The 46,861-nt window shown below is 53.9% G+C and carries 39 protein-coding genes, 1 pseudogene and 1 riboswitch (1 of these 41 running past the window's edge); of the genes and pseudogenes, 28 read left to right on the top strand and 12 right to left on the bottom strand.

Going from position 1 to position 46,861, the window contains the following annotated elements; all coding sequences use genetic code 11:
• Window positions 1–623 precede the first annotated feature (623 nt).
• Window positions 624–1,043, top strand: coding sequence for a DUF4751 family protein (locus tag ACLD4K_RS10315; RefSeq protein ID WP_080250460.1), 420 nt, complete (start codon window positions 624–626; stop codon window positions 1,041–1,043).
• Window positions 1,044–1,048: 5 nt separating this feature from the next.
• Here the strand turns inward: ACLD4K_RS10315 and araD are convergent, their stop codons facing one another.
• The 3 genes from araD to araB form a co-directional block, all read right to left on the bottom strand.
• A complete protein-coding gene (gene araD, locus ACLD4K_RS10310; RefSeq protein ID WP_411011804.1) occupies window positions 1,049–1,744 on the bottom strand; it encodes an L-ribulose-5-phosphate 4-epimerase in 696 nt (231 codons plus the stop codon).
• A gap of 140 nt (window positions 1,745–1,884) precedes the next feature.
• Window positions 1,885–3,387 carry an L-arabinose isomerase gene (gene araA, locus ACLD4K_RS10305; RefSeq protein WP_411011803.1) on the bottom strand — a complete coding sequence of 501 codons (1,503 nt, stop codon included), beginning with the start codon at window positions 3,385–3,387 and terminating at the stop codon, window positions 1,885–1,887.
• Between the two features lie 10 nt (window positions 3,388–3,397).
• Window positions 3,398–5,107, bottom strand: coding sequence for a ribulokinase (gene araB, locus ACLD4K_RS10300; RefSeq protein WP_411011802.1), 1,710 nt, complete (start codon window positions 5,105–5,107; stop codon window positions 3,398–3,400).
• A gap of 340 nt (window positions 5,108–5,447) precedes the next feature.
• On the opposite strand from araB, the gene araC reads away from it, so the two are divergent.
• Together araC and ACLD4K_RS10290 are read left to right on the top strand one after the other, a co-directional pair.
• Window positions 5,448–6,293 (top strand): arabinose operon transcriptional regulator AraC, encoded by an 846-nt coding sequence (araC, locus tag ACLD4K_RS10295; protein ID WP_000852387.1) that lies wholly within the window; start codon window positions 5,448–5,450, stop codon window positions 6,291–6,293.
• 118 nt (window positions 6,294–6,411) lie between these two features.
• Window positions 6,412–7,179, top strand: coding sequence for a DedA family protein (locus ACLD4K_RS10290; RefSeq protein WP_001148369.1), 768 nt, complete (start codon window positions 6,412–6,414; stop codon window positions 7,177–7,179).
• Between the two features lie 38 nt (window positions 7,180–7,217).
• On the opposite strand, the gene thiQ is transcribed toward ACLD4K_RS10290, so the two are convergent.
• The 4 genes from thiQ to sgrR form a co-directional block, all read right to left on the bottom strand.
• Entirely contained in the window at window positions 7,218–7,925 is a 708-nt protein-coding gene (thiQ, locus tag ACLD4K_RS10285) for a thiamine ABC transporter ATP-binding protein ThiQ (RefSeq protein WP_411011801.1), read from the bottom strand.
• Window positions 7,909–9,519: a thiamine/thiamine pyrophosphate ABC transporter permease ThiP gene (thiP, locus tag ACLD4K_RS10280; RefSeq protein ID WP_411011800.1), complete on the bottom strand. Its 1,611-nt coding sequence runs from the start codon at window positions 9,517–9,519 to the stop codon at window positions 7,909–7,911. The genes thiQ and thiP overlap by 17 nt, the downstream gene beginning before the upstream one ends.
• The gene (gene thiB, locus ACLD4K_RS10275) at window positions 9,495–10,478 is read right to left on the bottom strand and encodes a thiamine ABC transporter substrate binding subunit (RefSeq protein ID WP_000915326.1); all 984 of its coding nucleotides are present in this window, start codon (window positions 10,476–10,478) and stop codon (window positions 9,495–9,497) included. Before thiB ends, thiP begins: the two co-directional genes overlap by 25 nt.
• 31 nt (window positions 10,479–10,509) lie before the next feature.
• A riboswitch (TPP riboswitch) is annotated at window positions 10,510–10,609 on the bottom strand.
• A 47-nt stretch (window positions 10,610–10,656) separates the two neighbouring features.
• The gene (gene sgrR, locus ACLD4K_RS10270; RefSeq protein ID WP_411011799.1) at window positions 10,657–12,315 is read right to left on the bottom strand and encodes an HTH-type transcriptional regulator SgrR; all 1,659 of its coding nucleotides are present in this window, start codon (window positions 12,313–12,315) and stop codon (window positions 10,657–10,659) included.
• A gap of 92 nt (window positions 12,316–12,407) precedes the next feature.
• On the opposite strand from sgrR, the gene sgrT reads away from it, so the two are divergent.
• Window positions 12,408–12,530, top strand: a complete 123-nt coding sequence (sgrT, locus tag ACLD4K_RS10265; RefSeq protein ID WP_411011806.1) for a glucose uptake inhibitor SgrT — start codon at window positions 12,408–12,410, stop codon at window positions 12,528–12,530.
• A 334-nt stretch (window positions 12,531–12,864) separates the two neighbouring features.
• On the opposite strand, the gene leuD is transcribed toward sgrT, so the two are convergent.
• The 5 genes from leuD to leuL all read right to left on the bottom strand — a co-directional run bounded on the left by leuD (window position 12,865) and on the right by leuL (window position 17,720).
• Window positions 12,865–13,470 (bottom strand): 3-isopropylmalate dehydratase small subunit, encoded by a 606-nt coding sequence (gene leuD, locus ACLD4K_RS10260; protein ID WP_000818264.1) that lies wholly within the window; start codon window positions 13,468–13,470, stop codon window positions 12,865–12,867.
• 10 nt (window positions 13,471–13,480) lie between these two features.
• Complete coding sequence (gene leuC, locus ACLD4K_RS10255; RefSeq protein WP_001140632.1) at window positions 13,481–14,881, bottom strand: 3-isopropylmalate dehydratase large subunit; 1,401 nt, start codon at window positions 14,879–14,881, stop codon at window positions 13,481–13,483.
• 2 nt (window positions 14,882–14,883) lie between these two features.
• The gene (gene leuB / locus ACLD4K_RS10250; protein WP_411011798.1) at window positions 14,884–15,975 is read right to left on the bottom strand and encodes a 3-isopropylmalate dehydrogenase; all 1,092 of its coding nucleotides are present in this window, start codon (window positions 15,973–15,975) and stop codon (window positions 14,884–14,886) included.
• Window positions 15,975–17,546 carry a 2-isopropylmalate synthase gene (gene leuA, locus ACLD4K_RS10245; protein WP_411011797.1) on the bottom strand — a complete coding sequence of 524 codons (1,572 nt, stop codon included), beginning with the start codon at window positions 17,544–17,546 and terminating at the stop codon, window positions 15,975–15,977. The genes leuB and leuA overlap by 1 nt, the downstream gene beginning before the upstream one ends.
• Window positions 17,547–17,633: 87 nt before the next feature.
• Entirely contained in the window at window positions 17,634–17,720 is an 87-nt protein-coding gene (gene leuL / locus ACLD4K_RS10240) for a leu operon leader peptide (protein ID WP_001575587.1), read from the bottom strand.
• 656 nt (window positions 17,721–18,376) lie between these two features.
• Between leuL and leuO the strand changes: the two genes are divergently transcribed.
• The 24 genes and pseudogenes from leuO to secA form a co-directional block, all read left to right on the top strand.
• A complete protein-coding gene (leuO, locus tag ACLD4K_RS10235; RefSeq protein WP_001115420.1) occupies window positions 18,377–19,321 on the top strand; it encodes a transcriptional regulator LeuO in 945 nt (314 codons plus the stop codon).
• Between the two features lie 321 nt (window positions 19,322–19,642).
• A complete protein-coding gene (ilvI, locus tag ACLD4K_RS10230; RefSeq protein ID WP_411011796.1) occupies window positions 19,643–21,367 on the top strand; it encodes an acetolactate synthase 3 large subunit in 1,725 nt (574 codons plus the stop codon).
• Window positions 21,368–21,369: 2 nt separating this feature from the next.
• Window positions 21,370–21,861: an acetolactate synthase small subunit gene (gene ilvN, locus ACLD4K_RS10225; protein WP_001563086.1), complete on the top strand. Its 492-nt coding sequence runs from the start codon at window positions 21,370–21,372 to the stop codon at window positions 21,859–21,861.
• A 216-nt stretch (window positions 21,862–22,077) separates the two neighbouring features.
• Window positions 22,078–23,082: a catabolite repressor/activator gene (gene cra / locus ACLD4K_RS10220; RefSeq protein ID WP_000762406.1), complete on the top strand. Its 1,005-nt coding sequence runs from the start codon at window positions 22,078–22,080 to the stop codon at window positions 23,080–23,082.
• Window positions 23,083–23,687: 605 nt separating this feature from the next.
• Entirely contained in the window at window positions 23,688–24,146 is a 459-nt protein-coding gene (mraZ, locus tag ACLD4K_RS10215; protein WP_000488294.1) for a division/cell wall cluster transcriptional repressor MraZ, read from the top strand.
• Window position 24,147: 1 nt separating this feature from the next.
• Window positions 24,148–25,089: a 16S rRNA (cytosine(1402)-N(4))-methyltransferase RsmH gene (gene rsmH, locus ACLD4K_RS10210; RefSeq protein WP_000970444.1), complete on the top strand. Its 942-nt coding sequence runs from the start codon at window positions 24,148–24,150 to the stop codon at window positions 25,087–25,089.
• On the top strand, window positions 25,086–25,451 hold the full coding sequence (gene ftsL / locus ACLD4K_RS10205) for a cell division protein FtsL (RefSeq protein WP_000625651.1): 366 nt from the start codon (window positions 25,086–25,088) through the stop codon (window positions 25,449–25,451). Before rsmH ends, ftsL begins: the two co-directional genes overlap by 4 nt.
• Before the next feature lie 15 nt (window positions 25,452–25,466).
• A complete protein-coding gene (ftsI, locus tag ACLD4K_RS10200) occupies window positions 25,467–27,233 on the top strand; it encodes a peptidoglycan glycosyltransferase FtsI (RefSeq protein ID WP_000642235.1) in 1,767 nt (588 codons plus the stop codon).
• Entirely contained in the window at window positions 27,220–28,707 is a 1,488-nt protein-coding gene (murE, locus tag ACLD4K_RS10195; RefSeq protein ID WP_001726862.1) for a UDP-N-acetylmuramoyl-L-alanyl-D-glutamate--2,6-diaminopimelate ligase, read from the top strand. The genes ftsI and murE overlap by 14 nt, the downstream gene beginning before the upstream one ends.
• The gene (murF, locus tag ACLD4K_RS10190) at window positions 28,704–30,062 is read left to right on the top strand and encodes a UDP-N-acetylmuramoyl-tripeptide--D-alanyl-D-alanine ligase (protein ID WP_000626637.1); all 1,359 of its coding nucleotides are present in this window, start codon (window positions 28,704–28,706) and stop codon (window positions 30,060–30,062) included. Before murE ends, murF begins: the two co-directional genes overlap by 4 nt.
• Window positions 30,056–31,138, top strand: coding sequence for a phospho-N-acetylmuramoyl-pentapeptide-transferase (mraY, locus tag ACLD4K_RS10185; protein ID WP_000964138.1), 1,083 nt, complete (start codon window positions 30,056–30,058; stop codon window positions 31,136–31,138). The genes murF and mraY overlap by 7 nt, the downstream gene beginning before the upstream one ends.
• Window positions 31,139–31,140: 2 nt before the next feature.
• The gene (gene murD, locus ACLD4K_RS10180) at window positions 31,141–32,457 is read left to right on the top strand and encodes a UDP-N-acetylmuramoyl-L-alanine--D-glutamate ligase (RefSeq protein ID WP_242105368.1); all 1,317 of its coding nucleotides are present in this window, start codon (window positions 31,141–31,143) and stop codon (window positions 32,455–32,457) included.
• Window positions 32,457–33,701, top strand: coding sequence for a cell division protein FtsW (gene ftsW, locus ACLD4K_RS10175; protein ID WP_001239803.1), 1,245 nt, complete (start codon window positions 32,457–32,459; stop codon window positions 33,699–33,701). The genes murD and ftsW overlap by 1 nt, the downstream gene beginning before the upstream one ends.
• Entirely contained in the window at window positions 33,698–34,765 is a 1,068-nt protein-coding gene (murG, locus tag ACLD4K_RS10170; RefSeq protein ID WP_411011795.1) for an undecaprenyldiphospho-muramoylpentapeptide beta-N-acetylglucosaminyltransferase, read from the top strand. The genes ftsW and murG overlap by 4 nt, the downstream gene beginning before the upstream one ends.
• A gap of 118 nt (window positions 34,766–34,883) precedes the next feature.
• Entirely contained in the window at window positions 34,884–36,359 is a 1,476-nt protein-coding gene (gene murC / locus ACLD4K_RS10165) for a UDP-N-acetylmuramate--L-alanine ligase (RefSeq protein ID WP_411011794.1), read from the top strand.
• On the top strand, window positions 36,352–37,272 hold the full coding sequence (locus tag ACLD4K_RS10160) for a D-alanine--D-alanine ligase (protein ID WP_411011793.1): 921 nt from the start codon (window positions 36,352–36,354) through the stop codon (window positions 37,270–37,272). Before murC ends, ACLD4K_RS10160 begins: the two co-directional genes overlap by 8 nt.
• A 1-nt stretch (window position 37,273) precedes the next feature.
• Window positions 37,274–38,104: a cell division protein FtsQ gene (ftsQ, locus tag ACLD4K_RS10155; protein WP_000075728.1), complete on the top strand. Its 831-nt coding sequence runs from the start codon at window positions 37,274–37,276 to the stop codon at window positions 38,102–38,104.
• Window positions 38,101–39,363, top strand: coding sequence for a cell division protein FtsA (ftsA, locus tag ACLD4K_RS10150; RefSeq protein ID WP_000588463.1), 1,263 nt, complete (start codon window positions 38,101–38,103; stop codon window positions 39,361–39,363). Before ftsQ ends, ftsA begins: the two co-directional genes overlap by 4 nt.
• Window positions 39,364–39,423: 60 nt before the next feature.
• Entirely contained in the window at window positions 39,424–40,575 is a 1,152-nt protein-coding gene (gene ftsZ / locus ACLD4K_RS10145; protein WP_111753461.1) for a cell division protein FtsZ, read from the top strand.
• 100 nt (window positions 40,576–40,675) lie between these two features.
• Window positions 40,676–41,593 carry a UDP-3-O-acyl-N-acetylglucosamine deacetylase gene (lpxC, locus tag ACLD4K_RS10140; protein WP_000595487.1) on the top strand — a complete coding sequence of 306 codons (918 nt, stop codon included), beginning with the start codon at window positions 40,676–40,678 and terminating at the stop codon, window positions 41,591–41,593.
• Window positions 41,594–42,159: 566 nt separating this feature from the next.
• Window positions 42,160–43,467, top strand: a complete 1,308-nt coding sequence (locus tag ACLD4K_RS10135; RefSeq protein ID WP_411011792.1) for a hypothetical protein — start codon at window positions 42,160–42,162, stop codon at window positions 43,465–43,467.
• Window positions 43,468–43,645, top strand: a pseudogene (locus tag ACLD4K_RS10130) (3,4-dihydroxy-2-butanone-4-phosphate synthase); the annotation flags it as partial.
• 394 nt (window positions 43,646–44,039) lie between these two features.
• Entirely contained in the window at window positions 44,040–44,537 is a 498-nt protein-coding gene (gene secM, locus ACLD4K_RS10125; protein ID WP_411011791.1) for a secA regulator SecM, read from the top strand.
• A 61-nt stretch (window positions 44,538–44,598) separates the two neighbouring features.
• On the top strand, window positions 44,599–46,861 hold the 5' portion of the coding sequence (gene secA, locus ACLD4K_RS10120) for a preprotein translocase subunit SecA (RefSeq protein ID WP_411011790.1). It continues 443 nt past the right edge of the window; the window shows 2,263 of its 2,706 coding nt (coding positions 1–2,263); it begins with the start codon at window positions 44,599–44,601; the stop codon falls past the right edge of the window.

Genomic DNA, 46,861 nt, shown 5'->3' with positions numbered 1-46,861 from the left:
TATACCCAAAATAATTCGAGTTGCTTAAAGGCGGCAAGGGAGTGAGTCCCCAGGAGCATAGATAACGATGTGACTGGGGTGAACGACAAATCTGCCGGGAGCAGATTTGAACGTCGCGTGCGACGGCCCGTCAGGGCGAGGCCCATGGATGGGCCGAGTAATCCGTAGCCAACACATAAGCAACTTGAAGTATGAAGGGTATAATGATGCTGGTGTAGACAGCTGATATAATTATCCTATAACTGCTAATTTTGAATCATGTTTATTTACAATTTTTATCCATAGGTTGGCTGTTTTGTGTCAAGTCTGTTTCCATACATTCGGTATTTTTCAGAATAGTGCTTATTCGAATCTGTTACTTATTTCTCGGATTAACAAAAAAGCGATATTTTTTGTTTGTTTTAATTAATGAAAAGTGTAAGAATTTCATTTGAAACATCCGCACCGCCAGGTAGAAATATAATATTTCAATTGGCCGCTATGGTTAAATAAAAATGGATTACAGTGCGAATTCGTCGGGAACTCTCTGTATAATTTAATTTTTATTTTAGAATATAATTTTATTTTAACTTTCAGGTGCGGGTGTTTTTATCAAAATTTGTGGTATTCGGGAATTATCTTTTATGAATGTGAATATGCAGGCGTGTCTGGTAGGGAACGACCATTATCTTTTCGTCAATACTCAACGCGCTAACCCTTCCATAAAAACCGTGAGTCGATTTTTTGAGTATAAAACATGGACAGATCAGATTTGGCGTACCGAAATTATTGAAAACGGCAATGCTTTTTTTCACTGGCAAGGACACGACAGAAAAAACGGACATCGGGATACCATTATTAACTATCTGTTAAATGGGCAACGCTGGCAGTCAACAATCGAAGATTATATTTTCTTCCATGCGCTGGAAGGAAAAGTGTTGCAGGGACATTATGATAACATTATTGAATATGTGAGTTCTGATAATTACGTCTATCAAAGCGCATTTGCTGAATATATCACCGACCAGATTCATCAACGCGCCCCCAATGGGACGCGTTTTTAGAGGCATTACTGCCCGTAATAGGCTTTTGCGCCGTGTTTGCGTAGATAGTGTTTATCCAGAAGGGATTGCTGCATGCCGGGCAACTGTGGCGCAAGCTGGCGGCAGAAGATCCCCATATAGGCCACTTCTTCCAGCACGATGGCGTTATGCACGGCATCCTCGGCATTTTTACCCCAGGCAAACGGGCCGTGCGAATGGACAAGCACGCCGGGCATTTGAGCGGCGTTAATGCCTTGTTTTTCAAAGGCCTCAACAATGACATTGCCCGTTTCCCATTCATACTCGCCATTAATTTCCGCCTCGGTCATTTTGCGAGTGCAGGGAATTGTACCGTAGAAATAGTCGGCATGGGTGGTTCCTGTCGCCGGAATCGACTGACCCGCCTGCGCCCAGATAGTCGCGTGGCGCGAATGGGTGTGTACGATGCCGCCGATAGTCGGAAATGCCTGATATAACAAACGGTGGGTTGGCGTATCGGACGACGGTTTTTTATGACCTTCAACGACTTCACCAGTCTCCAGGCTGACCACCACCATATCGTCAGCGGTCATGACGCTATAATCGACGCCGGACGGCTTAATCACCAATACGCCGCGTTCGCGAACGATGGCACTAACGTTACCCCAGGTGAGGGTGACCAGGTTGTGTTTTGGCAGCGCCAGATTGGCTTCCAGTACCTGGCGTTTGAGATCTTCTAACATTGTTTTCTCCCTGCCGGATGGCGCTTCGCTTATCCGGCCTACGAGCGACGGTGTGCCGGATGGCGACATAAATGCCTTATTCGGCCTACAGGACCGTAGGCCCGGTAAACGCAGTGCCACCGGGCATTCAGACTCCACTTTTAGCGTTTTAAACCGTAATACACCTCGTTCCAGCGCAGCGCGTCCTTAAAGGCTGGCAGACGGGTATCGTTATCAATCACCGCGATTTCGATATCGTGTATTTCTGCGAACTGGCGCATATCGTTCAGATCCAGCGCGTGGCTGAAGACGGTATGGTGCGCGCCGCCAGCCAGAATCCACGCTTCGGAGGCGGTCGGCAGATCCGGCTGCGCCTTCCACAGCGCGTTAGCCACCGGCAGTTTCGGCAGGGAGTGCGGCGTTTTTACGGTGTCAATGCAGTTGACCAGCAGGCGATAACGATCGCCGAGGTCGATCAGACTGGCGACGATCGCCGGGCCGGTTTGGGTATTGAAAATCAAACGCGCCGGATCTTCCTTGCCGCCAATGCCGAGGTGCTGGACGTCGAGGATCGGTTTCTCTTCCACCGCGATGGACGGACACACTTCCAGCATGTGCGAGCCGAGCACCAGATCGTTGCCTTTCTCGAAGTGGTAGGTGTAATCCTCCATAAATGAGGTGCCGCCCTGCAGACCGGTTGACATCACTTTCATAATGCGAAGCAGAGCGGCGGTTTTCCAGTCGCCTTCGCCCGCAAAGCCGTAGCCCTGTTGCATCAGACGCTGTACGGCCAGACCCGGAAGCTGTTTCAGACCGTGTAAATCTTCAAAGGTAGTAGTAAATGCGTGGAAGCCGCCCTGTTCCAGGAAACGCTTCATACCGAGTTCAATACGCGCCGCTTCCCGCACGTTCTGGCGTTTATCGCCGTGGATCCGGGTGGCGGGCGTCAGGGTATAGCTGCTTTCATACTCGTCAATCAGAGCGTTGATATCGCCGTCGCCGATGGAATTCACCACCTGCACCAGATCGCCGACCGCCCAGGTATTGACCGAAAAGCCAAATTTGATTTGCGCGGCCACTTTATCACCGTCAGTCACTGCGACTTCACGCATATTGTCGCCGAAGCGGCAGACTTTTAGCTGGCGGGTATCCTGTTTAGAGACCGCCTGGCGCATCCAGGCGCCGATACGCGTATGGGCCTCTTTATCCTGCCAGTGGCCAGTGACGACCGCGTGCTGCTGGCGCATCCGCGCGCCGATAAAACCGAACTCGCGGCCGCCGTGCGCAGTCTGGTTCAGGTTCATAAAGTCCATATCGATGCTGTCCCACGGCAGGGCGGCGTTAAATTGGGTATGGAATTGCAGTAGTGGTTTGTTAAGGATACTCAGCCCGTTGATCCACATTTTGGCCGGGGAGAAGGTGTGCAGCCAGACCACCAGCCCCGCGCAGCGATCGTCATAATTGGCGTCACGACAAATGGCGGTAATCTCATCCGGCGAGGTGCCCAGCGGTTTTAATACCAGTTTACATGGCAGTTTGGCTTCGGTATTCAGCGTGTTGACCACATGCTCGGCATGTTGAGTGACCTGACGCAGGGTTTCTGCGCCATACAAATGCTGGCTGCCAATCACAAACCATACTTCATAATTATCAAAAATCGTCATTGTCGTGTCCTTAATGAGTCAGGATTGTCTGATTGGCCGGGGTCGTTGGCGCCGGCGCGGCAGTCGGAAGATAATGTTGTTCTGCGCTTAGCGCCCACTGCTGGTAGCGGCGGTAAAGCTGTTCGAAGCGTTGCGCCTGTTCAGGGCAAGGGCGTAGAGTGCGTTCTACCGCGCTCGCCATGCTTTGCTGGGCGGCTGGAATGTCTGCATGGACCTTCGCAGCGACGGCGGCAAAGATAGCGGCGCCTAATGCGCAGCACTGGTCGGAAGCGACGATCTGCAACGGACGATTCAGTACGTCGCAGCAGACCTGCATAATGACCTGATTTTTACGGGCGATGCCGCCAAGCGCCATCACGTTATTGACCGCAATACCTTGATCGGTAAAACACTCCTGAATGGCGCGCGCGCCGAAGGCGGTCGAGGCGACCAAACCGCCAAACAGCGCTGGCGCGTCGGTGGCGAGATTGAGATCGGTAATGACGCCTTTCAGACGCTGATTAGCGTTTGGCGTGCGGCGACCGTTAAACCAGTCGAGCACCACCGGCAGGTGATCCAGGGACGGATTTTTCGCCCAGGCGTCGGTGAGCGCTGGCAGTAGCTGCTTCTGGCTAGCGTTAATCTGATCTTTAAGTTCCGGATGCTGCGCGGCAAGCTGCGCCAGCGGCCAACTGAGTACGCGACCAAACCAGGCGTAAATGTCGCCGAAAGCAGATTGCCCCGCTTCCAGACCGATAAAGTTCGGCACCACGCTGCCGTCAACCTGACCGCAAATGCCTTTCACCGCGCGTTCGCCGACGCTCTGTTTATCCGCAATCAGAATGTCGCAGGTAGACGTGCCGATGACTTTTACCAGCGTATTGGGCTGTGCGCCCGCGCCGACCGCGCCCATGTGACAGTCGAACGCGCCGCCGGAAATCACCACGCTTTCCGGCAAGCCGAGGCGCTGCGCCCATTCGGCGCACAGGGTGCCCACGGGCAGATCGGCGGTGAAGGTTTCGCTAAATAACGGGTAGCGCAGATGACGGTTAATGCACGGATCGAGTTCATCAAAGAAGCTCGCGGGCGGCAGGCCGCCCCAGCTTTCATGCCACAGCGTTTTGTGCCCGGCGCTGCAGCGGCCACGGCGGATATCCTGCGGGCGAGTGGTGCCGGAAAGCAGCGCCGGCACCCAGTCACACAGTTCAATCCACGAGACGGCGGCCTGCGCGACGGCGCTATCCTGACGGGTGACGTGCAGAATCTTCGCCCAGAACCATTCGCTGGAGTAAATGCCGCCAATATAGCGGGAGTAGTCGACCTTGCCTGGCTTATGGCACAGACGAGTGATTTCATCGGCCTCTTCCACGGCGGTGTGATCTTTCCACAGCACAAACATCGCATTCGGGTTCTCGGCGAACTCCGGACGCAGCGCCAGGACGTTACCGTCGGCGTCAATCGGCGCTGGCGTAGAACCGGTGCTGTCAACGCCAATGCCAACGACATTTGCGCGTTGCGCGGCGCTTAATTGTGCCAAAACGGCTTTCAGCGCGGCCTCCATTGACTCCATGTAGTCGCGCGGATGATGACGGAACTGGTTGTTCGGGCCGTCGCAATAACGGCCTTCTTGCCAGCGCGGATACCACTCTACACTGGTGGCGATCTCGTCGCCGGTGGCGCAGTCCACTGCCAGAGCGCGCACTGAATCACTGCCAAAATCGAGGCCAATTGCAATTGCCATCGTCTTACTCCATCCAGAAAAACAGGTATGGAGAAACAGTAGAGAGTCGCGGCAAAAACCGTCAGGCAGGATCCGCTAATCTTATGGACAAAAATGCTAATGCTTTGCAAAGTGTGACGCTGTGCAAATATTCAATGTGGACATTCCAGCCATAGTTATAGACACTTCTGTTACTTAATTTTATCGCCTGAACTGTACGCTTTTGTTACAAAGCGCTTTTCACAAGCGGGGTTGATACGTGCTTTCATCAAGCGCGAGGTCTTGCGGAGACGTAAGCTCTGTCGTCCTGGTCAATATGGACAATTTGTTTCTTCTCTGAACATCGGGGGGTAGAGAAATCATGGCTGAAACGCAAAATGATCCGCTATTGCCGGGATATTCATTTAATGCCCATCTGGTCGCCGGGCTGACGCCGATTGAAGCGAATGGATATCTGGATTTTTTTATCGATCGTCCGTTGGGCATGAAGGGATATATTCTTAACCTGACCATCCGCGGAGAAGGCGTCATTAATAATAATGGCGAGCAGTTTGTCTGTCGGCCTGGCGATATATTATTGTTTCCGCCGGGCGAGATTCATCACTATGGACGGCATCCGGACGCCAGCGAGTGGTATCACCAGTGGGTTTATTTCCGGCCTCGCGCCTACTGGCAGGAGTGGCTGACCTGGCCGACAATCTTTGCCCAGACAGGATTTTTCCGCCCGGACGAGGCGCGCCAGCCGCATTTCAGCGAACTGTTCGGGCAGATCATCAGCGCCGGGCAAGGGGAAGGCCGCTATTCTGAGCTACTGGCGATCAATCTGCTGGAGCAGTTGTTGCTCAGACGTATGGCGGTAATTAATGAGTCGTTGCACCCGCCGATGGATAGCCGTGTGCGCGATGCCTGCCAGTATATCAGCGACCATCTGGCAGACAGCCATTTTGATATCGCCAGCGTCGCCCAGCATGTCTGCCTGTCGCCCTCCCGGTTATCGCATCTGTTCCGCCAGCAGTTAGGCATTAGCGTATTGAGTTGGCGCGAAGATCAGCGTATCAGCCAGGCGAAACTCCTGCTTAGCACCACGCGAATGCCGATAGCGACCGTTGGGCGCAATGTTGGATTTGACGATCAGCTCTATTTTTCGCGGGTATTTAAAAAATGCACAGGGGCAAGTCCTAGCGAGTTCAGGGCCGGATGTGAATAAAAAGTGAATGATGTGTCCACAAAGATGTCATAAGCCGTAACTATTCGGATAATTGACGGCTTGACGAAGGGGGACGGGGTAAGCAGAATCCCTGCTTCATCACGCTGACGGACACACTATGCAAGCACTGCTGGAACACTTTATCACCCAATCCACTTTGTATTCGCTTATCGCCGTGTTGCTGGTCGCCTTCCTGGAATCGCTGGCGCTGGTGGGGTTGATTTTACCCGGTACGGTACTGATGGCGGGGCTGGGCGCGCTTATCGGCAGCGGCGAGCTCAATTTTTGGCATGCCTGGCTGGTGGGTATTATCGGCTGTCTGATGGGCGACTGGATTTCGTTCTGGCTGGGGTGGCGCTTTAAAAAGCCGCTACACCGCTGGTCTTTTATGAAAAAGAACAAGTCGCTGCTGGATAAAACCGAACACGCGCTGCATCAGCACAGTATGTTCACGATCCTGGTCGGACGTTTTGTCGGTCCGACGAGGCCTCTGGTGCCGATGGTGGCAGGGATGCTGGATCTTCCCGTGGCGAAATTTATTGGGCCGAACTTGATTGGCTGTTTGCTGTGGCCGCCGTTTTATTTCCTGCCGGGCATTCTGGCGGGAGCGGCAATCGATATTCCTTCCGATATGCAGAGCGGAGATTTCAAATGGCTGCTGCTGGCGACGGCGTTGCTGCTGTGGGTCGGAGGCTGGCTATGCTGGCGGCTGTGGCGCAGCGGCAAAGCGGCAGTCGATCGTTTAACCGCGTATTTCCCCCGCAGCCGTTTGCTGTATCTGGCGCCGTTGACGCTCGGAATCGGCGTGGTCGCACTGGTGGTGCTGGTTCGCCACCCGCTGATGCCGGTATATATCGATATTCTGCGCAAAGTTGTGGGTTACTAACGATTCCTTTGCCGGATGGCGGCTTCGCCTTATCCGGCCTACAAAATATGGGATTTGATGCCCAATAGCGCTGAGGCGCTGGCTTGACCGCTTAGTAGATCGTCTGTTTTGCCTTGCCACGCAATGCGTCCGTCGGCGACGACGATTGACCGGGGCGCAATTCGCGCCGCATCTTCCACGCTGTGCGAGACCATCAACAGCGTGAGCTGTCGCTCGCGGCAGATATCGCTGACCAACGTCAGCATCTCCTGACGCAGCGCGGGATCGAGCGCGGAGAACGGTTCATCCAGCAGCAGTACCGGCTGTTCGCGTACCAGGCAGCGCGCCAGCGCTACCCGCTGACGCTGGCCGCCGGACAGTTCGCCCGGCAAACGCGCCATCAGACTCTCAATGCCCATCTGACGTGCAATAGCGTCCCGTTTTTCCCGCTGGCTGGCGTTGAGCGTTAACCCGGGGTTTAGCCCCAGACCGATATTTTGCTGCACATTCAGGTGGCTGAATAAATTATTCTCCTGAAACAGCATTGAGACCGGACGGCGTGAGGGCGGCGTAAGCGTATGATCGTCGCCGGCAATCAGTAGCGTACCGCTGGCAGGCGCAAGAAAGCCGGCAATTAAATTCAACAACGTGCTTTTCCCCGCGCCGCTGGGGCCAAGAATCGCCACCTGCTCGCCGCGTTCTACCGCCAGCGTAAAACGCATCGGCAAATGATGGTAAAGCCAGGTGATATCAATCAGTTTTAGCATGTCGGCCCGGTAGTTTCTCTATGAGGGTAAATAGCGTAAAGCAGAGCAGCAATAGTATCAGCGCGGTCACCGCGCCGTCCTGGCTGCGGTAGGAGCCGATCTGCTGATACAGATAAAACGGCAGCGTGCGGAAATAGTCATTGCCGAAAAGCGCGACGACGCCAAAATCACCGATAGAAAGTACGCAGGCAAACGCCAGCGCCTGCGCCAGCGGACGTTTCAGCGCCCGCAGTTCCACGACCTTTAACCGCGACCAGCCTTCAATTCCTAATGACTGGCACAGCATTCCATAACGGGCGGTAATATCGCGCATTGGGTTTTCCAGGACTTTTAGCGCGTAGGGGATTGCCATCAGCGCATTGGTGAAAATCACGATGCCGTCGGCGGATTCCGGTAAGCCAACGCTATTATTGAGCAGTAAAAAGAAGCCTGTCGCCAGCACGATCCCCGGCATCGCGAGGATCAACATCCCGCTGAGTTCCAGCGTTTGTCCGGCGAATAGTTGCTGGCGTTGGCGTAGCTCGCGGCTACTCCACAGCAGCATCATGGTCAGCACCACACACAGAACGCCCGCCGCCAGCGCAATGCGTAGCGATGTCCAGACAGCCTGCCACAGAATGGGTTGCGCCAGCACCTGCGGCAGGCTGCGGTTAACGCCATCGACCACCACGGCGACCAGCGGCGGAAGCAGCAGCAGCAGCGCCAGCACGATTAATAAGGCGTCCGTCAGACGGCTGTGGAGACGATCGTCAGGATCGCGCCAGCCCTGCGTCAGCGTCATCCCCGGCGCAACCGCTTTGCTCAACCGTTGGCTTAGCAGTACCAGCGCCAGGCAGCAGACCATCTGGATTAATGCCAGCATCGCCGCGCGGGCGGGATCGTAGTCATAACTGAGCGCCTGAAAGATAGCCAGTTCGATAGTGGTGGCCTGCGGGCCGCCGCCGAGCGACAGGACCGTTGCGAAACTGGCGAAGCAGAGCATAAAAATCAGCGCCGCGACGGGCGGAATTTGGCGGCGCAGCCACGGCCATTCGACAAAACGAAAAAAATGCCAGCCGCGCATACCGAGCTGGGCGGCGAGCTGGCGCTGCTCGCCGGGAATGCTTTCCAAAGATTGCAGCAACAAACGGCTCGCCATTGGCAGGTTAAAAAAGACGTGCGCCAGTAAAATGCCCTGCAAGCCGTAGGGGGAGAATGTCCACTGAAGCCCCAGCATCTGCCACAGCGAGGCCAGCCAGCCCTGACGGCCATACACGCTAAGAATACCGAACACGGCAACCAGTACCGGCAGAATCAGCGTCATGGCGCATAGACGCAGCAGCGCCAGACGTCCAGGAAAACGGCGTCGATAAAGCGCGCGAGCGAGAAAAACCGCCGGGACCACAGACAGCACTGCGGACAGAAACGCCTGCCAGAATGAGAAGCGCACCACATGCCACAGGTAGCTATCCCGCCAGATTGCCGACCACGCGCCCGCCGGCGCGTTCAGCCAAAGCGCCAGAAAGGCCGCCAGCGAGACGGTTATCATCAGCGCGGCGGCGCACAGCCCCGGAATCAGCCAGCCGGGAATTAACGGCTGACGGCGCGTTGCCATTCGCTAATCCATGCCTGGCGTTGTGCTGCCACTTGTTGCGGCGTGAATTCCAGCGTTGTGGCGGGTTTTGCCAATGATTCAAACCCTGCTGGTAAGGCGACGTCCGCTACCGGGTACATCCAGTTGCCGGTGGGTATGGCGTTCTGAAACGCCGGAGAAACCATAAATTTGAGGAATTTCTCAGCCAGTTCCGGCTGCTTACTGGCGACGGTACGCGCCGCGACTTCTACCTGTAAGTAATGGCCTTCGCTGAAGTTCGCGGCGGCGTAATTGTCCTTCTTTTCTTCAATAATGTGATACGCCGGAGAGGTGGTGTAACTGAGCACCAAATCGCTTTCACCTTTCAGAAATAAACCGTAGGCCTCGCTCCAGCCTTTCGTCACCGTCACCGTTTTGGCCGCCAGTTTTTGCCAGGCCTGCGGCGCGTTATCGCCATAGACTTTGCGCATCCACAGTAACAACCCCAGCCCTGGCGTACTGGTACGCGGATCCTGATAAATCACCCGCCATTTTTGATCGCTCTCGACCAGTTCTTTCAGGCTTTTCGGCGGATTTTTCAGCTTGCTTTTATCGTAGACAAAGGCGAAATAGCCGTAATCGAACGGCACAAATGTGTCGTTTTTCCAGCCGCCGGGCACCTTGACCGCCTCATTCGCCACGCCGCTTTTGGCAAAAAGTTTAGTTTGCGTGGCCGCCTCCAGCAGATTATTGTCCAGCCCCAACACCACATCGGCTTTGCTGTTCTTCCCCTCCATCCGCAGGCGGTTGAGCAGCGAAACGCCATCCTCCAGCGCCACCAGTTTCAGCTCGCAGTTGCAATCGGCTTCAAACGCTTTTTTCACCGCCGGGCCTGGCCCCCAGTCGGCGGCGAACGAGTCGTAGGTATAGACGGTGAGAACGGGTTTGGCGAAAGCAGGCGCCGCGCACAGGAGTAAAAGCGGAAGATATTTTTTTAACACTTTGCACCTCAGTTAAAGAGTGGCAAAGGACTTGAGAGTTAGCCTCAAATCCCTTCGCCGGCATTATCCGGATCAGGTTCGACGGGTATTTTCTCAGCGCGCGCATGAGCGCGGCACCCCGTTGAGTTCGGCGTTAGTGTAGTGATTTTGTTGCCGGGCAGCAATTAAGAGCTGGCTTTTAAGGATCCGGCGGCGCAAACCACGCCGATTTAAAATCAAACCAGCCGAGGGTATTCATGCGCAGCCCGCGCATACTGCGTTGTCCCTGGATAATCAGCCAGTGGTGGATCAACGGCACAATCGCTTTGTTGGCCAGCAGTTGCTGGCACCAGTTCGCCAGGTTCATCTCGCCAGCGCGCCACTGCGCGGCGTCGTCCTGCCAGTCGCGCGGAATGCAGTTCTGCAAGAGTGGTACTTCGCACAGGTGCGCGAACAGCGAGAAATCCAGCGGCAGCGTAAAGTTAGCGCTATTGAGCCAGATATCGCTTTCGATCTCGCCGGCGTGCCATTGATCGTAGTCGATCTCCTGAATATGCAGATGCACCTGATGTTCAGCCAGAAGCGCGCTCATGATACGGGCGATAACCCGGTGCTCAATGTGTTCGCGATAGAAGGTCAGCGTGAGGGTTTCCAGCCCGGCGGGTTTTTCGCCCGGGCCTGGACGGGCGTGATGCCAGCGCGGTAAAAGCCCACAGGCCGGGAACCAGAGCTGCTGTAGCGGTTCATCGGCATGATAGAGTAAATTGGTGGGAGAGAGGACGTGGCTTACCCATTCTCTGACCTGCGGATGTGCGCCGCGCGGCGTTCTGGCGTCGAATAGCAGGTAATAGCACCCCTCTTCCAGTCGGCTTTCTATCGCTTTTTCACCGCCTTGTATCGGCCCTTCCAGCATCAAGCCGCAGGCCGGTTCTTCACTGATATCCGGCAGTACCCAGACGTTCACTTCGTCTATCAACGCCCGATAGCCGAAGTAGTCATCAAAGGCGAGTATCTTGAGCTGGTTCGGCGTATTACGCCGCACGGCATAAGGCCCGGTGCCGATAGGGTGGCTGGCGAAATTAGCCAGCGTTTCCCACTCCCGAGGCAAAATCATCGCCGGGACCTGGCCCAGCAGCCACGGCAACCAGCGATCCGGCTGGGAAAGATGAATATCCAGCGTCCACGCGGTAGGGGAGTCTATCTTTTTGATGTGCGAGTAAAGCGGAAGCGTATTGATACGCGTTAGCGAGGCGATGACATCTTCCATCTCCAGCTCGCGGCCATGATGAAAATGAATGCCGGGGCGCAGGTAGAAGCGCCACAGTAAAGGGGAAATTTGCTGCCAGTGGTGCGCAATGTCCGCTTCCAGTTCCCCGTTTTCCTCATTTACCCGCGTGAGCGAACTGAAAATTTGCCGGGCAATATGAGTTTCCGAGCGACGTAATGCGGTTCCCGGCAGGAGATTGTGCATCGGACGATAGTAAAGAACCCGCAGAATATGCCGCCCCTGGCGGAAGCTGCGTCCCAGATGGGAAATCAGCATTTGCCTGACAGCGCTTTTATCGCCGACCAGTTGTACCAGTTGATCGATTCGATCTTGTTCCAGCAGGTCTTCCGCCCGCTGCTGTTGCAGCGCCAGTCCGGTATACAGGAACGTCAGACGCGAACGCTTTCCGCGTCCGACCTCGGCTTCCCATGTTAGCCAACCGCGCGCCTGCATCGTATTTAGCAGCGTACGCATATGGCGACGCGAACAGTTCAGCAGATCCGCCAGCTCATTAAGCGTGGTGTCTTGCGTTTTACCGTCACAACATTGCCAGAGACGGATAAATTGTTGTTGCAGGCGACCTGAGGGCATAAAAGGGGAACTCCGATGAAAAACTCAGCAATTTTATTATCCCTATATTAGGCCAATAATATCTTTCGATGAAGCAAGAGGAAGAGGTCACTATGCACCAGTTCTGGTTGAGATATTTTGTCGCGACGGAAAAAACGTCCTGGCTGGCTTGCCTGAGCGCGTCGCAGCGCTTAAAAATGCTCGCGGAATTGATGCAGTGGGAGGCGACCGATTGAAGCCAATTGCAGACATCATGTGTGACTGAGTATTGGTGTAGGCGATAGCCTAAAATCACCCGCCAGCAGAGAATACCTGCTGGCTTTTTTTATTTCGGCTGTTTCTGGATAACGACGATGGGACGGCGTCTCAACGGGATTTATACGGCGGTTTCTGTGGTCACGCGGGGGTGAGCGGGTGAGTAAAAGGCGTATAAAAAATGCCGGAATATCCCCGGCATGAGCGACTGATGAGTAACCAGGCGCTTGATGGCGCTACGCTTATCAGGCCTACAGGATATAGTGGCAACCTGGTGATATTGCATAACCTGTAGGCCCGGTAAGGCGTGAAAGGTTACCGCATAAATGCCGGTTGTTTATTTTCGTAGGCGGCAATCGCGTCTTCGTGCTGCAGCGTCAGCCCAATGCTGTCCAGACCGTTCAACATGCAGTGGCGGCGGAAGTCGTCGATTTTAAAGCTGTAGGTTTTATCGCCTGCTTTCACCACCTGTGCTTCCAGATCCACTTCAAAATGAATCCCCGGATTGGCTTTCACCAGAGCAAACAGCTCATCGACCTGTGCGTCGCTCAGGGTTACCGGCAGCAGTTGGTTGTTAAAGCTGTTGCCGTAGAAAATGTCGGCGAAGCTTGGCGCGATCACCACTTTAAAGCCGTAGTCGGTCAACGCCCACGGCGCGTGTTCGCGTGAAGAGCCGCAGCCAAAGTTCTCCCGCGCCAGCAGTATCGACGCGCCTTGATATTCCGGAAAGTTCAGCACGAATTCCGGATTTGGCTGTTGGCCCTTTTCGTCCAGGAAGCGCCAGTCGTTAAACAGATGGGCGCCAAAACCGGTGCGCGTAACCTTCTGCAAAAACTGTTTAGGGATAATTGCATCGGTATCGACGTTGGCGGCATCCAGTGGGACAACCAGGCCGGTATGCTGGGTAAATTTCTCTGCCATGGTAGTTTCCTTATTTGATGCTGCGAATGTCGGCGAAGTGGCCGGTAACGGCGGCAGCGGCGGCCATCGCCGGGCTGACTAAATGCGTGCGACCCCCGCGGCCCTGACGGCCTTCAAAGTTACGGTTGCTGGTGGATGCGCAGCGCTCGCCCGGGTTCAGGCGGTCATTATTCATGGCCAGGCACATGGAACAGCCCGGTAAGCGCCATTCAAATCCTGCTTCGATAAAGATCTTGTCCAGACCTTCCGCTTCCGCCTGCGCTTTCACCGGACCTGAACCCGGCACCACCAGCGCCTGCACGCCCGGCGCCACTTTGCGCCCTTTGGCGACTTCCGCCGCCGCGCGCAAATCTTCAATGCGCGAATTGGTACAAGAGCCGATAAAGACTTTATCGATAGCAACGTCCGTTAACGGTACGCCCGGCTGTAAGCCCATATAAGCCAGCGCTTTTTCGGCGCTGGCGCGTTCAACCGGATCGCTAAAGGAGGCGGGATCGGGGATGATGTCGGTGACGGAAATCACCTGGCCCGGATTCGTGCCCCAGGTCACCTGCGGCGCGATCTCTTCTGCTCGCAGGGTGACGACAGTATCAAAGGTCGCGCCGTCATCGGTTTTCAGCGTTTTCCAGTACTCGACGGCTTCGTCAAAATCGCGGCCCTTCGGCGCGTGCAAACGCCCTTTTACGTAGTTGAAAGTGGTTTCATCCGGGGCGACCAGACCGGCTTTGGCGCCCATCTCAATCGCCATATTGCACAGCGTCATGCGGCCTTCCATACTCAGCGCGCGGATCGCGTCGCCGCAAAATTCAACCACGTGTCCGGTGCCGCCGGCGCTACCGGTTTTACCGATGATCGCCAGCACGATGTCTTTGGCGGTAATGCCCGGCGCGGCGTTACCCGTGACTTCAATCTTCATGGTTTTAGCGCGCCCCTGTTTCAGGGTTTGCGTCGCCAGTACATGTTCTACCTCAGAAGTGCCGATGCCGAAGGCCAGCGCGCCAAACGCGCCGTGGGTGGCGGTGTGGGAGTCGCCGCAGACGATGGTCATGCCCGGCAGGGTGACGCCCTGTTCCGGCCCCATCACATGGACGATGCCCTGATACGGGTGATTCAGGTCATACAGTTCGACGCCGAACTCGTTACAGTTCTTAATCAGCTCCTGCATCTGGATACGCGCCATTTCACCGGAGGCATTAATGTCTTTAGTCTGCGTCGAGACGTTGTGATCCATCGTGGCGAAGGTTTTCCCTGGCTGACGTACCGGACGATGGTGCGCGCGCAGACCATCAAACGCCTGCGGCGAGGTGACTTCATGCACCAGGTGGCGGTCGATGTACAGCAGCGGCGTTTCGTTTGGCGCCTCAAAGACCACGTGGGCATCAAATAATTTTTCGTATAACGTTTTGGCCATGATTACACCCCTTCTGCGACATAGCGGGCGATAATATCGCCCATCTCATCGGTACTGACTGCGGCAGCGCCCCTGGCTAAATCGCCGGTGCGAACGCCCTCTTCTAATGCGCGATTGATCGCCTGTTCAATGGCCGTTGCCGCATCGTTGGCATCCAGGCTGTAGCGCAGCAGCAGCGCCAGCGACAGGATCTGCGCAATTGGATTGGCGATATTTTTCCCGGCGATATCCGGCGCGGAGCCGCCAGCCGGTTCATACAGGCCAAACCCTTGCTCGTTCAGGCTGGCGGAGGGCAACATCCCCATTGAGCCGGTGATCATGGCGCATTCGTCGGACAGAATGTCGCCGAACAGGTTAGAGCACAGCAGTACGTCAAACTGCGACGGGTCTTTAATCAACTGCATGGTGGCGTTATCGATATACATGTGCGCGAGTTCCACATCGGGATACGTTTTCGCGACATCATTGACGATTTCACGCCACAGGATAGAGCTTTGCAGTACGTTGGCTTTATCAATAGAGGTGACTTTACGGCGGCGTTTACGCGCCGATTCAAAGGCGATACGGGCAATGCGCTCGATCTCAAAGCGGTGATAAACTTCGGTATCAAAGGCTTTTTCGTACTGACCGCTGCCTTCACGGCCTTTTGGCTGTCCGAAATAGATCCCGCCGGTCAGCTCGCGCACGCACAGGATATCGAAACCGTTAGCGGCGATATCGGCGCGCAACGGGCAAAATGCTTCCAGTCCCTGATACAGTTTCGCCGGACGCAGGTTACTGAATAATTTGAAATGTTTGCGCAGCGGCAGCAGGGCGCCGCGCTCCGGCTGGCTTTCCGGGGGCAAATTTTCCCATTTCGGGCCGCCGACGGAGCCAAACAGAATGGCATCCGCCTGCTCACACCCTTCAACGGTGGCTTTCGGCAGTGGATGACCATGATTGTCGATAGCAATACCGCCGGCGTCATAGCGGCTGGTGGTGATACGCATATCAAAACGACTGCGTACCGCATCCATAACTTTCAGGGCTTGCGCCATGACTTCCGGGCCGATACCGTCGCCCGGCAGTACGGCAATATGATAGTTCTTCGACATTACACGGTTTCCTTGTTGTTCTCTTTATTTTGAGCTTTGCGTTGCAATTCTTTTTCAACTTCGGCGGCGCGCCAGATATTGTTCAGTACGTGCACCATCGCTTTGGCGGAGGATTCGACGATATCCGTCGCCAGCCCGACGCCGTGGAAGCGGCGACCATGATGGTTCACGACGATATCGACCTGACCCAGCGCGTCTTTACCCTGGCCTTTGGCGTTCAGGTCGTATTTAACCAACTCAACGTCGTAGCCAGTGATGCGGTTAATCGCCTGATAGATGGCGTCGACCGGGCCGTTGCCGTTCGCCGCCTCGGCCCTGATCTCTTCACCACAGGCCAGCTTCACGGAAGCAGTGGCGATATCGCTGGAGCCGGACTGCACGCTGAAGTAATCCAGACGGAAATGCTCTGGTTCTTCTTGCTGTTTATTAATAAACGCCAGCGCTTCCAGGTCATAGTCGAACACCTGGCCTTTTTTGTCCGCCAGCTTCAGGAACGCGTCGTACAGGTGGTCCATGTTGTAGTCTGTGTCCTTGTAACCCATCTCTTCCATGCGATGTTTCACGGCGGCACGGCCAGAGCGGGAGGTCAGGTTCAGCTGTATCTGATTCAGACCGATGGACTCTGGCGTCATGATTTCATAGTTTTCGCGGTTCTTGAGGACGCCATCCTGGTGGATGCCGGAAGAGTGGGCGAAAGCGCCGCTGCCGACAATCGCTTTGTTGGCCGGGATCGGCATGTTACAGATCTGGCTGACGGTCTGGCTGGTGCGCCAGATTTCGTGGTGATTGATGTTGGTGTGTACGTTCATGATGTCTTTGCGCACTTTAATCGCCATGATCACTTCTTCCAGTGCGCAGTTACCGGCACGTTCTCCGATACCGTTCATCGCGCCTTCAACCTGACGCGCGCCCGCATGTACTGCCGCCAGCGAGTTGCCTACTGCTATCCCTAAATCGTCGTGGGTATGAACGGAGATGATGGCTTTGTCGATATTGGGGACACGTTCATACAGGCCAGAAATGATTCCCGCGAACTCAAATGGCATGGTATAGCCCACGGTATCGGGAATATTAATGGTTCTCGCGCCGGCGTTTATAGCGGCTTCCACCACGCGCGCCAGATCGTCAACAGGCGTCCGGCCAGCATCTTCGCAGGAGAACTCCACGTCATCAGTGTAATTACGCGCACGCTTAACCATGTATACCGCGCGTTCGATGACCTCATCCAGCGTGCTGCGCAGCTTGGTGGCGATGTGCATTGGCGAGGTGGCGATAAAAGTATGAATACGAAACGCGTCGGCGACCTTCAGCGCCTGTGCCGCGACGTCGATGTCTTTTTCTACACAACGCGCCAGGGCGCAAACGCGACTGTTTTTGATGGTGCGGGCGATGGTTTGGACAGATTCAAAATCACCCGGAGAAGAGACCGGGAAGCCCACTTCCATGACATCAACACCCATGCGCTCAAGGGCCAGGGCAATCTGCAGCTTCTCTTTCGCGCTCAGGCTGGCCTGTAACGCTTGTTCGCCGTCGCGTAAGGTCGTATCAAAAATAATGACTTGCTGGCTCATGATGTGGTCCTTGTCTCCAGGGGCGCCTTGCGTCAGGCATAAAAAAACCCGCGCAACGGCGCGGGTTTTGTTTGACTTCGAGCTGACTTAATGTTGAATGCCGCCCACCGGTCTACCGCGCACAATAAATGCGTTGAGTAGTAGTAGCCCAGTGAAACGAACGATATGTGACATTAATTCAGCTCCAGCGAATGCGATATGCTTTTAGTGGTACTGGATATGCCGTTTAATGTCAACTCTGATTTCTGTCGCCATTGCATTTTGTTGACGATATCCGGATACGTACTTTAGCTAATTGTGCTGGGCTGCGCGTCCAATAAAGGATAAAAGAACGAGTGGACATTCATACTTTTCATTGTTTGAAATATTTAGGCATTTTTGTTTGCAAATTGGTTAGGGGAATGGCCTGTTAAAGGTATGCTAAAGGTTTGGTTTATCTTTTTGATTTGTTTTATATTTTAACAAATAACCTTGTTTACTTAATGGATAAGGATAAAGTTATTGATAAATTAATGTTAACTTTTTAGCTATTAATAATATAAACATTTAATTAAAACTTAAATGATCATTCACTTGGTGTATGATTGTGTATTCGTCATGGTTATGGTTATATTGCTTGCGTAATTTAAACATTATGAATCGCAATGGTGTGACTCAGGACACATTACGCTTGCGCTGGCATTCTATTTGTCTCTGTCAGCGTCTTTATGTTTTCCGAATTTTAACGCTTTCCCTTTTTCTTATTTTATATGCATGGTAAATCATATTTTCAGGAATTATTTCTGCCTTCAGCCAGAAAAAGGGAGTTAAGCGTGACAGTGGAGTTAAATATGCCAGAGGTCAAAACCGAAAAGCCGCATCTTTTAGATATGGGCAAACCACAGCTTCGCATGGTTGATTTGAACCTATTGACCGTGTTCGATGCGGTAATGCAAGAGCAGAATATTACGCGCGCCGCCCACACGCTGGGAATGTCGCAGCCTGCGGTCAGTAACGCCGTAGCGCGTCTGAAGGTTATGTTTAATGACGAGCTTTTTGTTCGATATGGACGAGGAATTCAGCCGACTGCCCGTGCATTTCAGTTATTTGGTTCAGTCCGTCAGGCGTTGCAATTGGTGCAAAATGAATTGCCGGGATCGGGGTTTGAGCCGACCAGCAGCGAACGTGTATTCAATCTTTGCGTGTGCAGTCCGCTGGATAATATCCTGACGTCACAGATTTATAATCGTGTAGAAAAAATTGCGCCAAATATTCATGTCGTTTTTAAAGCGTCGTTGAATCAGAATACTGAGCATCAGCTACGCTATCAGGAAACCGAGTTCGTTATTAGTTATGAAGAATTCCGTCGCCCTGAGTTTACCAGCGTACCGCTATTTAAAGATGAAATGGTTTTAGTCGCCAGCCGAAAACACCCGCGTATTAGCGGCCCGCTACTGGAAGGCGATGTTTATAATGAACAACATGCGGTTGTTTCTCTCGATCGTTATGCGTCATTTAGTCAGCCGTGGTATGACACGCCGGATAAACAGTCGAGCGTGGCTTATCAGGGCATGGCGCTTATCAGCGTTCTGAACGTGGTTTCGCAGACGCATTTGGTCGCTATTGCCCCGCGCTGGCTGGCGGAAGAGTTTGCGGAGTCGCTGGATCTGCAAATATTGCCGTTGCCTTTAAAACTGAATAGCCGGACATGCTACCTTTCCTGGCATGAAGCGGCTGGGCGTGATAAAGGGCACCAATGGATGGAAGATTTATTAGTTTCTGTTTGTAAGCGATAAAACCGGGCAGAATAAATCAGAAACAAATTCTGGTTTATTCTGCTTTTTAGCGTATATCAAAAATTTTATGCTGAATTAACGGTGAGCGATTCTTTTCGTCGCTGTGAAAAATAGATGAATTGCTGTAAGTCTGCATTTATAAGCGATTATTTATTACCTGGTGTGATTCAGACGGAGTATTTCTCCATTTTTTCTCTTCTTGCCTCCTGATTATTCTAACCTTCCCCGTCTTTACGTCATTCCATCTAATTGCCAGGCGTGATAGCGAGCGGTTAAGGTGTCCGTCAAACCGTGATGACAGGTATAAAGTGGAGGCAAGCCGTGGAGATGTTGTCTGGAGCCGAGATGGTCGTCCGATCGCTTATCGATCAAGGCGTAAAGCAGGTGTTCGGCTATCCTGGAGGCGCAGTGCTTGATATTTATGATGCGCTACATACCGTTGGAGGGATCGATCATGTGCTGGTGCGTCATGAGCAGGCCGCGGTGCATATGGCGGATGGCCTGGCGCGAGCTACTGGCGACGTTGGCGTGGTGCTGGTGACTTCCGGACCGGGAGCGACCAATGCGATTACCGGGATTGCTACGGCCTATATGGATTCCATTCCGCTGGTGATTCTTTCCGGCCAGGTCGCCACCTCATTGATTGGCTATGATGCCTTTCAGGAGTGCGACATGGTGGGGATTTCCCGACCGGTGGTCAAACATAGCTTCCTGGTCAAACAGACGGAAGATATTCCCCTGGTGCTTAAAAAGGCCTTCTGGCTGGCGGCAAGCGGACGTCCTGGACCGGTGGTCGTGGATCTGCCGAAAGATATTTTGAATCCGGCGAAAAAAATGCCGTATGCCTGGCCGGAAACGGTCAGTATGCGCTCTTACAATCCCACAACATCAGGACATAAAGGACAAATTAAGCGTGCTTTGCAAACGCTGGCGTCGGCAAAAAAACCGGTGGTCTATGTTGGGGGAGGGGCGATAAGCGCGGCCTGCTATGCGCCGCTGCGCCACATCATTGAAACCTTTAACCTGCCGGTGGTCTCTTCATTAATGGGACTGGGCGCGTTTCCTGCTACTCATCGCCAGTCGTTAGGAATGCTGGGAATGCATGGCACTTATGAAGCCAATATGACCATGCATAACGCCGACGTGATTTTCGCTGTTGGCGTACGATTTGACGACCGCACGACGAATAATCTCGCTAAATATTGTCCGAACGCGACGGTATTACACATCGACATTGACCCGACGTCCATATCCAAAACGGTTAACGCTGATATCCCGGTGGTGGGCGATGCCCGCCTGGTACTGGAACAAATGCTGGAGCTACTGGCGCAGGATGCGCCGTCTCAGCCGCAGGATGATATTCGCGACTGGTGGCAGCAGATAGAGGTCTGGCGCGCCCGTCAGTGCCTGAAGTATGACGCGGAAAGCGAAAGCATTAAACCCCAGGCGGTGATTGAAACCCTCTGGCGTCTGACGAAGGGCGACGCTTACGTGACGTCCGATGTAGGACAACACCAGATGTTTGCCGCCCTCTACTACCCGTTCGATAAACCACGTCGCTGGATTAATTCCGGCGGGCTCGGCACGATGGGTTTTGGCCTACCGGCTGCGCTGGGCGTTAAAATGGCCCTGCCGAAAGAAATGGTGGTCTGCGTGACCGGCGATGGCAGTATACAGATGAACATTCAGGAGCTGTCGACAGCCTTACAGTATGAATTGCCGGTACTGGTTCTGAACCTGAACAACCGTTATCTGGGGATGGTGAAACAGTGGCAGGATATGATCTATTCCGGTCGCCATTCTCAGTCTTATATGCAGTCGTTGCCGGATTTTGTGCGCCTGGCGGAAGCATATGGTCATGTCGGGCTGCAGATTAACCGTCCGGATGAGCTGGAAAGTAAACTCAGCGAAGCCCTTGAGCATGTGCGTAATAACCGACTGGTGTTCGTCGATGTCACCGTTGATGGCAGCGAGCATGTCTATCCGATGCAGATTCGCGGGGGCGGGATGGACGAAATGTGGTTAAGCAAAACGGAGAGGACCTGATGATGCGCCGGATTTTATCGGTATTACTGGAAAACGAATCTGGGGCTCTATCGCGGGTTATCGGCCTCTTTTCGCAACGCGGATATAATATTGAAAGCCTGACCGTCGCGCCGACGGACGATCCGACGTTGTCGCGCATGACTATCCAGACGGTAGGCGATGAAAAAGTGCTTGAGCAAATTGAAAAGCAACTGCACAAGCTGGTTGATGTGCTGCGCGTCAGCGAGCTGGGTCAGGGAGCGCACGTTGAGCGGGAAATCATGCTGGTGAAAATCCAGGCCAGCGGCTATGGACGGGAAGAGGTGAAGCGTAATACGGAAATTTTCCGTGGTCAGATTATTGATGTCACGCCAACGCTGTATACCGTTCAACTGGCGGGCACCAGCGATAAACTGGATGCTTTTCTGGCCTCGCTGCGCGACGTGGCGAAAATTGTTGAAGTGGCGCGTTCAGGCGTCGTCGGGCTTTCGCGCGGCGATAAGATTATGCGCTGAGCAGATTTGCCGGATGACGACGCGCTTGCGTTTTATCCGGCCAACAGGAATTATCGCCCAACCCAATATCACCGGTTGGGCTTTTTTTTTGCGAAATCCGTGGTAACCCGGAATAAAAGCGGTTGCCGGAGTGATCAAACTGCGCTTAGATGTTAACGATTTTAACCCATGCCGACATAAAGGTTATGGTTTGTACAATTTACACAAGGGGCAATTGTGAAACTGGATGAAATCGCTCGGCTGGCCGGTGTCTCGCGCACAACTGCAAGCTACGTTATAAACGGTAAAGCAAAGCAATACCGCGTGAGCGACAAAACCGTAGAAAAAGTCATGGCGGTGGTGCGTGAGCACAATTACCATCCTAACGCTGTGGCTGCCGGGCTACGTGCTGGACGCACACGTTCCATTGGTCTGGTGATCCCGGACCTTGAAAACACGAGCTACACCCGTATCGCAAACTATCTTGAGCGCCAGGCACGCCAGCGTGGCTACCAACTGCTGATCGCCTGTTCTGAAGATCAGCCGGATAACGAAATGCGCTGCATTGAGCACCTTTTGCAACGCCAGGTGGATGCAATCATTGTTTCAACTTCGTTACCGCCGGAGCATCCCTTCTATCAGCGCTGGGCCAACGATCCGTTCCCCATCGTCGCGCTCGACCGCGCGCTGGATCGCGAACATTTCACCAGCGTGGTCGGCGCCGATCAGGATGATGCCGAGATGCTGGCGGAAGAGCTGCGTAAATTCCCGGCGGAAACGGTGCTTTATTTGGGCGCGCTGCCGGAGTTGTCCGTCAGTTTCCTGCGCGAGCAGGGGTTCCGCACCGCATGGAAAGACGATCCGCGGGAGGTGAATTTCTTATATGCCAACAGCTATGAGCGCGAAGCCGCCGCGCAGTTGTTTGAGAAATGGCTGGAAACGCATCCTATGCCGCAGGCGCTCTTTACGACATCGTTCGCGCTATTACAGGGCGTGATGGACGTTACGCTGCGGCGCGATGGAAAACTGCCTTCGGATTTAGCGATTGCGACCTTCGGCGATCATGAGCTGCTGGATTTTCTGCAATGCCCGGTACTGGCGGTGGCGCAGCGTCATCGTGATGTCGCGGAACGCGTGCTGGAGATTGTGCTGGCAAGTCTTGATGAACCGCGTAAGCCGAAACCCGGCTTAACGCGTATTCGGCGAAACCTGTATCGTCGCGGCATTCTGAGCCGTAGCTAAAGGACCGGCGGCAAAAGACTCTCTCTTCTGCCGCCGTCAAACAAATACGTATCAGTAAAAATATCCCTTAAATAATTAAGATTATTCCTTAAAATTATCCGAAAATTCTTTTTTATTACCTTTCTTTTGTCCGAAATCGTCCATATTCCACTAATTAAGACGTAACGAGTCTTTTCCTTTGTCTTGTTTTGTTACAAGCAGGCAAGAAATCGTCGAATTAACAGCCACTTTTTGTCTTTGGCGCGACAGTCGCTCGTAGGCGCTGGTATAGCAGGCGCTGCACACGTTAAACAGGCACTGTTAACACGGTGCAATATGTCCTAAAATGCCGCTCGCGTCGCAAACTGACACTTTATATTTTTCTCGGATTATATTGAGTCCGTTTTAAACGGCGGTGGGTCTTTGGTTTTTTTCTTACAAATATTCATAACGTTAATTTGACTTGCACGCTGGACGGAAATTAATCAACGCAGATATTCGCCGTAAACATTGGCTTTTTTACTTCAGTAAGCGTTGTGACTTGCTTGACAAGCTTTTCCTCCGCTCCGTAAACTCCTTCGAGTGGGAATTTGTGGGATAAAGTGGTAAGAAGGGGGGAGACTGGCATGTTCCGGGGGGCAACGTTAGTCAATCTCGACAGTAAAGGGCGCCTGACCGTGCCGACCCGTTATCGGGAGCAACTGATCGAGAGCGCTACCGGTCAAATGGTATGTACCATTGACATCCATCACCCATGCCTGCTGCTTTACCCCCTGCCTGAATGGGAAATTATTGAGCAAAAGTTATCTCGTCTGTCGAGCATGAACCCGGTAGAACGTCGCGTACAGCGTTTACTGTTGGGCCATGCCAGCGAATGTCAGATGGATGGTGCAGGTCGATTACTGATCGCGCCAGTTCTGCGGCAACATGCCGGACTGACGAAAGAAGTGATGCTGGTTGGACAGTTCAACAAATTTGAGCTGTGGGATGAAACGACCTGGTATCAACAGGTCAAGGAAGATATCGACGCTGAACAGTCAGCTACCGAAACGTTATCGGAGCGGCTGCAGGACTTGTCTCTATAAGATGATGGAAAATTTTAAACACACTACGGTACTGTTGGATGAAGCCGTTAATGGGCTGAATATTCGTCCGGATGGTATCTATATTGATGGCACATTTGGTCGCGGCGGCCACTCGCGCCTGATCCTCTCGCAACTGGGCGAAGAGGGGCGCTTGCTGGCGATCGATCGCGATCCGCAGGCGATCGCCGTTGCGCAGACCATTAATGATCCTCGCTTCTCCATCATTCATGGACCTTTTTCCGCGCTGGCTGATTATGTAGCCGAGCGCGAGCTTACCGGCAAAATTGACGGGATCCTTCTCGATCTTGGCGTCTCTTCTCCGCAGCTTGACGATGCGGAGCGCGGTTTTTCATTCATGCGCGACGGTCCGCTGGATATGCGAATGGACCCGACGCGCGGCCAGTCTGCCGCCGAGTGGTTACAAACGGCGGAGGAGGCGGATATCGCCTGGGTGCTGAAAACATTCGGCGAGGAGCGTTTTGCCAAACGTATTGCTCGCGCCATTGTTGAGCGCAATCGCGAACAGCCGATGACCCGCACCAAAGAGCTGGCGGAAGTGGTTGCGGCGGCGACCCCGGTAAAAGACAAATTCAAACATCCCGCGACCCGTACCTTCCAGGCGGTGCGCATCTGGGTAAACAGTGAACTGGAGGAGATAGAGCAGGCGCTAAAAAGCTCGCTCAGCGTACTGGCCCCAGGCGGGCGGCTTTCAATCATCAGTTTCCACTCGCTGGAAGACCGTATTGTGAAACGCTTTATGCGTGAGCAAAGCCGCGGTCCGCAGGTACCGGCGGGATTACCGATGACGGAAGCGCAGCTCAAAAAACTGGGCGGTCGTGAGTTACGAGCGTTAGGCAAGTTGATGCCGGGTGAAAAAGAGGTGGCTGAAAATCCTCGGGCCCGTAGTTCAGTTCTGCGTATCGCAGAGAGGACGAACGCATGATCAGCAGAGTGACAGAAGCCCTAAGCAAAGTTAAAGGATCGATAGGAAGCAACGAACGCCATGCCTTGCCTGGCGTGATCGGTGACGATCTTTTGCGGTTCGGGAAGCTGCCACTCTGCTTGTTCATTTGCATCATTTTAACGGCGGTGACGGTGGTCACGACGGCGCACCATACTCGTTTACTCACCGCGCAGCGTGAACAACTGGTTCTGGAGCGCGATGCATTGGACATTGAATGGCGCAACCTGATCCTTGAAGAAAATGCGCTCGGCGATCACAGCCGGGTGGAGCGGATCGCAACGGAAAAGCTGCAAATGCAGCATGTTGATCCGTCCCAAGAAAATATCGTAGTGCAAAAATAAGGATAAACGCGACGCATGAAAGCAGCGGCAAAAACGCAAAAATCGAAACGCCAGGAAGAACAGACCAACTTCATCAGTTGGCGTTTTGCGTTGCTGTGCGGCTGTATTTTACTGGCGTTGGTTTTTTTACTTGGACGCGCGGCGTGGCTACAGATTATCGCCCCGGATATGCTGGTGCGTCAGGGCGATATGCGTTCGCTGCGTGTTCAGGAAGTCTCCACCTCACGCGGTATGATTACCGACCGTTCCGGGCGTCCACTGGCGGTCAGCGTACCGGTTAAGGCTATTTGGGCCGACCCGAAAGAAGTTCATGACGCCGGCGGCATCAGCGTCGGCGATCGCTGGAAAGCGCTTTCTACTGCGCTCAATATTCCGCTCGATCAGCTCTCTGCCCGTATCAACGCCAACCCGAAAGGGCGTTTTATTTATCTGGCGCGCCAGGTAAATCCTGACATGGCGGACTACATCAAAAAACTCAAACTGCCGGGGATTCATTTGCGTGAAGAGTCCCGCCGCTACTACCCGTCAGGAGAAGTAACCGCTCACCTCATCGGTTTTACCAACGTCGACAGTCAGGGGATTGAAGGCGTTGAAAAGAGCTTTGATAAGTGGCTTACCGGTCAGCCTGGCGAGCGAATCGTGCGTAAAGACCGCTATGGCCGCGTGATTGAAGATATCTCCTCCACTGACAGTCAGGCAGCGCACAACCTGGCGTTAAGCATTGATGAACGCTTACAGGCGCTGGTTTACCGCGAACTGAACAACGCGGTGGCGTTTAACAAGGCGGAATCCGGTAGCGCGGTGCTGGTCGATGTCAATACCGGTGAAGTACTGGCGATGGCGAATAGCCCTTCCTATAACCCTAACAACCTTGCCGGTACGCCGAAAGACGCGATGCGTAACCGTACCATCACCGACGTGTTTGAACCGGGTTCTACGGTTAAGCCGATGGTGGTGATGACTGCGCTTCAGCGCGGTATCGTCAACGAAAATACGGTGTTGAATACCGTTCCATACCGAATTAACGGCCACGAAATTAAAGACGTGGCGCGCTACAGCGAATTAACCCTGACCGGGGTTCTACAGAAGTCGAGTAACGTCGGCGTATCCAAACTGGCGTTAGCGATGCCGTCCTCAGCGTTAGTAGATACTTACTCACGTTTTGGGCTAGGAAAGGCGACCAATTTGGGGTTGGTCGGAGAACGCAGTGGCTTATATCCTCAAAAACAACGGTGGTCCGACATAGAGAGGGCCACCTTCTCTTTCGGCTACGGGCTAATGGTAACGCCGTTACAGTTAGCGCGAGTCTATGCAACGATCGGCAGCTATGGCATTTATCGCCCGCTGTCGATTACCAAAGTTGATCCGCCTGTACCCGGCGAACGCATCTTCCCTGAATCCACCGTACGCACCGTGGTGCATATGATGGAAAGCGTAGCGCTGCCGGGCGGCGGCGGCGTGAAGGCGGCGATTAAAGGCTACCGTATCGCGATTAAAACCGGTACGGCGAAAAAAGTGGGGCCGGACGGTCGCTACATCAACAAATACATTGCTTACACCGCAGGCGTCGCGCCTGCGAGTCAGCCGCGCTTCGCGCTGGTGGTTGTCATCAACGATCCGCAGGCGGGTAAATACTACGGCGGCGCCGTTTCCGCGCCGGTATTTGGTGCCATCATGGGCGGCGTTCTGCGCACCATGAACATCGAACCGGACGCGCTGGCAACGGGCGAAAAAAATGAATTCGTAATTAATCAAGGCGAGGGAACAGGTGGCAGATCGTAATTTGCGCGACCTTCTTGCTCCGTGGGTGGCTGGACTACCCGCGCGAGAACTGCGAGAGATGACGCTCGACAGCCGTGTGGCTGCGGCGGGCGATCTCTTTGTGGCAGTGGTGGGTCATCAGGCGGACGGGCGTCGATATATCCCGCAGGCGATAGCGCAAGGCGTAGCTGCCATTATTGCAGAGGCGAAAGACGAGGCGGCCGACGGTGAGATTCGCGAAATGCACGGCGTACCGGTCGTCTATCTCAGCCAGCTCAATGAGCGTTTATCTGCGCTGGCGGGCCGCTTTTACCATGAGCCATCTGAAAACATGCGTCTGGTGGCGGTGACCGGCACCAATGGCAAGACCACCACCACCCAACTACTGGCGCAGTGGAGCCAGTTGCTCGGCGAAACCAGCGCAGTGATGGGAACGGTAGGCAACGGACTGTTGGGTAAAGTGATCCCGACGGAGAACACAACCGGTTCCGCTGTGGATGTTCAGCATGTGCTGGCCAGTCTGGTTGCGCAGGGCGCGACCTTCGGCGCGATGGAAGTCTCTTCTCACGGCCTGGTGCAGCATCGCGTGGCGGCGCTGAAATTTGCCGCCTCCGTGTTTACTAATTTGAGCCGCGACCATCTCGACTATCATGGCGATATGGCGCATTACGAGGCGGCAAAATGGATGCTTTATTCCACCCACCATCACGGTCAGGCAATCGTCAACGCCGATGATGAAGTTGGACGCCGCTGGTTGGCGTCGCTACCCGATGCGGTCGCGGTATCAATGGAAGGGCATATCAACCCTAACTGTCATGGTCGTTGGCTGAAAGCGGAGGCGGTGGAGTACCACGACCGCGGAGCGACGATTCGTTTTGCTTCAAGCTGGGGTGAAGGCGAAATCGAAAGCCGCCTGATGGGCGCGTTTAACGTCAGCAACTTACTGCTGGCATTGGCGACGCTGCTGGCGCTGGGCTATCCGTTAACGGATTTGCTGAAAACCGCCGCGCGTTTGCAGCCGGTTTGCGGGCGGATGGAAGTGTTCACTGCGCCAGGCAAACCGACGGTGGTGGTGGATTACGCGCACACGCCGGATGCGCTGGAAAAAGCGTTGCAGGCGGCGCGCCTGCACTGCGCCGGAAAATTGTGGTGCGTCTTTGGCTGTGGCGGGGATCGTGACAAAGGTAAGCGCCCACTCATGGGGGCCATTGCCGAAGAATTCGCGGATATCGTCGTGGTGACTGACGATAACCCGCGTACCGAGGAGCCGCGCGCCATTATCAACGATATTCTGGCCGGAATGCTGGATGCCGGGCAGGTCAGGGTAATGGAAGGCCGCGCTGAGGCGGTAACCAATGCCATTATGCAGGCAAAAGACAATGACGTCGTGCTGATTGCAGGTAAAGGGCACGAGGATTACCAGATTGTCGGCACGCAGCGTCTTGATTATTCAGACCGCGTGACCGCAGCGCGTTTGCTGGGGGTGATCGCATGATTAGCGTAACGCTCAGCAAAATTGCCGATGTCCTTGGCGCCGAACACCGCGGGGCGGATCTCACGCTCGATACGGTCATTACCGACACACGGAAAGTGACGCCGGGATGCCTGTTCGTGGCGCTGAAAGGGGAACGCTTTGATGCGCATGATTTTGCTGATAAAGCAAAAGCGAACGGCGCTGGCGCCCTGCTGGTCAGTCGTCCTCTGGATATCGATCTTCCGCAGGTGATTGTAAAAGACACGCGTCAGGCATTTGGCCAACTGGCCGCCTGGGTACGTATGCAGGTACCGGCGCGGGTGGTGGCGTTAACCGGTTCGTCCGGCAAAACCTCGGTCAAAGAGATGACCGCCGCGATTCTTAGCCAGTGCGGAAATACTTTGTATACCGCAGGCAATTTTAACAACGACATCGGCGTGCCGATAACGCTGCTGCGCTTAAACCATGATTATGACTATGCGGTAATCGAGTTAGGCGCTAACCACCAGGGAGAAATCGCCTGGACCGTTAGCCTGACGCGCCCGGAAGCGGCGCTGGTCAATAACCTGGCGGCGGCGCATCTGGAAGGTTTCGGCTCGTTGGCCGGCGTGGCGAAAGCGAAAGGCGAAATCTATACCGGTTTGCCTGAGAACGGTATCGCGATTATGAATGCCGATAATAATGACTGGCTGAACTGGCAAAGCATTATTGGCGATCGTCAGGTGTGGCGTTTTTCGCCGAATGCGGCAAACAGCGACTTTACCGCTGCGAATATCCACGTGACGTCACACGGTACCGAATTTACCCTGCAAACGCCGATGGGCAGCATTGATGTGCTGCTGCCGTTGCCGGGGCGGCACAATATTGCCAACGCGCTGGCGGCCGCTGCTTTATCAATGGCGGTGGGGGCGACGCTGACGGCGATTAAAGCAGGGCTGGCGGCGTTAAAAGCCGTACCCGGGCGTCTGTTCCCGATTCAATTAAGTGAAAACCAACTGGTACTGGATGACGCTTATAACGCCAACGTCGGTTCGATGACCGCCGCAGTGCAGGTTCTTTCTGAAATGCCCGGCTACCGCGTGCTGGTGGTAGGCGATATGGCCGAGCTGGGCGCAGAAAGCGAAGCGTGCCACCTCCAGGTTGGCGAGGCCGCAAAAGCGGCGGGTATTGATCGCGTGTTAAGCACCGGAAAACTCAGTCAGGCTATCAGCCACGCCAGCGGCGTCGGCGAACATTTTGCCGATAAAGCCGCACTCATTGCGCGTTTACACGCTCTGCTTCAGGAGCAACCAATGATGACTATTTTAGTGAAAGGATCACGCAGCGCCGCGATGGAAGATGTGGTTCATGCGTTACAGGAGAAAGGTTCATGTTAGTTTGGCTGGCCGAGCATTTGGTCAAATATTATTCCGGCTTTAACGTCTTTTCTTATCTGACGTTTCGCGCCATCGTCAGCCTGTTGACCGCGCTGTTCATCTCTTTATGGATGGGCCCGCGTATGATCGCTCGTCTGCAAAAACTCTCTTTTGGCCAGGTGGTACGTAACGATGGCCCGGAATCGCATTTCAGTAAACGCGGTACGCCGACGATGGGCGGCATCATGATCCTGACGGCGATTGTGATTTCCGTTCTGTTATGGGCTTACCCGTCTAACCCGTACGTCTGGTGCGTGCTGGTGGTATTGATTGGCTACGGCATTATCGGTTTTGTCGATGACTATCGCAAAGTGGTGCGGAAAGATACCAAAGGGCTGATTGCGCGCTGGAAATATTTCTGGATGTCGGTTATCGCGCTCGGCGTGGCCTTTGCGCTTTATCTCGTCGGGAAAGACACACCCGCGACCCAACTGGTGGTGCCGTTCTTTAAAGATGTTATGCCGCAATTGGGGCTGTTTTACATTCTGCTGTCCTACTTTGTCATCGTCGGTACGGGTAACGCCGTAAACCTGACCGACGGGCTTGATGGCCTGGCGATCATGCCGACTGTTTTTGTTGCCGCCGGCTTTGCGCTGGTGGCCTGGGCGACCGGGAACATGAACTTCGCCAATTACCTGCATATTCCGTATTTACGTCATGCGGGCGAGCTGGTGATTGTCTGTACGGCGATTGTCGGCGCGGGATTAGGATTTTTGTGGTTTAACACCTATCCGGCGCAGGTTTTTATGGGCGATGTCGGATCGCTGGCGTTGGGCGGCGCGTTGGGCATTATCGCCGTGCTGCTGCGTCAGGAATTTCTGCTGGTGATCATGGGCGGCGTCTTTGTGGTGGAAACTCTGTCGGTCATCCTGCAGGTGGGCTCCTTTAAACTACGCGGACAGCGTATTTTCCGTATGGCGCCTATCCATCACCACTATGAACTGAAAGGCTGGCCGGAACCGCGCGTGATTGTGCGCTTCTGGATTATTTCGCTGATGCTGGTGCTGATTGGCCTGGCAACGCTGAAGGTACGTTAATCATGGCTGATTACCAGGACAAAAACGTCGTCATTATCGGTCTGGGCTTAACCGGACTCTCTTGCGTGGACTTTTTTCTCGCCCGCGGCGTGACGCCGCGGGTGATGGATACTCGCGTGACGCCGCCGGGTCTGGATAAGCTGCCGCAAGAGGTTGAGCGTCACGTTGGCGGCCTGAACGACGAGTGGCTCTTAGGGGCGGATTTAATCGTCGCCAGCCCTGGTATTGCTCTGGCGCATCCCTCTCTTAGCGCTGCCGCCAGCGCTGGAGTGGAAATTGTCGGCGATATCGAACTGTTTTGCCGCGAAGCGCAAGCGCCGATTGTGGCCATCACCGGCTCGAACGGCAAAAGCACCGTGACCACCTTAGTGGGCGAGATGGCGAAAGCGGCGGGCGTCAATGTCGGCGTTGGCGGCAATATCGGTCTTCCGGCGCTGATGCTGCTGGATGCCGATCGCGAATTGTACGTGCTGGAATTATCCAGTTTCCAACTGGAAACCACGTCAAGTTTGCAAGCGGCGGCGGCAACGGTGCTCAACGTCACTGAAGATCATATGGACCGGTATCCGTTTGGTTTGCAACAGTACCGGGCGGCGAAACTGCGCGTCTACGAGAAGGCGAAAGTGTGCGTAGTGAATGCCGATGATGCGTTGACGATGCCGGTTCGTGGGGCCGATGAGCGCTGCGTCAGCTTTGGCGTCAATATGGGTGATTATCACCTTAATCGTCAGCAGGGCGAAACCTGGCTGCGAGTCAAAGGCGAGAAGGTGCTGAACGTGAAAGAGATGAAGCTTTCCGGGCAGCATAACTATACCAATGCGTTAGCGGCGCTGGCGCTGGCGGATGCCGTAGGTCTGCCGCGCGCCAGCAGTTTGAAGGCGTTGACGACATTTACCGGTCTGGCGCATCGCTTCCAGCTGGCGTTGGAGCATAACGGCGTACGTTGGATCAACGACTCGAAAGCGACCAACGTCGGCAGTACCGAAGCGGCGCTAAACGGTTTGCATGTGGACGGTACGCTGCATCTGCTGCTGGGCGGCGACGGTAAGTCGGCAGACTTTTCTCCGCTGACACGCTATCTGACCGGCGATCGTATCCGCCTGTATTGCTTTGGGCGCGATGGCGCGCAGCTTGCCGCACTGCGTCCGGAAATCGCCCAACAGACTGAGACGATGGAAGAGGCGATGCGTTTGCTGGCGCCGCGCGTTCAGCCGGGTGATATGGTGCTGCTGTCGCCCGCCTGCGCCAGCCTTGACCAGTTCAAGAACTTTGAGCAACGCGGTGACGTCTTTACCCGTCTGGCGAAGGAGTTAGGTTGATGCGTTTATCTCTCCCCCGTCTGAGAATGCCGCGCGTACCAGGCTTTGGCCTCCTGGCCTGGCTGTTTGCGGCGCTTAAAGGCTGGGTGATGGCTTCGCGCGATAAAGACGCCGACAGTCTGATCATGTACGACCGCACGCTGTTATGGCTGACCTTCGGGCTGGCGGCGATTGGTTTTGTCATGGTGACGTCGGCCTCCATGCCAGTCGGGCAGCGCCTGGCGAACGATCCATTTTTGTTTGCCAAACGTGATGCGCTCTATATCTTCCTGGCATTTTGTCTGGCGATGGTCACGCTACGTTTGCCCATGACCTTCTGGCAAAAATACAGCACGACGATGCTGATTGCGTCGATCATTATGCTGCTTATCGTGCTGGTCGTCGGGAGCTCGGTTAACGGGGCGTCGCGCTGGATTGCGCTGGGGCCGCTGCGTATTCAGCCTGCGGAGTTTACCAAGCTGTCGCTGTTCTGCTACCTCGCGAACTATCTGGTGCGTAAGGTTGATGAGGTGCGAAATAACCTGCGCGGCTTTTTAAAACCAATGGGCGTGATTCTGGTGCTGGCGGTGTTACTGCTGGCGCAGCCTGATCTCGGGACGGTGGTCGTACTGTTTGTCACCACGCTGGCGATGCTGTTTCTCGCCGGGGCGAAATTATGGCAGTTCATCGCCATTATCGGGATGGGCATCTCGGCGGTGATTCTGTTAATCCTCGCCGAACCGTATCGTATTCGCCGCGTTACCTCGTTCTGGAACCCCTGGGAAGATCCGTTCGGCAGCGGTTATCAGCTAACACAGTCGCTGATGGCTTTTGGTCGCGGTGAGATATGGGGGCAAGGGCTGGGGAATTCGGTGCAGAAACTGGAGTATTTGCCGGAGGCGCACACCGATTTCATCTTCGCCATTATTGGGGAAGAACTGGGTTATATCGGTGTGGTATTGGCGCTTTTAATGGTATTCTTCGTCGCTTTTCGCGCGATGTCGATTGGCCGTAAAGCGCTGGAGATTGACCACCGTTTTTCCGGGTTTTTAGCGTGTTCTATCGGTATCTGGTTTAGTTTCCAGGCGCTGGTAAACGTTGGCGCGGCTGCGGGGATGCTGCCGACCAAAGGTCTTACGCTGCCGCTGATCAGTTATGGCGGGTCGAGTCTGTTGATTATGTCGACGGCCATTATGTTTTTATTACGTATTGATTATGAAACGCGTCTGGAAAAAGCGCAGGCGTTTACACGAGGTTCTCGATGAGTGGTCAACCGAAGCGGTTAATGGTGATGGCGGGCGGTACCGGCGGGCACGTGTTCCCGGGACTGGCCGTTGCGCATCATTTAATGGCCCAGGGCTGGCAGGTTCGCTGGCTGGGTACCGCCGATCGTATGGAAGCGGATTTAGTGCCGAAGCATGGCATCGACATTGACTTTATTCGGATCTCCGGTCTGCGCGGTAAAGGCGTAAAAGCGCTTCTGGCGGCGCCGCTGCGGATTTTTAACGCCTGGCGGCAGGCTCGGGCGATCATGAAGCGGTTTAAGCCGGATGTCGTGCTGGGAATGGGCGGTTATGTTTCCGGCCCCGGCGGTCTTGCCGCCTGGTCATTGGGTATTCCGGTCGTTTTGCATGAGCAAAACGGTATCGCCGGGCTAACCAATCAGTGGCTGGCCAAAATCGCGACCACGGTGATGCAGGCGTTTCCCGGTGCGTTTCCGAACGCGGAAGTGGTGGGTAACCCGGTGCGTACCGACGTACTGGCGTTGCCGTTGCCGCAGGTGCGTCTGGCCAGTCGTGACGGCCCGATTCGCGTGTTGGTGGTCGGCGGTTCTCAGGGGGCGAGAGTCCTGAACCAGACGATGCCGCAGGTTGCCGCCAGACTGGGCGATACGGTTACAATCTGGCATCAAAGCGGAAAAGGCGCGCAGCTCACGGTAGAGCAGGCATATGCCGGGGCGGGACAACCGCAGCATAAGGTGACGGAATTTATCGATGACATGGCCGCCGCCTATGCGTGGGCGGATGTGGTGGTGTGCCGTTCCGGCGCTTTAACGGTGAGCGAGATCGCCGCCGCCGGATTACCGGCGATATTCGTGCCGTTTCAGCATAAAGACAGGCAGCAGTACTGGAATGCACTGCCGTTAGAAAACGCCGGCGCAGCTAAGATTTTTGAGCAGCCGCAGTTTACTGTAGAGGCTGTCGCCGACACCCTGGCGGGGTGGTCGCGCGAGGCGTTGTTAACCATGGCGGAGCGTGCCCGCGCGGTATCCATTCCGGATGCTACCGAACGCGTCGCCAGTGAAGTCAGCCGGGTTGCCCGGACATAATTTGTGGCGGTGCCTTTTGCATCGCAGGGTTTTTCTACCCTCAATAATTTGGGTTGCAGGCAAGCCAACGCATCTGCAATTTGAAGTATGGCGGGTATTGGAGTTAATGGCGTAAAGAATGAATACACAACAACTGGCAAAACTGCGTTCCATCGTGCCCGAAATGCGTCGCGTTCGGCACATTCACTTTGTCGGCATCGGTGGTGCTGGTATGGGCGGTATTGCCGAAGTTCTGGCCAATGAAGGGTATCAGATCAGTGGTTCCGATTTAGCGCCGAATCCGGTGACCCAGCAGTTGACGAGCCTGGGGGCGACGATTTTCTTTAACCATCGTCCGGAAAATGTGCGTGATGCCAGCGTGGTCGTCGTTTCCAGCGCAATTTCCGCGGATAACCCGGAAATTGTCGCGGCGCATGAAGCGCGTATTCCGGTTATTCGCCGTGCGGAAATGCTGGCGGAACTGATGCGTTTTCGCCACGGCATCGCCATTGCCGGGACGCACGGAAAAACCACAACGACCGCGATGGTGTCCAGTATTTATGCCGAAGCGGGGTTGGACCCGACTTTTGTGAATGGCGGTCTGGTGAAAGCCGCAGGCGTTCATGCGCGTCTGGGCCATAGTCGTTACCTGATTGCCGAGGCAGATGAGAGCGACGCGTCCTTCCTGCATTTGCAGCCGATGGTCGCGATCGTCACCAACATCGAAGCCGACCATATGGATACCTATCATGGCGACTTTGAAAATTTAAAGCAGACGTTTATTAACTTCCTGCATAACCTGCCGTTCTACGGTCGCGCGGTAATGTGCATCGACGATCCGGTCATCCGCGAGTTGCTGCCGCGGGTGGGGCGTCAGACCACGACGTATGGCTTTAGCGAGGATGCTGACGTCCGCGTAGAAGATTATCAGCAGATAGGGCCGCAGGGGCACTTTACGCTGTTGCGCCAGGGAATGCCGGATCTGCATGTCACGTTGAATGCGCCGGGTCGCCACAATGCCCTGAATGCCGCGGCGGCAGTGGCGGTAGCGACCGAAGAAGGCATCGCCGATGACGCTATCCTGCGCGCGCTGGAAAGCTTCCAGGGGACCGGGCGTCGTTTTGACTTCCTCGGCGAGTTCCCGCTTGAGCCGGTGAATGGTAAAGCCGGGACGGCGATGCTGGTGGATGACTATGGCCATCATCCGACCGAAGTAGACGCCACCATTAAAGCTGCGCGAGCAGGGTGGCCGGATAAAAACCTGGTGATGCTGTTTCAGCCGCACCGTTACACGCGCACGCGCGATCTGTATGACGATTTCGCCAATGTGCTGACCCAGGTTGATGCGCTGCTGATGCTGGACGTTTACCCGGCGGGCGAAGCGCCGATTCCGGGCGCGGATAGCCGTTCTTTATGTCGCACGATTCGTAATCGGGGAAAAATTGACCCGATTCTGGTTTCCGATCCGGCTCAGGTTGCGACAATGTTAGCGCCGGTGCTGACGGGTAACGACTTGATATTAGTGCAAGGCGCAGGAAATGTTGGCAAAATTGCGCGTTACTTATCTGAAATCAAGCTGAAGCCGCAAATCCAGGAGGAAGAGCAACATGGCTGATAAAATCGCGGTCCTGTTGGGCGGAACCTCTGCGGAGCGGGACGTTTCGTTAAATTCCGGCGCGGCAGTGTTGGCCGGGTTACGTGAAGGCGGCATTGATGCGCATCCCGTCGATCCGCAAGAGGTTGATGTTGCGCAGCTTAAAGCAATGGGCTTTCAGAAGGCCTTTATTGCGTTGCATGGCCGCGGCGGTGAAGATGGCACCTTACAGGGAATGCTTGAACTGCTCGGCCTGCCTTATACCGGCAGTGGTGTGATGGCCTCGGCGCTTTCCATGGATAAACTGCGCAGTAAATTGCTGTGGCAGGGCGCAGGCTTACCGGTTGCGCCGTGGGTCGCGCTGACGCGCGCCGGGTTTGAAAAAGGCCTTAGCGAAGAACAAAAAGCGCGAATTTCGGCGCTGGGTTTACCGCTGATCGTCAAACCCAGCCGTGAAGGCTCCAGCGTCGGTATGACGAAAGTAGTAGAAGAAAACGCTTTACAGGGGGCGTTATCATTGGCTTTTCAGCATGATGACGAAATACTGATTGAGAAATGGCTGTGCGGTCCGGAATTTACGGTGGCGATAGTTGGCGAAGAAATTTTACCGTCAATTCGTATCCAACCGGCAGGAACCTTCTATGATTATGAGGCGAAGTATCTCTCTGATGAGACTCAGTATTTCTGCCCTGCCGGTTTAGACGCGTCCCAGGAAGCCGCGCTACAGTCTCTCGTCCTGCAGGCATGGAAAGCTTTAGGCTGCACGGGATGGGGGCGTATTGACGTCATGCTGGACAGCGATGGTCAGTTTTATCTGCTGGAAGCCAATACTTCTCCGGGGATGACCAGCCATAGTCTGGTGCCGATGGCGGCGCGTCAGGCGGGAATGAGCTTCTCGCAGTTAGTGGTACGAATTCTGGAGTTGGCGGACTGATATGTCGCAGGCTGCGCTGAACACGCGAAACAGTGATGAAGAGACGCCTTCTTCACGCCGTAACAATGGAACGCGTCTTGCAGGAATACTGTTCCTGCTGACGGTACTGTGCACCGTGTTTGTTAGCGGGTGGGTCGTGTTAGGGTGGATGGAAGATGCGCAGCGTTTACCGTTATCAAAGCTGGTATTAACCGGCGAGCGTCACTACACGCGTAACGATGATATCCGTCAGGCGATACTGGCTCTGGGCGCGCCGGGAACCTTCATGACGCAGGATGTGAACATTATCCAGAGCCAGATTGAGCGTTTGCCGTGGATTAAACAGGCCAGCGTCAGAAAACAGTGGCCTGATGAATTGAAGATTCATCTGGTTGAATATGTGCCGATTGCGCGTTGGAATGATCAACATATGGTCGATGCTGAAGGGAACACCTTCAGCGTGCCGTCAGACCGCATCGGCAAACAGGTTTTACCCATGTTGTATGGCCCGGAAGGCAGCGCGAGTGAAGTATTGCAGGGATACCGCGAGATGGGGCAGGTGCTGGCTAAGGATAAATTCACTCTAAAGGAAGCGGCGATGACCGCACGTCGCTCCTGGCAATTGACGCTTAATAACGGCATTAAGCTCAATCTCGGCAGGGGCGATACGATGAAAAGGTTGGCTCGCTTTGTAGAACTCTATCCGGTTTTACAGCAGCAGGCGCAAACCGATGGCAAACGGATTAGCTACGTTGATTTGCGTTATGACTCAGGTGCGGCAGTTGGCTGGGCGCCGCTCCCCCCTGAGGAATCTAATCAGCAACAGAATCAGGCACAGGCAGAACAACAATGATCAAGGCGACGGACAGAAAACTGGTAGTAGGACTGGAGATTGGCACCGCGAAGGTTGCCGCTTTAGTAGGGGAAGTTCTGCCCGACGGTATGGTCAATATCATTGGCGTGGGCAGTTGCCCATCGCGGGGTATGGATAAAGGCGGGGTGAATGACCTTGAGTCAGTGGTGAAATGCGTTCAGCGCGCCATTGACCAGGCGGAATTGATGGCTGATTGCCAGATCTCCTCGGTATATCTGGCGCTTTCCGGCAAACATATTAGCTGTCAGAATGAAATTGGTATGGTGCCCATTTCCGAAGAGGAAGTGACGCAGGAAGATGTGGAAAACGTCGTGCATACTGCGAAGTCAGTGCGCGTGCGCGATGAACATCGCGTGCTGCATGTGATTCCTCAGGAGTATGCCATTGACTACCAGGAAGGCATTAAAAATCCGGTCGGTCTTTCCGGCGTGCGTATGCAGGCGAAAGTACATTTGATTACCTGCCACAACGATATGGCAAAAAACATTGTCAAAGCTGTTGAACGTTGTGGTCTGAAAGTTGACCAACTGATATTTGCCGGACTGGCGGCCAGTTATTCCGTGTTAACGGAAGATGAACGTGAACTGGGCGTCTGTGTCGTGGATATCGGCGGTGGTACAATGGATATCGCCGTTTATACTGGCGGCGCGCTGCGTCATACCAAAGTGATCCCTTACGCGGGGAATGTGGTGACCAGCGATATCGCTTATGCCTTTGGTACGCCGCCGAGCGATGCTGAAGCCATTAAAGTCCGCCACGGTTGCGCGCTGGGTTCCATCGTCGGTAAAGACGAGAGCGTTGAAGTACCGAGCGTAGGTGGGCGTCCGCCGCGCAGCCTGCAACGTCAGACGCTGGCGGAAGTGATTGAGCCGCGTTACACCGAGCTGCTCAATCTGGTCAACGAAGAGATATTGCAATTACAGGAACAGCTTCGCCAACAAGGGGTAAAACATCACCTGGCGGCGGGGATTGTGTTAACCGGCGGCGCGGCGCAAATCGAAGGGCTTGCTGCTTGCGCTCAGCGCGTGTTTCATACGCAGGTGCGTATCGGCGCGCCGCTGAATATCACCGGTCTGACGGATTATGCCCAGGAGCCGTATTACTCAACGGCGGTGGGATTGCTTCACTACGGGAAAGAGTCCCACTTAAACGGTGAAGCAGAAGTGGAAAAACGTGTTACGGCATCAGTTGGCTCGTGGATCAAGCGACTTAATAGCTGGCTGCGAAAAGAGTTTTAATTTTTATGAGGCCGCCAGATATTACGGCCTCAGGCGACAGGCACATGACGGAGAGAGATTATGTTTGAACCTATGGAACTAACCAACGACGCGGTGATTAAAGTCATCGGCGTCGGTGGTGGCGGCGGTAACGCTGTTGAACACATGGTGCGCGAGCGCATCGAAGGTGTTGAATTCTTCGCGGTGAATACCGACGCTCAGGCGTTGCGTAAAACGGCGGTTGGCCAGACCATTCAAATTGGTAGCGGCATTACCAAAGGTCTGGGCGCCGGCGCTAACCCGGAAGTCGGCCGTAATGCGGCGGACGAAGACCGTGAAGCGCTGCGTGCGGCGCTTGAAGGCGCAGACATGGTATTTATCGCGGCAGGCATGGGCGGCGGTACCGGAACCGGCGCGGCGCCAGTGGTTGCTGAAGTGGCAAAAGATTTAGGTATTCTGACCGTTGCCGTGGTGACTAAGCCTTTCAATTTTGAAGGCAAAAAGCGCATGGCATTTGCGGAGCAGGGTATCACCGAGCTGTCCAGGCATGTGGATTCGTTGATCACCATCCCGAACGACAAGCTGCTGAAAGTGCTGGGCCGTGGTATCTCCCTGCTCGACGCGTTCGGCGCGGCTAACGACGTGCTGAAAGGCGCGGTTCAGGGGATCGCAGAGCTGATCACCCGCCCGGGCCTGATGAACGTCGACTTTGCTGACGTGCGTACCGTGATGTCTGAAATGGGCTACGCAATGATGGGCTCCGGCGTGGCGAGCGGTGAAGACCGTGCGGAAGAAGCGGCTGAAATGGCTATTTCCTCTCCGCTGCTGGAAGATATCGACCTGTCCGGCGCGCGCGGCGTGTTGGTCAACATTACGGCGGGCTTCGACCTGCGTCTGGATGAGTTTGAAACCGTCGGTAACACCATTCGCGCGTTTGCGTCGGATAATGCCACCGTGGTTATCGGTACCTCTCTGGACCCGGATATGAATGATGAACTGCGCGTGACGGTAGTGGCGACCGGTATTGGTATGGACAAACGTCCGGAAATCACTCTGGTCACCAATAAACAGGTGCAGCAGCCGGTGTTGGATCGTTATCAGCAGCACGGTATGGCGCCGCTGACGCAGGAGCAAAAAACGGTCGCGAAAGTGGTTAACGACAATACGCCACAGGCGGCGAAAGAGCCGGATTATCTGGATATCCCCGCATTCCTGCGTAAGCAAGCTGATTAAGAATTGGCTGGAATTTGGGATTCTGGGCTCTTTGTGCTAAACTGGCCCACCGAATGTATAGTACACTTCGGTTGGATAGGTAATTTGGCGAGATTATACGATGATCAAACAAAGGACACTTAAACGTATCGTTCAGGCGACTGGCGTCGGTTTACACACCGGCAAAAAAGTCACCCTGACATTACGCCCTGCGCCGGCCAATACCGGGGTCATCTATCGTCGCACCGACTTGAATCCACCGGTAGATTTCCCGGCCGATGCCAAATCTGTGCGTGATACCATGCTCTGTACGTGTCTGGTGAATGAGCATGATGTACGGATTTCAACCGTTGAGCACCTGAACGCTGCTCTGGCGGGCTTAGGTATCGATAACATCGTTATTGAGGTTAATGCCCCGGAAATCCCGATCATGGATGGCAGTGCCGCTCCGTTTGTCTACCTGCTGCTTGATGCCGGTATTGATGAACTGAACTGCGCCAAAAAATTCGTACGCATCAAAGAGACTGTTCGGGTTGAAGATGGCGATAAATGGGCTGAATTCAGACCGTACAATGGTTTTACGTTGGATTTCACCATCGACTTTAACCATCCGGCGATTGATTCCAGCAGCCAGCGCTACGCGATGAACTTTTCTGCGGATGCGTTCATGCGCCAGATCAGCCGTGCGCGTACCTTCGGTTTTATGCGTGATATCGAATATCTGCAGTCCCGCGGCCTGTGCCTGGGCGGCAGCTTCGATTGTGCCATCGTTGTTGACGATTATCGCGTATTGAACGAAGACGGCCTGCGTTTTGAAGATGAATTCGTTCGTCACAAAATGCTTGACGCGATCGGTGACTTGTTCATGTGTGGTCACAATATTATTGGTGCGTTTACCGCGTATAAATCCGGTCACGCATTGAATAACAAGTTGTTACAGGCAGTCCTGGCAAAACAGGAAGCCTGGGAATTTGTGACCTTCCAGGACGACGCAGAACTGCCGTTGGCTTTCAAAGCGCCTTCGACAGTACTGGCATAACGACATACGCTGTCGTATAAAATTCGACTGGTTAACCTGGCACTCTCTCCGGCCAGGCGAGCCAGTCGTTTTTTTTACTATCCTTTATCTGCGCTTCTCTTAATACGGCTATTTTAGCGTGGACTCCCGGCGAATTGATTTTTTCATAATAATTTCAGCAAATAATATTAGCGGCCTCTAACCACAACTCAGATGGCATCAGTTGATGTCAAAACCATGCTGAACCATTGAATAAAAAACAACATGTTATTATCTGTCGCGCAGTAACCTGACTGGCCAGTAATACTGTGAACTCAACGATATTCCCTTCACATCCTTCGCAAATGGCCAAAAAGTAACGTAAAAATTGAAAAACGGGCAAATAAACATGGCGGATATGCTCTGTCTCTCCGGATAAGAGCTGCTGCAGCAGAGAAAATCAGCCAGTGGCCAGACCGGTACAGGATGACCTGCAGCCATGGTTGGAAATGAGAACTATAATCAGGTAAATGCCTGGTAACTAAAAGGGGAAAGATATGGAATAATTTTTTATATAATAACTTCTCTAATAAAGGGGAGCACGCAGTATGATGATTTTCTCTCTAATATCTGCCGTAAACGATGGTGTGCTATTGCCTGCGCGCGCTCATTTTCCTTTAGATGAGAATGATTTCGATTTCGTTGAGCCTGCTATTATTGTTGGAGGCGATGAAGAACGAACAGTGCACTTTGGTATGTTTCTTAACCAGCTTAAACTTTATCCACATGAAACAGCAGATCCATTACGCGTTTCTATAAACGCGGTGACCCCATGCTGCGGTGAGAGTAATGCCTACCAATTGGTGCTATCTACAGGGCAGCTCCCTTTGTATGTCTCTGAGATTAGTGAATTGATGAAAGATTTTCTTTATCAATATGTCGTTGATGCCAATGGTTATGTAAAAATGACTTTCCCCGATATCGATATATGTAATGGGCTGAATTCGTTATGGAGAATGTTTGCTGAAGAAAATTCAAGCGGAACTTTAAAAACTGAAAAGGTTCTGTGTTCGCCTTGTATCATGCCTGTACCTGTACCTGTACCTGTACCTGTGCCGGGAGAAATGAGTTCTCTTGAAGAAGAGAAAATGACGTTGAAGGATGTGAAGAATTTCAAGAAAATACAATCTGCCTTCAAGCATGAGTTGCACTCCATTCAGAAATCGTTAAACGTACTTAATAGCCATGAAGCTGTTGAGCGTTTTAAAGAGAATAAAACGCTCGAACTCTTGTTGCAAACGGGGATGCACACTGGGATTGGTGTCGCTGGTGGCGTGTTGGGCGCTGTCATCGGCACGGCAATCGCTCCCGGCTTGGGGACGCTCATCGGCGTGGGGATCGGCGCAGGATTAGCGTGGGCAGGTAAAAAGCTTTACGATTATGCCGCAGGCGTTGTAAGCAATAAAATAAATCCTAACCCGCATTTAAAAACCCAGGAAATTGACCGGAAAATAAAATCTGCCGAGAAAGGTACCATCTGGGAGTGTGGGGCAAAAATAAAGTCACTCGTTGTGGAACCCTCGCGGGCAGGCGGTATCCTCGTGGCTAGCCTTATCTCTTCAGTAATAAAAGGGGTCTCGTTACCTATTCATGATATAGCCACTGCTTGTCATGATTATGAAAGAGCAAGTGAAGGATTAACACCTGAAAAAGCGTCTAAGATTGAAGCCTTACTGGTAAAGTATCATAGCAAGCTGAATAAAGAATATAAACAGGTGCTCGAGTATCTCGAAGAGAATCCGACACCGGATAACCAGCGACGTAAAAATAAGATCCTTGAACGGGATGCAGTGATTTGCGAGCGATTAGCTGCTATCCGCGAAAGTATTAAGAACGCTGTGGAATCTCGACGTTAGAGTATTCATAAAGGCCACAGTGTAATGACGCTGGATGATGATAATCGTACCCACGAGGCGATATAATTTTCGCCGCTGAAATCATGACGGTTGAACAGATGACGCTAACCATCCGCCATGGTAGCGTCTATATCTGACCGAAGAACGTTGTAAACTGTTTGATCTTCCGATGATAGTGGGTAAACAACGCCAACGCTGTTTTTTTGGTCAAGGTCGCCTGGTGCCGGAAGACAATGTTTCTCTCTATACCCGCGCCTGTTTAGCAGGATTAAGAGCCTATCCCATTAGGGCTATTTTACTTGCCATTTTGGACCTGGGCAGTGCTCAAAATCCTCACGTACTACGTGTACGCTCCGGTTTTTGCGCGCTGTCCGTGTCCAAACTGGCTGCGCCAATAACGCCTGGTGGGATAGGCTCTAAATCGAAATACGGCGCGTTCGCTGTTTTCTTAGCCATTTTTTATCTTTGTTTCTCGTCATTACTGCTGTAGCGCGTACGCTTTAATGATAAGATTTATGCGCAAATTGTTTTGATTCCGTAAGCCCACGAGGGGCATATCAGGTGGCAATGACGTGAGTGGAATACTGACGCGCTGGCGACAGTTAGGCAGACGATACTTCTGGCCGCATCTCTTATTAGGGATGGTCGCGGCGAGTTTTGGTTTGCCCGCGCTCAGTAACGCCGCCGAAACCAATACGCCTGCAAGGACGACCGCCAGCACCGCGTCTAAAGTTAACTTTAGCCATCTTGCGCTGTTAGAAGCCTCTAACCGTCGTCCCAATTTCACCGTAGATTACTGGCATCAGCACGCTATTCGCACGGTGATTCGCCACCTTTCTTTTGCAATGGCACCGCAAACGCTGCCCGTTGCCGACGCGCCGTCGCCATTACAGGCGCATCATATCGCCTTACTGAATACGCTCAACGCGATGCTCACGCAGGAGGGCACGCCGCCGGCGATTGTTCGCCACCTCTCCCGGGCGTATTTTGCGCCACAAACCGCATTTAGCATCCCGGCCTGGATAAGTCAGGCGCAGGGTATCCGCGCCGGTCCTCAACGTCTCAGCTAACGAAAAAAGACCCTTTCACTTTATTTGTAGCTCCGCGGCGCGGGGCATTTGAGACTTTATTATGCTAATCAAATTATTAACCAAAGTATTCGGTAGCCGTAACGATCGTACGCTACGTCGTATGCGTAAGGCCGTCAGCCTTATTAATGCGATGGAACCGGAGATGGAAAAACTCTCCGATGACGAACTGAAAGCGAAAACCAACGAATTTCGCGCCCGTATTGAAAAAGGTGAAGGCGTAGAGAGCCTGATTCCGGAAGCGTTCGCGGTGGTGCGTGAAGCCAGTAAACGCGTCTTTGGGATGCGTCACTTCGACGTTCAGCTATTGGGGGGTATGGTGCTCAACGATCGCTGTATCGCCGAAATGCGTACTGGTGAAGGTAAAACGCTGACTGCAACGCTGCCAGCCTACCTGAACGCGCTGTCCGGCAAAGGCGTTCATGTGGTAACCGTGAACGACTATCTGGCGCAGCGTGACGCCGAAAACAACCGCCCGCTGTTTGAATTCCTCGGCATGACCGTGGGTATCAACATGTCTGGCCTGCCTGCGCCAGCCAAGCGTGAAGCCTACAATGCCGATATTACTTACGGCACTAACAACGAATACGGTTTTGACTACCTGCGCGACAACATGGCGTTCAGCCCGGAAGAGCGCGTACAGCGTAAACTGCATTATGCGCTGGTGGATGAAGTCGACTCCATCCTGATCGATGAAGCGCGTACGCCGCTGATTATTTCCGGTCCGGCGGAAGATAGCTCGGAAATGTACAAAAAAGTGAACAAAATCATTCCGCACCTGATTCGTCAGGAGAAAGAAGATTCTGACACTTTCCAGGGCGAAGGCCACTTCTCCGTTGATGAGAAAGCGCGCCAGGTTAACCTGACCGAACGCGGTCTGGTGCTGATTGAAGAGCTACTGGTGCAAGAAGGCATTATGGATGAAGGCGAGTCGCTCTACTCGCCTGGCAATATTATGCTGATGCATCACGTCACCGCCGCGCTGCGCGCGCACGCGCTGTTTACCCGTGACGTGGATTACATTGTGAAAGACGGCGAAGTCATCATTGTTGATGAACATACCGGTCGTACCATGCAGGGGCGTCGCTGGTCTGACGGTCTGCACCAGGCGGTAGAAGCCAAAGAAGGCGTTGAAATTCAGAATGAAAACCAGACGCTGGCGTCTATCACCTTCCAGAACTACTTCCGTCTGTATGAAAAGCTGGCCGGTATGACCGGTACGGCGGATACTGAAGCCTTCGAATTTAGCTCTATCTATAAGCTGGATACCGTCGTTGTTCCGACCAACCGTCCGATGATCCGTAAAGATTTGCCGGATCTGGTCTACATGACCGAAGCGGAAAAAATCCAGGCCATTATCGAAGATATTAAAGAGCGTACCGCGAACGGTCAGCCAGTGCTGGTCGGGACGATTTCTATCGAGAAATCTGAAGTGGTCTCCAGAGAGCTGACCAAAGCGGGCATCAAACATAACGTACTGAACGCAAAATTCCACGCCAACGAAGCAGGCATCGTTGCGCAGGCTGGTTATCCAGCGGCGGTCACTATCGCTACCAACATGGCGGGTCGTGGTACCGATATTATGCTGGGCGGTAGCTGGCAGGCGGAAGTCGCCGCGCTGGAAGCGCCGACGGAAGAACAGATTGCGCAGATTAAAGCGGACTGGCAGGTACGCCATGACGCGGTTCTGGCTGCCGGCGGTCTGCATATTATTGGCACCGAGCGCCATGAATCCCGCCGTATCGACAACCAGTTACGTGGCCGTTCCGGTCGCCAGGGCGATCCGGGTTCTTCCCGTTTCTACCTGTCGATGGAAGATGCGCTGATGCGTATTTTCGCCTCCGATCGTGTCTCCGGTATGATGCGTAAACTGGGGATGAAGCCGGGCGAAGCGATTGAGCACCCGTGGGTGACGAAAGCTATCGCTAACGCGCAGCGTAAAGTAGAAAGCCGTAACTTCGATATTCGTAAGCAACTGCTGGAATATGATGATGTGGCGAACGATCAGCGCCGTGCAATTTATACCCAGCGTAACGAACTGCTGGATGTGTCCGACGTGAGCGACACCATTAACAGCATTCGCGAAGATGTCTTTAAGGCGACTATCGACGCCTACATTCCGCCGCAGTCGCTGGAAGAGATGTGGGACATCCCGGGTTTGCAGGAACGCCTGAAAAACGACTTCGACCTGGAGCTGCCGATTGCCGAATGGCTGGATAAAGAGCCGGAGCTGCATGAGGAGACGCTGCGTGAGCGCATCCTGGCGCAGTCCATCGAGGTGTATCAGCGTAAAGAAGAGGTGGTTG

The sequence above is a fragment of the Salmonella sp. 741265055_HSA genome (assembly GCF_046569525.1).
Taxonomy (GTDB): Bacteria; Pseudomonadota; Gammaproteobacteria; order Enterobacterales; family Enterobacteriaceae; genus Salmonella; species Salmonella enterica.
The sequence above is the reverse complement of the archived record's forward strand: the minus strand, read 5'-3'. Positions and strand labels throughout refer to the sequence as shown.

What these genes read in the sequence shown, in the direction of transcription:
- leuA (WP_411011797.1), bottom strand. Translation starts at nt 17,546, where the DNA reads ATGAGCCAGCAAGTCATTATTTTTGATACGACCTTACGCGACGGCGAA.
- leuC (WP_001140632.1), bottom strand. Translation starts at nt 14,881, where the DNA reads ATGGCCAAAACGTTATACGAAAAATTATTTGATGCCCACGTGGTCTTT.
- ftsQ (WP_000075728.1), top strand. Translation starts at nt 37,274, where the DNA reads ATGTCGCAGGCTGCGCTGAACACGCGAAACAGTGATGAAGAGACGCCT.
- ftsZ (WP_111753461.1), top strand. Translation starts at nt 39,424, where the DNA reads ATGTTTGAACCTATGGAACTAACCAACGACGCGGTGATTAAAGTCATC.
- lpxC (WP_000595487.1), top strand. Translation starts at nt 40,676, where the DNA reads ATGATCAAACAAAGGACACTTAAACGTATCGTTCAGGCGACTGGCGTC.
- leuO (WP_001115420.1), top strand. Translation starts at nt 18,377, where the DNA reads ATGCCAGAGGTCAAAACCGAAAAGCCGCATCTTTTAGATATGGGCAAA.
- ftsW (WP_001239803.1), top strand. Translation starts at nt 32,457, where the DNA reads ATGCGTTTATCTCTCCCCCGTCTGAGAATGCCGCGCGTACCAGGCTTT.
- rsmH (WP_000970444.1), top strand. Translation starts at nt 24,148, where the DNA reads ATGATGGAAAATTTTAAACACACTACGGTACTGTTGGATGAAGCCGTT.
- ACLD4K_RS10315 (WP_080250460.1), top strand. Translation starts at nt 624, where the DNA reads ATGAATGTGAATATGCAGGCGTGTCTGGTAGGGAACGACCATTATCTT.
- thiQ (WP_411011801.1), bottom strand. Translation starts at nt 7,925, where the DNA reads ATGCTAAAACTGATTGATATCACCTGGCTTTACCATCATTTGCCGATG.
- araA (WP_411011803.1), bottom strand. Translation starts at nt 3,387, where the DNA reads ATGACGATTTTTGATAATTATGAAGTATGGTTTGTGATTGGCAGCCAG.
- leuL (WP_001575587.1), bottom strand. Translation starts at nt 17,720, where the DNA reads ATGTCACATATCGTTCGTTTCACTGGGCTACTACTACTCAACGCATTT.
- ACLD4K_RS10160 (WP_411011793.1), top strand. Translation starts at nt 36,352, where the DNA reads ATGGCTGATAAAATCGCGGTCCTGTTGGGCGGAACCTCTGCGGAGCGG.
- ftsA (WP_000588463.1), top strand. Translation starts at nt 38,101, where the DNA reads ATGATCAAGGCGACGGACAGAAAACTGGTAGTAGGACTGGAGATTGGC.
- araD (WP_411011804.1), bottom strand. Translation starts at nt 1,744, where the DNA reads ATGTTAGAAGATCTCAAACGCCAGGTACTGGAAGCCAATCTGGCGCTG.
- araB (WP_411011802.1), bottom strand. Translation starts at nt 5,107, where the DNA reads ATGGCAATTGCAATTGGCCTCGATTTTGGCAGTGATTCAGTGCGCGCT.
- murC (WP_411011794.1), top strand. Translation starts at nt 34,884, where the DNA reads ATGAATACACAACAACTGGCAAAACTGCGTTCCATCGTGCCCGAAATG.
- leuB (WP_411011798.1), bottom strand. Translation starts at nt 15,975, where the DNA reads ATGTCGAAGAACTATCATATTGCCGTACTGCCGGGCGACGGTATCGGC.
- murG (WP_411011795.1), top strand. Translation starts at nt 33,698, where the DNA reads ATGAGTGGTCAACCGAAGCGGTTAATGGTGATGGCGGGCGGTACCGGC.
- mraZ (WP_000488294.1), top strand. Translation starts at nt 23,688, where the DNA reads ATGTTCCGGGGGGCAACGTTAGTCAATCTCGACAGTAAAGGGCGCCTG.
- mraY (WP_000964138.1), top strand. Translation starts at nt 30,056, where the DNA reads ATGTTAGTTTGGCTGGCCGAGCATTTGGTCAAATATTATTCCGGCTTT.
- ftsL (WP_000625651.1), top strand. Translation starts at nt 25,086, where the DNA reads ATGATCAGCAGAGTGACAGAAGCCCTAAGCAAAGTTAAAGGATCGATA.
- murD (WP_242105368.1), top strand. Translation starts at nt 31,141, where the DNA reads ATGGCTGATTACCAGGACAAAAACGTCGTCATTATCGGTCTGGGCTTA.
- sgrR (WP_411011799.1), bottom strand. Translation starts at nt 12,315, where the DNA reads ATGCCCTCAGGTCGCCTGCAACAACAATTTATCCGTCTCTGGCAATGT.
- ilvN (WP_001563086.1), top strand. Translation starts at nt 21,370, where the DNA reads ATGCGCCGGATTTTATCGGTATTACTGGAAAACGAATCTGGGGCTCTA.
- ACLD4K_RS10135 (WP_411011792.1), top strand. Translation starts at nt 42,160, where the DNA reads ATGATGATTTTCTCTCTAATATCTGCCGTAAACGATGGTGTGCTATTG.
- ACLD4K_RS10290 (WP_001148369.1), top strand. Translation starts at nt 6,412, where the DNA reads ATGCAAGCACTGCTGGAACACTTTATCACCCAATCCACTTTGTATTCG.
- leuD (WP_000818264.1), bottom strand. Translation starts at nt 13,470, where the DNA reads ATGGCAGAGAAATTTACCCAGCATACCGGCCTGGTTGTCCCACTGGAT.
- thiP (WP_411011800.1), bottom strand. Translation starts at nt 9,519, where the DNA reads ATGGCAACGCGCCGTCAGCCGTTAATTCCCGGCTGGCTGATTCCGGGG.
- sgrT (WP_411011806.1), top strand. Translation starts at nt 12,408, where the DNA reads ATGCACCAGTTCTGGTTGAGATATTTTGTCGCGACGGAAAAAACGTCC.
- araC (WP_000852387.1), top strand. Translation starts at nt 5,448, where the DNA reads ATGGCTGAAACGCAAAATGATCCGCTATTGCCGGGATATTCATTTAAT.
- murF (WP_000626637.1), top strand. Translation starts at nt 28,704, where the DNA reads ATGATTAGCGTAACGCTCAGCAAAATTGCCGATGTCCTTGGCGCCGAA.
- ftsI (WP_000642235.1), top strand. Translation starts at nt 25,467, where the DNA reads ATGAAAGCAGCGGCAAAAACGCAAAAATCGAAACGCCAGGAAGAACAG.